Annotated in this window: 50 protein-coding genes, 2 tRNA genes and 1 riboswitch (1 of these 53 running past the window's edge); of the genes, 36 read left to right on the top strand and 16 right to left on the bottom strand. The window is 43.0% G+C overall.

The genetic code is table 11. From position 1 onward, the window contains the following. Positions 1-232: the 3' portion of a pyrimidine/purine nucleoside phosphorylase gene (ppnP, locus tag ACT3S4_RS08775; protein WP_045443006.1), read on the top strand. Its footprint begins 104 nt before the window's first position; only the last 232 of its 336 coding nucleotides appear in the window; its start codon lies off the left edge, out of view; it ends in the stop codon at positions 230-232. Positions 233-444: 212 nt separating this feature from the next. Then, complete coding sequence (rlmB, locus tag ACT3S4_RS08770) at positions 445-1,215, top strand: 23S rRNA (guanosine(2251)-2'-O)-methyltransferase RlmB (RefSeq protein WP_055123702.1); 771 nt, start codon at positions 445-447, stop codon at positions 1,213-1,215. Here rlmB and coaE read toward each other — a convergent pair. From coaE to pilB, 4 genes are all read right to left on the bottom strand, one after another. Further along, positions 1,178-1,864: a dephospho-CoA kinase gene (coaE, locus tag ACT3S4_RS08765; RefSeq protein ID WP_109590566.1), complete on the bottom strand. Its 687-nt coding sequence runs from the start codon at positions 1,862-1,864 to the stop codon at positions 1,178-1,180. The two genes, rlmB and coaE, sit on opposite strands and share 38 nt — an antisense overlap. 124 nt (positions 1,865-1,988) lie before the next feature. Beyond that, complete coding sequence (locus ACT3S4_RS08760; RefSeq protein WP_109590568.1) at positions 1,989-2,891, bottom strand: prepilin peptidase; 903 nt, start codon at positions 2,889-2,891, stop codon at positions 1,989-1,991. Positions 2,892-2,916: 25 nt separating this feature from the next. Continuing rightward, a complete protein-coding gene (locus ACT3S4_RS08755; RefSeq protein WP_109590570.1) occupies positions 2,917-4,140 on the bottom strand; it encodes a type II secretion system F family protein in 1,224 nt (407 codons plus the stop codon). A gap of 393 nt (positions 4,141-4,533) precedes the next feature. Continuing rightward, complete coding sequence (gene pilB / locus ACT3S4_RS08750) at positions 4,534-6,243, bottom strand: type IV-A pilus assembly ATPase PilB (RefSeq protein ID WP_109590572.1); 1,710 nt, start codon at positions 6,241-6,243, stop codon at positions 4,534-4,536. 626 nt (positions 6,244-6,869) lie between these two features. Between pilB and tpiA the strand changes: the two genes are divergently transcribed. From tpiA to pnp, 14 genes are all read left to right on the top strand, one after another. Next, complete coding sequence (gene tpiA, locus ACT3S4_RS08745) at positions 6,870-7,682, top strand: triose-phosphate isomerase (RefSeq protein WP_109590574.1); 813 nt, start codon at positions 6,870-6,872, stop codon at positions 7,680-7,682. A gap of 214 nt (positions 7,683-7,896) precedes the next feature. After that, positions 7,897-8,205, top strand: a complete 309-nt coding sequence (secG, locus tag ACT3S4_RS08740) for a preprotein translocase subunit SecG (protein WP_025652589.1) — start codon at positions 7,897-7,899, stop codon at positions 8,203-8,205. 186 nt (positions 8,206-8,391) lie between these two features. Further along, a tRNA-Leu gene (locus tag ACT3S4_RS08735) sits at positions 8,392-8,475 on the top strand. Positions 8,476-8,600: 125 nt separating this feature from the next. Continuing rightward, positions 8,601-8,677: transfer RNA gene (locus ACT3S4_RS08730), tRNA-Met, on the top strand. Positions 8,678-9,123: 446 nt separating this feature from the next. Then, positions 9,124-9,624, top strand: a complete 501-nt coding sequence (rimP, locus tag ACT3S4_RS08725) for a ribosome maturation factor RimP (RefSeq protein ID WP_045454872.1) — start codon at positions 9,124-9,126, stop codon at positions 9,622-9,624. A 158-nt stretch (positions 9,625-9,782) separates the two neighbouring features. Continuing rightward, entirely contained in the window at positions 9,783-11,267 is a 1,485-nt protein-coding gene (nusA, locus tag ACT3S4_RS08720; protein WP_055123697.1) for a transcription termination factor NusA, read from the top strand. Between the two features lie 151 nt (positions 11,268-11,418). Beyond that, entirely contained in the window at positions 11,419-14,145 is a 2,727-nt protein-coding gene (infB, locus tag ACT3S4_RS08715; RefSeq protein WP_045443021.1) for a translation initiation factor IF-2, read from the top strand. Between the two features lie 203 nt (positions 14,146-14,348). Beyond that, a complete protein-coding gene (locus ACT3S4_RS08710; RefSeq protein WP_045443024.1) occupies positions 14,349-14,753 on the top strand; it encodes a ribosome-binding factor A in 405 nt (134 codons plus the stop codon). A gap of 16 nt (positions 14,754-14,769) precedes the next feature. Continuing rightward, positions 14,770-15,849 carry a tRNA pseudouridine(55) synthase TruB gene (gene truB, locus ACT3S4_RS08705; RefSeq protein ID WP_109590576.1) on the top strand — a complete coding sequence of 360 codons (1,080 nt, stop codon included), beginning with the start codon at positions 14,770-14,772 and terminating at the stop codon, positions 15,847-15,849. 375 nt (positions 15,850-16,224) lie between these two features. Then, positions 16,225-16,749 carry a type 1 glutamine amidotransferase domain-containing protein gene (locus ACT3S4_RS08700; protein ID WP_045454877.1) on the top strand — a complete coding sequence of 175 codons (525 nt, stop codon included), beginning with the start codon at positions 16,225-16,227 and terminating at the stop codon, positions 16,747-16,749. A 99-nt stretch (positions 16,750-16,848) separates the two neighbouring features. Beyond that, on the top strand, positions 16,849-17,010 hold the full coding sequence (locus ACT3S4_RS08695; RefSeq protein ID WP_201552322.1) for a hypothetical protein: 162 nt from the start codon (positions 16,849-16,851) through the stop codon (positions 17,008-17,010). Between the two features lie 135 nt (positions 17,011-17,145). Next, positions 17,146-17,322, top strand: a complete 177-nt coding sequence (locus ACT3S4_RS08690) for a hypothetical protein (RefSeq protein WP_170108275.1) — start codon at positions 17,146-17,148, stop codon at positions 17,320-17,322. Between the two features lie 367 nt (positions 17,323-17,689). After that, positions 17,690-17,956, top strand: a complete 267-nt coding sequence (gene rpsO, locus ACT3S4_RS08685; protein ID WP_045443035.1) for a 30S ribosomal protein S15 — start codon at positions 17,690-17,692, stop codon at positions 17,954-17,956. 747 nt (positions 17,957-18,703) lie between these two features. Continuing rightward, complete coding sequence (gene pnp / locus ACT3S4_RS08680) at positions 18,704-20,806, top strand: polyribonucleotide nucleotidyltransferase (protein ID WP_109590580.1); 2,103 nt, start codon at positions 18,704-18,706, stop codon at positions 20,804-20,806. Between the two features lie 137 nt (positions 20,807-20,943). On the opposite strand, the gene ACT3S4_RS08675 is transcribed toward pnp, so the two are convergent. The 4 genes from ACT3S4_RS08675 to ACT3S4_RS08660 all read right to left on the bottom strand — a co-directional run bounded on the left by ACT3S4_RS08675 (position 20,944) and on the right by ACT3S4_RS08660 (position 24,650). Continuing rightward, positions 20,944-21,525, bottom strand: coding sequence for a hypothetical protein (locus tag ACT3S4_RS08675; protein WP_109590582.1), 582 nt, complete (start codon positions 21,523-21,525; stop codon positions 20,944-20,946). Positions 21,526-21,558: 33 nt separating this feature from the next. Continuing rightward, positions 21,559-22,083, bottom strand: coding sequence for a hypothetical protein (locus ACT3S4_RS08670; RefSeq protein WP_109590584.1), 525 nt, complete (start codon positions 22,081-22,083; stop codon positions 21,559-21,561). A 113-nt stretch (positions 22,084-22,196) separates the two neighbouring features. Further along, on the bottom strand, positions 22,197-22,454 hold the full coding sequence (locus ACT3S4_RS08665; protein WP_109590586.1) for a YheV family putative metal-binding protein: 258 nt from the start codon (positions 22,452-22,454) through the stop codon (positions 22,197-22,199). Then, a complete protein-coding gene (locus ACT3S4_RS08660) occupies positions 22,455-24,650 on the bottom strand; it encodes a M3 family metallopeptidase (RefSeq protein WP_444760883.1) in 2,196 nt (731 codons plus the stop codon). Positions 24,651-25,106: 456 nt separating this feature from the next. Here ACT3S4_RS08660 and ACT3S4_RS08655 point away from each other — a divergent pair, with 456 nt between their 5' ends. The 4 genes from ACT3S4_RS08655 (at position 25,107) to ACT3S4_RS08640 (ending at position 28,741) form a co-directional block, all read left to right on the top strand. After that, positions 25,107-26,219, top strand: coding sequence for an AOC03_06830 family ribosome hibernation factor (locus ACT3S4_RS08655; protein WP_444760882.1), 1,113 nt, complete (start codon positions 25,107-25,109; stop codon positions 26,217-26,219). Positions 26,220-26,493: 274 nt separating this feature from the next. Then, positions 26,494-26,886 carry a M949_RS01915 family surface polysaccharide biosynthesis protein gene (locus ACT3S4_RS08650; protein WP_444760912.1) on the top strand — a complete coding sequence of 131 codons (393 nt, stop codon included), beginning with the start codon at positions 26,494-26,496 and terminating at the stop codon, positions 26,884-26,886. Positions 26,887-26,890: 4 nt separating this feature from the next. Beyond that, complete coding sequence (locus tag ACT3S4_RS08645) at positions 26,891-27,649, top strand: endonuclease/exonuclease/phosphatase family protein (RefSeq protein ID WP_444760881.1); 759 nt, start codon at positions 26,891-26,893, stop codon at positions 27,647-27,649. Positions 27,650-27,736: 87 nt separating this feature from the next. After that, positions 27,737-28,741: an NADP-dependent oxidoreductase gene (locus tag ACT3S4_RS08640; RefSeq protein ID WP_238049115.1), complete on the top strand. Its 1,005-nt coding sequence runs from the start codon at positions 27,737-27,739 to the stop codon at positions 28,739-28,741. Positions 28,742-28,933: 192 nt separating this feature from the next. On the opposite strand, the gene ACT3S4_RS08635 is transcribed toward ACT3S4_RS08640, so the two are convergent. The 3 genes from ACT3S4_RS08635 to ACT3S4_RS08625 are packed head-to-tail and all read right to left on the bottom strand — an operon-like array spanning position 28,934 to position 32,433. Next, positions 28,934-29,566 (bottom strand): alpha-ketoglutarate-dependent dioxygenase AlkB family protein, encoded by a 633-nt coding sequence (locus tag ACT3S4_RS08635; protein ID WP_444760911.1) that lies wholly within the window; start codon positions 29,564-29,566, stop codon positions 28,934-28,936. 17 nt (positions 29,567-29,583) lie between these two features. Next, positions 29,584-30,474, bottom strand: coding sequence for an alpha/beta fold hydrolase (locus ACT3S4_RS08630; RefSeq protein WP_444760880.1), 891 nt, complete (start codon positions 30,472-30,474; stop codon positions 29,584-29,586). 51 nt (positions 30,475-30,525) lie between these two features. Continuing rightward, a complete protein-coding gene (locus tag ACT3S4_RS08625) occupies positions 30,526-32,433 on the bottom strand; it encodes an ABC transporter ATP-binding protein (RefSeq protein ID WP_444760879.1) in 1,908 nt (635 codons plus the stop codon). 318 nt (positions 32,434-32,751) lie between these two features. Between ACT3S4_RS08625 and ACT3S4_RS08620 the strand changes: the two genes are divergently transcribed. From ACT3S4_RS08620 to ACT3S4_RS08610, 3 genes are all read left to right on the top strand, one after another. Further along, the gene (locus ACT3S4_RS08620) at positions 32,752-33,600 is read left to right on the top strand and encodes an EamA/RhaT family transporter (protein WP_444760878.1); all 849 of its coding nucleotides are present in this window, start codon (positions 32,752-32,754) and stop codon (positions 33,598-33,600) included. Positions 33,601-33,792: 192 nt separating this feature from the next. Beyond that, the gene (locus ACT3S4_RS08615; RefSeq protein WP_444760877.1) at positions 33,793-34,695 is read left to right on the top strand and encodes a fructose bisphosphate aldolase; all 903 of its coding nucleotides are present in this window, start codon (positions 33,793-33,795) and stop codon (positions 34,693-34,695) included. Between the two features lie 187 nt (positions 34,696-34,882). Continuing rightward, positions 34,883-36,211, top strand: coding sequence for a hypothetical protein (locus ACT3S4_RS08610; protein WP_444760876.1), 1,329 nt, complete (start codon positions 34,883-34,885; stop codon positions 36,209-36,211). Between the two features lie 285 nt (positions 36,212-36,496). Here ACT3S4_RS08610 and thiC read toward each other — a convergent pair whose 3' ends face one another. After that, positions 36,497-38,392, bottom strand: a complete 1,896-nt coding sequence (gene thiC, locus ACT3S4_RS08605; protein ID WP_444760875.1) for a phosphomethylpyrimidine synthase ThiC — start codon at positions 38,390-38,392, stop codon at positions 36,497-36,499. 248 nt (positions 38,393-38,640) lie between these two features. Next, positions 38,641-38,783, bottom strand: a riboswitch (TPP riboswitch). 292 nt (positions 38,784-39,075) lie between these two features. On the opposite strand from thiC, the gene pstS reads away from it, so the two are divergent. The 5 genes from pstS (at position 39,076) to phoU (ending at position 44,348) form a co-directional block, all read left to right on the top strand. After that, complete coding sequence (pstS, locus tag ACT3S4_RS08600) at positions 39,076-40,239, top strand: phosphate ABC transporter substrate-binding protein PstS (protein ID WP_109590611.1); 1,164 nt, start codon at positions 39,076-39,078, stop codon at positions 40,237-40,239. A 196-nt stretch (positions 40,240-40,435) separates the two neighbouring features. Beyond that, entirely contained in the window at positions 40,436-41,389 is a 954-nt protein-coding gene (pstC, locus tag ACT3S4_RS08595; protein WP_201560423.1) for a phosphate ABC transporter permease subunit PstC, read from the top strand. A 91-nt stretch (positions 41,390-41,480) separates the two neighbouring features. Then, on the top strand, positions 41,481-42,386 hold the full coding sequence (gene pstA, locus ACT3S4_RS08590; RefSeq protein ID WP_444760874.1) for a phosphate ABC transporter permease PstA: 906 nt from the start codon (positions 41,481-41,483) through the stop codon (positions 42,384-42,386). A gap of 97 nt (positions 42,387-42,483) precedes the next feature. Then, positions 42,484-43,410, top strand: a complete 927-nt coding sequence (pstB, locus tag ACT3S4_RS08585; RefSeq protein ID WP_087814967.1) for a phosphate ABC transporter ATP-binding protein PstB — start codon at positions 42,484-42,486, stop codon at positions 43,408-43,410. A 119-nt stretch (positions 43,411-43,529) separates the two neighbouring features. Continuing rightward, positions 43,530-44,348 carry a phosphate signaling complex protein PhoU gene (gene phoU, locus ACT3S4_RS08580; RefSeq protein WP_228244476.1) on the top strand — a complete coding sequence of 273 codons (819 nt, stop codon included), beginning with the start codon at positions 43,530-43,532 and terminating at the stop codon, positions 44,346-44,348. A gap of 89 nt (positions 44,349-44,437) precedes the next feature. On the opposite strand, the gene ACT3S4_RS08575 is transcribed toward phoU, so the two are convergent. Then, positions 44,438-44,728, bottom strand: coding sequence for an oxidative damage protection protein (locus ACT3S4_RS08575; protein WP_045443086.1), 291 nt, complete (start codon positions 44,726-44,728; stop codon positions 44,438-44,440). 306 nt (positions 44,729-45,034) lie between these two features. Beyond that, the gene (gene argH, locus ACT3S4_RS08570) at positions 45,035-46,408 is read right to left on the bottom strand and encodes an argininosuccinate lyase (RefSeq protein ID WP_444760910.1); all 1,374 of its coding nucleotides are present in this window, start codon (positions 46,406-46,408) and stop codon (positions 45,035-45,037) included. A gap of 125 nt (positions 46,409-46,533) precedes the next feature. Between argH and ACT3S4_RS08565 the strand changes: the two genes are divergently transcribed. The 6 genes from ACT3S4_RS08565 (at position 46,534) to ACT3S4_RS08540 (ending at position 52,708) form a co-directional block, all read left to right on the top strand. Then, a complete protein-coding gene (locus ACT3S4_RS08565) occupies positions 46,534-47,685 on the top strand; it encodes a sensor histidine kinase (RefSeq protein ID WP_444760873.1) in 1,152 nt (383 codons plus the stop codon). A gap of 304 nt (positions 47,686-47,989) precedes the next feature. After that, complete coding sequence (locus ACT3S4_RS08560; protein ID WP_109590619.1) at positions 47,990-48,727, top strand: LytR/AlgR family response regulator transcription factor; 738 nt, start codon at positions 47,990-47,992, stop codon at positions 48,725-48,727. A 217-nt stretch (positions 48,728-48,944) separates the two neighbouring features. Then, positions 48,945-49,979 (top strand): hydroxymethylbilane synthase, encoded by a 1,035-nt coding sequence (gene hemC / locus ACT3S4_RS08555; protein WP_055123673.1) that lies wholly within the window; start codon positions 48,945-48,947, stop codon positions 49,977-49,979. A 98-nt stretch (positions 49,980-50,077) separates the two neighbouring features. Then, positions 50,078-51,082, top strand: a complete 1,005-nt coding sequence (locus ACT3S4_RS08550) for a uroporphyrinogen-III synthase (protein WP_444760872.1) — start codon at positions 50,078-50,080, stop codon at positions 51,080-51,082. Between the two features lie 101 nt (positions 51,083-51,183). Next, positions 51,184-52,161: a hypothetical protein gene (locus ACT3S4_RS08545; RefSeq protein WP_444760871.1), complete on the top strand. Its 978-nt coding sequence runs from the start codon at positions 51,184-51,186 to the stop codon at positions 52,159-52,161. A 58-nt stretch (positions 52,162-52,219) separates the two neighbouring features. Continuing rightward, positions 52,220-52,708: an acyl-CoA thioesterase gene (locus tag ACT3S4_RS08540; RefSeq protein WP_444760870.1), complete on the top strand. Its 489-nt coding sequence runs from the start codon at positions 52,220-52,222 to the stop codon at positions 52,706-52,708. 103 nt (positions 52,709-52,811) lie between these two features. Here the strand turns inward: ACT3S4_RS08540 and ribBA are convergent, their stop codons facing one another. Continuing rightward, on the bottom strand, positions 52,812-53,924 hold the full coding sequence (gene ribBA / locus ACT3S4_RS08535) for a bifunctional 3,4-dihydroxy-2-butanone-4-phosphate synthase/GTP cyclohydrolase II (RefSeq protein WP_055123670.1): 1,113 nt from the start codon (positions 53,922-53,924) through the stop codon (positions 52,812-52,814). A 325-nt stretch (positions 53,925-54,249) separates the two neighbouring features. After that, complete coding sequence (locus ACT3S4_RS08530) at positions 54,250-55,539, bottom strand: replication-associated recombination protein A (protein WP_444760869.1); 1,290 nt, start codon at positions 55,537-55,539, stop codon at positions 54,250-54,252. A 523-nt stretch (positions 55,540-56,062) separates the two neighbouring features. On the opposite strand from ACT3S4_RS08530, the gene ACT3S4_RS08525 reads away from it, so the two are divergent. Further along, positions 56,063-56,572 (top strand): type IV secretion protein Rhs, encoded by a 510-nt coding sequence (locus ACT3S4_RS08525; RefSeq protein WP_444760868.1) that lies wholly within the window; start codon positions 56,063-56,065, stop codon positions 56,570-56,572. A gap of 72 nt (positions 56,573-56,644) precedes the next feature. Further along, positions 56,645-57,592 (top strand): hypothetical protein, encoded by a 948-nt coding sequence (locus tag ACT3S4_RS08520; protein ID WP_444760867.1) that lies wholly within the window; start codon positions 56,645-56,647, stop codon positions 57,590-57,592. The last annotated feature ends 79 nt before the right edge of the window (positions 57,593-57,671 follow it).

Raw genomic sequence — 57,671 nt, 5'->3', positions numbered from 1 at the left:
TAAAACATTGGGCGTTATCTTGCCTTGTGATAATTTGGTTGAGCATTACCATTTTAGCACCAATACCTCCGAGCGTATCGAAATCACGGGCGGTGAGTGTGAGGTCAAAATTAATGGTGATGAAGAATTCAGCTATTACCGCGCTGGTCAATCATTCGTGGTTGAAGGCAATAGTGGTTTTAATCTGCGGACAGAAGAAATTGTTCAATATATCTGCCACTTAGAAGGGTAAGTTTGCTAAAGCTGTTATTAAGTGATTGATGACAGCAAAAAGCCTTTTACTCAAAAAAAGAAAAACCTTATCGGATTGGTAAGGTTTTTCTTTTTCTGCTGATATTATTTATATGCAGATATCCATTTATTGATACAATTACTGTCATCTCTTTTTATCGCCTAGTTTTTATCATATAGCGCGATACCCACTTTATAATCAATAGGCCTATTATGGCAAAACCTACCTATTTTTATGGCATTCATGCGATTGATGCCTTACTCGAATATCGTCCTTTAGATGGGCTAAGCTTGTTTGTGCAGCAAGGTCGTGAGACTGATAGCCATGTACAAGCGATTATGGCGCAAGCACGTGACAATGGTATCAGTATCCAACCCACGCAAAAAGACAAACTCACGCAATTGTGTGGCAGCCCGCAGCACCAAGGTGTGGTGCTGAATGCGCGTCCTTTAGGATTTGCTGATGAAGGCTTGCTTGCTACCCTTGCTGGGCGTGACCAATGCTTATTATTGGTCTTAGATCAAATTACGGATGCACATAACTTTGGTGCTTGCTTGCGTACCGCAGTGGCGATGGGTGTGGATGCCGTGGTTTGTCCGAAACATCATGCGGCAAGTCTGACACCAACAGTGGCTAAAGTATCAGTCGGTGCAGCAGAGATGATGCCGATTATTAGTGTTACCAATCTGGCACGTACGCTCACGCAAATCAAAAATGCTGGGGTATTTGTGTTTGGTACAGCGCTTAATGCGGATGCCAAACCCATTCATGCTGCTGATCTGACTGGCAAAACAGCCATTATCATGGGTTCAGAAGGTGAGGGGATGCGTCGCCTGACTATGGAGAGCTGTGATGAGCTGGTGTATATTCCGATGTCAGGAAATGAGCATGGCAACCTTCAAAGTCTAAATGTGAGTGTTGCCACTGGTATGGCGCTATATGAAGTCAATCGACAGCGTACTTTAGCTGCTGGGCAAGCTTAAGATATTCTTGGTGTAATGGCGCTAATTGCACATACAGAGCCGCAAGATCACTTTCGTTGAGCACCACATCATCTGCATGACGATTACGCTCTTCGCGGCTCAGCTGATTCACCATGATGGCTTTGATTTTTTGTATGCTTTGTTCGTCGCGCTGACTGGCACGCGCAATCTGCGTATCTTCGGTGGCATCCATTACTAAGATACGTTGGCATAAATTGGCAAGCCCTGCTTCTGCTGCTTCAATAAGTAAAGGCGCTGACAATATCACGTAAGGCGAAGTACTGGTTGCCAACTGTGCTTTTGCTGCTTCGCGTATCGCTGGGTGAGTGATTGCTTCTAACTCAATCAATGCCTCAGGATGTGAAAAGACGTGCGTTCTTACTGCCACTCGATCCATTGATCCATCACTATTCAACACCCAATCACCAAATTTTTTCTGGATTTTGTGCAGAGTGTTGCTACCTTTAGCGACGACTTCATGGGCAATCACATCCGCATCGATAATATCAATGCCTTGCTCAGCGAACCAAGCACTCGCAGCGGACTTACCACTACCGATACCACCCGTTAAGCCAACTACTAAAGTTTTGCTTTTCTTTTGCGGGGTCTGGGGCTTATGAGAATAAGGTGAAAATGATTGTTTTGACATAATAATGACTTATCTGCTCGATATAATGACAGTGATGGTTATAAGCTAAGAAAGTATTTTGGTGCCTATTTTAAGATTTGGTGTCTGTTTAAAAAGGAGTGACCGAAATACTTTCTAGGACAATTTAGTAAGTATACATGCCGAGATACCAGTTGACGATATCTGAGCCATATAATAAAGCAACAATACCAGCGATAGCGATATAAGGACCAAAGGCAAACGGCTTGCTTTCACCCTGCTTCTTCATCAAAATAATCCCAACAATTGAGCCTAATAGAGAAGACAATAAAATAATCAATGGCAACATCATGGGCCCAAGCCAAGCACCTAATACTGCCAATAATTTGAAATCTCCCTGCCCCATACCATGCTTTTTAGTGATTAGATAAAATATCTTAACCACTATCCACAATGACAAAAACCCTAGCAATAAGCCCCAAATTGACTGGGTAGGTGAGACAAACCAGCCTTGTGAATTCACTGCTAATCCTAAACCCGCTAATGGAAAGGTCAAGCGATCAGGCAGTAATTGGGTATCAAAATCAATACCGGTTAATGCAACCAGCGTCCATACCAAAATCAGGGCTGACAAGCCAGCTGCAGTTACGTCAAACTGATAAATCACTAACATTGATAGTAGGGCTGTTGCTAGCTCAACCAGTGGATAACGCAGTCCAATCGCTGCTTTACATTCTGAGCAACGGCCACGTAGTATTAACCAGCTAATTAACGGTATGTTTTCGTACCACTTTATTTTGTGGGCGCAATGAGGGCAGCGTGAGGCTGGTCGACTCAAAGTAATCGGCTGGTCAGCCGCTACGATATTTGTTAGGGGCAGAGTGTGTCCGCGAGGCATATCTGCTTGTTCTGACATAAACTGGCTGCACTCTTGTCGCCAGCTATAAACCATCATCAGCGGAATACGGTGAATCACCACATTTAAAAAACTGCCAACGCAAAGACCTAGTAGGCCGAATATGCCTAAAGCGATAGGCATATTGTCTTGTAATAACTCTATAAATTGCATGAACAAGCTGTCCTTTAAATAGCTTTTAGCCTACTACTGAGCCCATTTGGAATATTGGTAAATACATGGCAATCACCAAGCCGCCAACTAATACACCGAGCACCGCCATGATTAAAGGTTCCATTAAGCTGGTCAATCCATCAACGGCGTTGTCTACTTCATTTTCATAATAGACAGCAACTTTATCTAACATCTCTTCCAAACTACCGGATTCTTCACCGATACCGACCATTTGAATGGCTAAACTTGGGAAAAGGTTGGTTGAGCGTATCGAAAACTGTAGCTGTTGACCAGTAGAAACATCATTTTTGATTTGCTGAATAGCGTTATAAAATACGACATTATTTGCCGCACCAGCAGTAGATTCAAGAGCGTCAATAAGCGGCACGCCCGCAGCAAAGGTAGTCGATAGTGTGCGGGAAAAACGGGCAATAACCGCTTGATAAGCGATATTTCCAAATATTGGTGCTTTTAATACTGCACGGTCTAAAAAATCACGGAATTTTTTAGACCGTTTTTTGGCCTCCGAAAAACCAATAATGGCACCACCAATAATAACAACTAGAATGAACCACCATACCTGCATCCACTCAGACATATTAACAACCATTTGGGTAAATGCAGGTAAATCTGCACCAAATGAGCCAAATAATTCTGAAAATACCGGCACGACCTTTATTAGCAAAATCATAGTCACAATAATAGCGACAACGACAACCGCGATAGGGTACTTCATTGCTTTTTTAATTTTGGCTTTAAGTAATTCACTTTTTTCTTTATAGGTAGCAACACGTTCAAGCATGGTTTCCAGTGCACCAGACTGCTCACCAGAATCGACAAGTGAACAAAACAGGTCGTCAAAATAACGGGGATGCTTACGCAATGCTGAAGCAAAAGTCCCACCCGCTTCAATGTCATATTTTATTTGTAATACCAAGTCTTTCATACTTGGATTGTCAAGTGAGTCAGCAACAATCTCAAAGGATTGAGTCAATGGCACACCCGCTTTCATCATAGTCGCTAATTGACGGGCAAAAATGGCAATATCGATAGGTTTGATGGATTTTTTGAAAGTGTAAAGTGGCTTTGGTTTTTTCTTGATACCTTTAACGCTGATACCTTGTTTGCGTAAAGTTGCTTTTGCTAACTCTAAACTACGGCTGGTGGTCTCTCCCTTCACTTTTTGTCCGCGTCGATTCACCCCATCATAGACAAAGTCTAACAGCACGTCGGTCTTCGCTTTTGCCATGTTACTACCCTCAAAATATTGTCTAATATAGATCTTGCAAAGATGTACAACGATGCCTGACTCATTACATAAAAGAGGCATACTTTATTTTAACGTAAAAAACCAGTATAACTCTGTTTTATATTTAAGTATATCTGGTAGAGATTATTGCTGATTTATAAAAGTCCGTACGATTACCACCCATCATATAAGTCCTCATATAAATAATGGCATTACTCATATAAGGACAGTTTTGAATGTCCAAATACCCTTTTATCAGTGCATTACTAAAAGCTATTTTTTCGACAATTCAAGATTAAAAAGTAGTTGGTTTAGTCACTTCAAACGTTCCTCTTTAGTGATCAGCAGTGTCTGTATTTTTGTGCGTATGCAACATACGCATAGCCAGTATTCTTATTCAGAAGTGACGCGCATCATTTCTTGAATACTGGTTACGCCTTGTAAGACTTTTAAAATCCCAGAGCGACGCAGGTCTCGGAAGCCATTTTTAAGTGCAGCGTCTTTTATATCTATCGCGTTACCGTCTTCCATAATGATGCGTGAGATATCAGGGCTGACTTTCATAACTTCGTAGATACCGACTCGTCCTTTATAACCTTCACGGCATTCATTACAACCTACTGGCTCGTGAATGATATTGTCTGGATTGTCCAAATCAGCGTCTGTAAAGCCGAGCTCAAGCAGACTTTGCTTAGGGATGTTAATAGGTTTTTTGCAGTTTTTACACAAACGTCGTGCTAAGCGCTGGGCGATAACCAAGTTTACTGAAGTCGCGATATTAAAGGAGGCCACACCCATGTTCCGCAGCCGCGTCAGTGTTTCAGGTGCTGAGTTGGTATGTAGGGTTGAGAGCACCATGTGCCCTGTTTGCGCTGCTTTAATTGCAATTTCAGCAGTCTCAAGGTCACGAATCTCACCGACCATGACAATATCAGGATCTTGTCGTAAAAAAGATTTGAGGGCATTTGCGAAAGTTAGACCCACTTTTGGATTGACGTTGACTTGATTGATCCCCTCCAAGTTAATCTCCACTGGATCTTCAGCAGTGGATATGTTGGTCGCGCCAGTATTTAAAATATTAATACCAGTATAAAGCGACACGGTCTTACCAGAACCAGTTGGTCCCGTGATAAGCAACATACCTTGTGGTTTATGCAGTGCCTCTAAAAACATATCTTTCTGATCAGGTTCATAGCCGAGCGCTTCAATACCCAACATCGCTGAAGAAGGATCCAAAATACGAAGTACAAGTTTTTCGCCAAATAGGGTAGGCAGACAGCTTACTCGAAAGTCGATGGCTTTATCTTTAGATATCTTGAGCTTGATACGTCCATCTTGTGGCACACGGCGCTCTGAAATATCCATCTGCGACATGACTTTTAAACGGGCTGCAATTTTCCCAGCCAGTTGTACGGGTGGATTGGCCATTTTTTGCATCACACCATCGACACGAAAGCGAACGCGATAGGTTTTTTCATAGGGTTCAAAGTGCAAGTCAGAGGCACCCATACGAATGGCATCAACCAGCATTTTATTAACAAATTTTACAACGGGTGCTTCCTCGACACCATCACTAAGCTTGGTCTCGCCTTCCTCTTCTTCACCTTCATCAAAGCCAACATTTAAATCGCTATCAGAGAAGCTATCAAAATTTTGCATGGCATCAGCGTAAAGACTCTCAATACGCTTTTTTAACTTGTCTTCTTCGACGACAATAGTTTCAATAGACAGCCGTGAATTAAAAGCAATAGCGTCAATTGCATCCACACGAGTTGGATCACTTAATGCGACGAATAAACGCTGTCCTCGTTTGAATAATGGCAACGCATTAAATTTACGAATGATTTTTTCATCTACTAAGTCTTTTGGAATGACATCAACATGTAAAGCATCAAGATCGAAAAGAGGATCGCCAAACGCTTGTGACAACATCTGCGCAAGATGATAAGCATCTGCTAATTTATTGTCGACTAGGTAGGGCACTAGTCCTACTTGTTGCTGTTGCGATTCGGTCTGCGCGATTTTCATATTCGCTTCGCTGACGATACCTTCGCTGATTAGCTGGTGCGCTAAACCACCATACTTGCTCGTGGTGATAGACATTACGACTTCTCCTTAATATCCAATATGCTATATATTTGTCTGAAATCCATATACTTCTGAGAGCCACTTACTATTATAATTTTTAACAAATACCTGCTATAAGTCATTGTTAGCCTTTAGGCCATCATGAATAACAGTCAATGCAGAGATGCTCTTATGAGATTTAGCAGAGAAACCGTTTTAATAGTGTAGTTCATCAGTAGCTTAGTTGTTAGATTCTTGATAATAGTCTGTTATATATAGACACAATACTATAAAACATTACTTTAGTTTAAAGATTTTATATGGACGATTGAGTGCTTGACCCAAAAAATCATAGCTTGAGACAATGTCTAGGGCGTGTCTTCAATTCAATAGACTATTTTCTAAATAAGCTAAATTTTGCCAAACATCGTCAAATAGCTTATCAATATCTCGATAATATTTGCGCTACTTTCCTTGTTTGACAGTAATTTATCTCATTTTTATCATTATTTTTTAGAGTGAGGACACGCCCTAGTAAATATTTGCATTGACTGTCTGTTTTTCTGCTGGCGGCAGCATACTATAGCACTTGGGAATTATTTGTTATACTGGCGCGCATATTAGCCAAATTGGCAAGAATAGATGAAACAAGGTAGATGAGTATGCAAGCTTGGGTAATTGGTAATTGGAAACAGAATCCAGCAACGAGTCACGACGTCGATTTATTGTTGAATAATTTGTTGACTACAATTGATGCTAAAGAGCAAGCCGCCATAGAACGGTCAAATAGTCGCTGTCAGTTGATGGTGGCACCAAGCTGTATTCATCTGGCAGCTGTCAGTGCGCGTTTAGCTGGTAGTTCGATATTGAGTGCAGCGCAAGACGTCAGTGCGCATAGTGCCAGTGTTGGCGCTTATACGGGTGAATGCTCAGCACAGCAAATAGCAGACGCTGGGGCAACTTGGACAATACTAGGTCATTCTGAGCGTCGCCAGTATCATAGCGAGTCTCACGATACGTTATTTCAGAAAGTGACTCACGCACTTACCCAAGGTTTGGGCGTGGTATTTTGTATTGGTGAAACTCAGGCTCAATATGATGATAAGCAAACCCTTGACGTAATTGACACTCAGTTATCAGTCATAAAAGAAGTGATTACTACCCAACCAGATATCATGTCATCACTATCTGATCGACTGATCATTGCTTATGAGCCAGTGTGGGCGATTGGTACTGGCAAAGTCCCAACCGTGAGCGAAGTCAGTCAAACGCATCAGCATATTAAGCAAACCATCACAGGCTTTGCAGAATCACTAAAGGTAATGAGTGTGCTATATGGTGGTAGTGTCAATGCGGATAATGCCGATAGCTTTGCCGCAGATCCTATGATTGATGGGGCATTGGTTGGCGGCGCATCATTAAAGGTAGAGAGTTTTTTGGCAATTGCCAATGCCTTTAGTCGAGCTAAAGACTAGTTAATAGAGATAAAACGTGCATTTCATGGCGGTCTCGATTATAAAATGTCTTTATCAGTTGGCAAAAGTAGGTTTAACAGTGCCCTTGCAATCGTGTACAATGCGCCTTATTTATATAATCGATTTGGCAGCATTACCCGTCAATTGCTATTCCTATTAACCGTAAGATTTATTTTCCGTTATCAGTCGTCATTACGCGGCAAAAGAGGCCACCATGTTTACGTTTATATTAGCCCTGCATATTATCGTGGCGATTGCCATGATCGGCTTGATTTTGATACAGCATGGTAAAGGGGCAGACGCTGGAGCTTCTTTTGGCGCTGGCTCGTCAGGTACGGTCTTTGGTGCGGCAGGAACAGCGAACTTTTTAACGCGTGCGACAGCAGTATTAACAGTGATATTTTTTATCACCAGTATGACGCTAGCCGTTCACGCGCGCAAACAGGCTGAAGATCAGTTCCGTTTAGATGCACCTGTGTCAGCACCACAAACGCCGCGTCCATTGACACAGAATCCTCAATAACTGTATTTTAAAGACATTTGCCTTTAATAGCTGTCTTTAGTCATTGCCTTTTAATTGAGGCAGCTCTTGCTATTTTGAGGCGTTAGATTTACAATACTTTTCTGTTTTAGCAGTCTGATTCTATCGATGCCTACCTTAAGCATCTATTATGATAGATTAGATAGTAATAGTAGAGCAGTGAAAAATGCGATTGTGGTGGAATGGTAGACACGCCATCTTGAGGGGGTGGTGGCGCAAGCTGTGGGGGTTCAAGTCCCCCCAATCGCACCAAGTTTTTAAAGTTGTAACGTATTAAGTACGGCGTTAGTAATATAGGTAAGAAATTTAGTTTAATTTATTTAAAATAAAGATTGACACTTATATAAACCCCCGCTATAATACGCACCATAGATTGATGCGGGGTGGAGCAGTCTGGTAGCTCGTCGGGCTCATAACCCGAAGGTCGTTGGTTCAAATCCAGCCCCCGCTACCACTTTTTATACTGATGTTTTGTACACTAAATTTGTCAGTAACGATTAGCCCACCATTATGTTTGTGGGTTTTTTTGTATCTGACGGTCAGTGGTATCGCGGTATCTATCCTACTTATGCTAAGCTCTAGTTCTATAGAGTGCGATATTATTCGTTATTGGTTGTCACCTGCCGCTATCGGCGCGCTGCTTCTTAAGCACACTATCCTTTATTCCTCACTCCTTTATCGGTAGTACTGCTTTGTGAATAATAAAAGCATTGTCTGGCTGAGCTTGATGTTTTTTGTGCTCATCCCTATATAAGCGCATATCATATAAAATAATATGTTTGTGATTTAAGATAATATAATGACTGTGTCTCTTACTAATAAATAAATTCCATGAGTGAGCGACAATTACGCAGTTTACTAAGTACGATAGATACGTGAATAGGAAAAGATAAATAGATTATGAAGCTTTCAACCAAAGTTACAGAACTGACCAATATTATTGCTCCTGCCGTCGCGGCTTGCGATGTGGCATTATGGGGTATCGAGTTTGCACCGCAAGGCAATCGCTCTTTATTACGCATCTATATTGAGGCATTGCCAGAAGAGCAGGCTCAAAATAAACAAGTAACCATTGAAAACTGTGCAGCAGTGAACCATCAAGTGAGCGGTATTCTTGAGGTTCATGATCCGATTGCTGGTGAGTTTATCTTAGAAGTCTCTTCACCAGGTTTCGACCGTGCATTCTTTTCCGATGAGCAGATGCATGCCTATGTTGGTCAAACCGTCAGCTTGCGTTTAATACAAGCGATTGGTGAAGGTGATCAAAAACGTCGCAAAGCGACAGGTACTTTAGATAGTATCGATGCAAATGTCTTAAATCTGACATCAAGCGATGGTCAGCAGTTTGAGATTGCGCTGAGTAATATTGATAAAGCCAATTTGATTTATGAAGATGCCTAAGCTTTTGTACAGCTTGGTTTGATTTGAAAACTTGAAGTAACAAATCATCCATCAGCATTTTAATATCCAAACAGCTTATATAGCTTACGGTGAAAATATAATAGCAATACATAAATTATAAAATTTAAGTCAATTAAAAATGATAGGACAGGTATAGCATGAGTCGTGAAATCTTAACGGTAGTAGAAACTGTCAGTAATGAAAAGGGCTTAAATCCTGAAGATATCTTTGAAGCGATAGAAGATGCTTTGGTGGTATCTACCAAGAAAAAAGTATACACCGAACAGCCAGAAGTGGCAGTACGGGTTGCTATCGACCGTACAACCGGCGATTATGATACTTATCGTTACTGGACAGTGGTTGCAGATGAAGACCATGAAATGCCGGCTTGTCAGCTAGCCATCAGCGATCTTGATCCAGAAGAATGGTCAATCGGTGATGTCAAAGAAGAACAGATTGAATCGATTGAGTTTGGTCGTATTGCTGCGACTCAAGCCAAACAAGTCATCATCCAAAAGATTCGTGAAGCTGAGCGTAATTTAGTAGCAGATGCTTTTGAGCCACGTGTTGGCGAGATGATGTATGGCGAAGTCAAGAAGCAGACTCGTGATGGCTATATCATTGATCTAGGTGACAATGCCGAAGGCTATTTGTCACGTGATCAGATGCTGCCGCGTGAGCAATTACGTGCAAAATCACGTATCAATGCCATTTTGTATCATGTAAACCGTGAAAACCGCGGCGCTCAGTTGCTACTGTCTCGTACTCATCCTGAAATGCTTTCAGCATTGATGCAAAAAGAAGTGCCTGAAATTGCCGAACAAATTATTGAAATCCGCAACGTCGCGCGCTTGCCGGGTACTCGTGCTAAAATAGCTGTGAAAACCAACGATCATCGTATCGATCCAGTTGGTGCTTGTATTGGTATGCGTGGTACACGTATCCAAGCCGTACAGCAGGAGCTTGATGGCGAACGCATTGATGTGGTGGTATGGTCAGATGATCCAGCACAGTTCATTATCAGTGCTTTAGAGCCAGCTGACGTCAGTAGCATCATCTTGGATGAAGATACGCAAACGGCTGATATTATCTTTAGCACCAATGATCAGTTGGCGCGTGCGATCGGTTCACAAGGTCAAAACGTACGTTTGGCGTCTGAGCTAACGGGCTATAAGCTTAATATGATGCTAGAAGAAGAATATCAGCAGCGTCAACAAAACGAATCGAAAGCCTTTATCGAATTATTCTATGAACGTTTAGAAGTAGATAAAGACTTAGCGCAAGCACTTGTCGATATTGGTTTTACCAGTATTGAAGAAGTGGCTTACGTACCAGTTGAAACCTTTTATGATATTGAAGGTCTAGACGATGAAGCAATTGAGATGATTCAAGAGCGTGCAAAAGAAGTCGTCATCGCTGATGAGCTGGTCAAACAACAGAACATGAAAGAGCCAAGTCAAGAGCTACAAGAGCTTGAAGGTATGACAGTCAATTGGGCTTATAAAATGGCACAAAAAGACATTATTACCGTTGATGATTTGGCAGAACAAGCAGTCTTCGATCTCGAAGATATCGAAGGTTTAGACTCTGAAACCGCAGGAAAACTCATCATGAAAGCTCGGGAATCTTGGTTCAATGAATAAGCGGTAACTGCATATCGCTGTCTTTTAGTGATATGCTATCGATAATAAAGTGCTGGTATGAACGCAGTACCAATACCAGCCTTACCCCAATCATTTGTAGCCAACAACTGAATTGAACATATAGCAAATAATAGACAGTAGGTGATAATAAATGGCAGATAAGACCGTCAAAGAACTGGCAGATATGGTAGGCAAAACCGCAAGTGCTGTACAACAGCAATTGGTAGATGCTGGACTGCCTGCTCGTGCAGAAGGTGACCTAGTCACTGAGCTTGAGCAAGAGAAGTTGGTGACGTATTTAAAGCAAAGTCATGGTCAGCAAGAAAAGCGTCGTATTAGTCTTAAATCTAAGACAACTAGTACTGCGCGCGTGACCGGCTCTTCAGGTAAATCTAAGAGCGTCAATGTGGAAGTGCGTAAAAAGAAAGTATTTGAAAAGCCTGATCCAGAAAAAATGGCTGAAGAGTTGGCTGCGCGTGAGCAAGCGATGATTGAGTCGCAAGAACGTGCTGCTAAAGATGCTGAAGAGCGTGCTGCTACCAAGAAAAAATCTGAAGAACGTCAAGCTGCAACCTTGGCTGCAATGCGTGCAAGCTTAGGCTCTAGCAAAAAGTCAGATGATAAAAACGACGATATCTCAACCTCAGTGGTTGTGAAAAAAGGTGGCAAAACCACTGTCGAAGTAAAACCTAAAGACCAACCGAAGAAAAAAGTTGCAGCGACGAAACCGAAAGTTGAAACGGCAGTTGAGCGTAAAGCGCGCGAAATGCGTGAGAAAGAAGAAGCTCGTTTACGTGAAATCGAAACAGAAACACGCCGCGCTCAAGCTGAAGAAGCACAGAAACGTACGCTTGAACAAATGCGTAAAATGGCTGGAAAATATACAGATCAGCCTGCTTCTGAAGTTCGTAAAGACGAGCCACTAGCTGAAGGTTTGGTTGGTGATGCCTTAGAAGAATCGTTTGAAAAAGAACGTCGTGAAATCAAGCGTGGCACCAGTAGTACTAGTGCTCGTGGCCGTGGTCGTCGTAAGAATCAAGATGAGCGTGAAATCAAAAACCGTAAAAACGGTTTGCGTTCAACGCAAGCATCACAGCATAAGTTCGAAAAACCTGTTGAAAAAATTGTTTACGATGTTGAGATTAGTGAACAAATTACAGTCGCAGATCTTGCTCAACGTATGGCAGTTAAAGCGCGCGAAGTCACCAAATTGCTTATGAAAATGGGTGAGATGGCTCGTGAGTCAGATACGATTGATCAAGCGACAGCAAGTTTGCTCGTTGAAGAGATGGGTCACAATCCAGTACTAGTTAGTGATACTAAGGTTGAAGACGATCTACAAGACGCCGTTGATGAGCGTAGCAGTAACGTTCAAACTCGTCCGCCAGTAGTCACGATCATGGGTCACGTCGATCACGGTAAGACATCATTACTTGATAAAATTCGTGAAACAAAAGTGGCAACTGGTGAAGCAGGTGGTATTACTCAGCATATCGGTGCTTATCACGTTAAGACCGATCGTGGTGTGATTACCTTCCTTGATACTCCAGGTCACGCGGCCTTTAGTGCTATGCGTTCACGCGGTGCACAGGCGACTGATATTGTTGTGTTAGTTGTTGCCGCTGATGATGGTATGATGCCGCAAACAGCAGAAGCTATTGATCATGCTCGTGCTGCTGGTACGCCAATTATCGTTGCAATCAATAAAATGGATAAGCCAAGCGCTGATCCAGATCGCGTCCTTAATGAATTGACTGCTAAAGAAGTCGTTTCAGAAGAGTGGGGCGGCGATACCCCAATGGCTCGCATCTCAGCCAAAACCGGCGATGGTATTGATGAGCTGTTAGAACTTATTAGCCTACAAGCTGAACTAATGGAGCTAGAAGCACCGTTAGATGGCGCTGCTCAAGGTGTGGTCATTGAATCAAGACTTGAAAAAGGGCGCGGTCCGGTTGTTAGTGTCTTAGTCAAAAAAGGCACATTGAAGCAAGGTGACTTGGTCTTGGCTGGCGAGCATTATGGTAAAGTTCGTGCGATGACTGATGAACATGGTAAGCGTATTCAATCAGCAGGTCCTTCTATCCCTGTAGAAATTTTAGGCCTACCTGAAACGCCAGCAGCTGGCAGCGAGTTCTTAGTCTTAACCGACGAGAAAAAAGCTCGCGAAGTGGCAGAGTTTAGAAGTAACCGTGAGCGTGAGCGTCAACTTGAACGTCAGAATGCCATGCGTTTAGAAAGCATGTTTGATCAGATGGAACAAGGCGATGTGTCATTCTTGAATATCGTATTGAAAACCGATGTTCGTGGTTCGCTTGAAGCACTGCTTTCTGCATTGAATGAGCTATCAACTGATGAAGTTAAAGTCAGAGTAATCAGCTCAGGCGTCGGTCCTATCTCTGAATCTGATGTGACACTTGCAGAATCTAGCGAAGCGGTATTGTTAGGTTTCAATGTTCGTGCTGATGCGACCGCACGTCGCAAAGCGGATGCCGCCAACATGGATATCCGTTATTACAGCGTTATCTATGGTTTGATTGATGATGTGAAAGCAGCTATGAGTGGTATGCTTGCGCCAGAACATCGTGAGAAAATCCTTGGTGTTGCAGACGTTCGTGAAGTATTCCGTTCTAGTAAGTTCGGTGCTGCTGCTGGTTGTATGGTGGTTGAAGGTACAATTTATCGCAACAAACCGATCCGCGTATTGCGTGATGACCAAGTTATCTTTACCGGTCAATTGCAATCATTGCGTCGCTATAAAGAAGACGTTAATGAAGTACGTACTGGCATGGAATGCGGTATGGCTGTTCGTGGCTATGATGTCGAAGCTGGCGATAAGATCGAAGTCTTTGAAATCCAAGAGTTTGCACGTACTATCTAACGTTACAGTTCGATAGCAGGATATCTAATCATGCAATATGCTTAATCAGCTGAGCAGATTAGTATCTTCTTAATATCTAGCTGTACTTAGGCCTAACAGGTACATCCTGCTAGGCCTTTTTTACCAACTATTAGTCCTAAAATTTGTTAATAAGCCAATATATCAATCAGCGAAAATAAGCCATATTAAAGTAAGGTAAAAATATGAACCAACGTCTACAACGCTTAGCCGACCAAATTCAGCGTGAGCTTGCTGTTCTCATCCGTGATGCAGTCAATGACCCTCGTTTAACTGGTTTTGTCACTATTTCTAGTGTCAAAGTTAGTCCTGACTTAGGATATGCTGATGTCTATGTCACCATCATGGAGCCTGAGCTTAACGATTCCATGAATAAGACCAATCATGAAGAGAGTATCAAAGTACTTAATAAAGCGGCGGGCTTTTTGCGCACCGAATTAAGCCACAGCCTAAAAACACGTACCACACCACGCTTGCGTTTTCATTATGACGAAGTGACTGCTCGTGGTAATTACATGATGGATTTAATCAGTAAAGCAGTGATTAAGACTGAAGAAAATGAGTCTGACGAGCAAGAAAACGAAGAGTAGAAGGGTAAAAGTCGTTATGTCTATCGCATCTACGCAAGCGGATAAAAAGTCTAGTAATCACTCTAACAAGATTAAAGTCTCGGGTGTTATTTTAGTTGATAAACCTAAAGGTATGACTTCACAGCAAGTGGTGTCAAAGGTGAAGTATCTTTTTAAGTCGCCAAATCATGACAGTAAAAAAGCGGGGCACACAGGGACACTTGATCCAATGGCAACCGGTCTATTGCCTATTTGTATGGGTGAAGCGACGAAATTTAGTCATTATCAGCTAGATGCAGATAAATCTTATCAAGCAACTATTCTACTTGGTGGTCAAACTGATACGGGTGATGCCGATGGTCAAATCGTTGCACAAGCACCCATTCCAAAATTTGATCATGTCCTTTTAGACAAAGTCGCCCAGCAGTTTTTAGGTGCTCAGCAGCAGATACCACCGATGTATTCTGCACTAAAAAAAGATGGCAAAAAACTCTATGAGTATGCTCGTGCGGGAATCGAGGTAGAACGAGCGCCTAGAGATATTGTAATCAAGGCCATTGATTTAAAAGCGCTTGATCATGAGAAAATTCAATTGACAGTGACCTGTACTAAAGGTACTTATGTGCGTGTACTCGGTGAAGACATCGCCAAAGCGATGGGTACATTAGGGCATTTGACTGCATTACGCCGTACGCAGGTTGGTGATTTTAAAATCAATGATGCGATTACTTTGCCAGACTTAGAAGCATTAGTGTTCGATAACAGGCAAGAGCAATTGATGCCGGTAGATGCTTGCATTAATATTGAAGCTGAGATGGTGTTGACGGTTGAGCAGTGTGAGCGTATACACATGGGTCAACGTTTGAATGTATTTGAGCAGCTGACAGACAGTCTGCGCGACTATATTTCAACTAGTATTAGCCATCAGTCGTCTGTGTCAGAAAACAACGATATTCAACTAGATAGTGATATGGTTAGTAGTGACGATGACCAACAACCCTTGATCCATGAGATTCCAGCTGATATTCGTTTGATAAATCAGCAAGGGCATTTTCTTGGATTGGGTGCCGTAAGTCTCAACGGTAGATTGCAGCCTAAAAAATTAATCCAGCGTTAATGTTACGGTTCTTATATAACCCTCGTTTAAACACGATTTAGCTTACTAATAGTTTACACTAATCACATATCCTCACATTTTATTGCAGGTTTCACCTATGGTGGAACCTGTTTTTTTTGTACTTTAGATCTACCGGATAGGAAGTCTGGATAGAAAAATAAATCGAACTAAGACTCTAACAATAAGAACATAAAAAATAATAAGATAAAAAGTCATATATCAAAAATAAAAACTAGGTTCGAAAGAGAATGTTTAATAGGAACAAGATGGGTCAGAGGAAGACTATACGGCCAATAATAACAACGACTCATAAAAATAAAGTATGAATAATAAAACAACTAAAAGAAAATTACTCATAACGAAAAAAGGAATATCATGAAAACCATCGCTTTTTTACTACACAATAACTTCGAGCAAGCAGAATACGAAGAGGTTAATAATCAACTCAAAGATAAAGGTTACAAGACACTTCTTATAACCACAAATAAAGAAAAAGAAGTGCAAGCCATGCAGCAAGATGTAGACAAAGGCGACACCTTTATTGCTGATATTTTTGCAAAAGACGCAAGCATTTCTGATTATGATGCGTTGGTGCTACCAGGTGGTACTGTCAATGCGGATACGATTCGTGGCAATGAAGAGGCTCATAGTATTATCAATGCTATCAATGATGCAGGCAAGCCATTAGCTGTCATTTGCCATGCTCCTTGGGCACTTATCAATACAGGTATTGCCAAAGGTAAAACGCTCACTGCTTATCATACGCTGCAGATAGATTTAGAAAACGCTGGTGCAAAATTTGTAGATCAAACAGTACAGGTAGATGGTAATTTGATTACCTCACGTAATCCAGATGATATCAGCAATTTCGTTGATGCTATTGATAAGGCATTATCTTAATTTTTCTACCCATTTACTGAATAATCAATTATTTATATTTCTTAAACATTCACAACTTATATTTCTTAAACATCCACAACCGTAACTGAGGAAAACATTATGTCAAACTCTAACCCAAACGATACCAAGCTTGAGCAACAACGTTCTGAGTCAGCAACTGCAGCACTTAAAAGCCAAACTGAGAACAATCATACTGAAGATAGTGAAGCCGCAGCAGAGCGTATTGCTGACAACCTAGGAAATGCTAAAGAAGACAAGTAGAGTATGTAAAGTGTTATCCATAATAGGGTGACACTGATATATTTGCTTATCACCTCAATATCACTGATGACATTTGCATTTCAATGTAAAAAGTATAAAGCAGCTACTTCAAAAAATAATAATTCAGGAGCTAATATGAGTAATTCATTGAATAACATGGATGAGCAAGAAAAAGAGATTGAAAGGCTTGCAGAAGACATCAATCCTAGCGAGCATGCTACTCCTGATAGTTTAGCAGAAGTTACCACAGCTGCACCGCTTGAAGATGATGAACTAGGCGGTAACGCGACGGAAGATGACGTCAAGAAATAAGCAAATTCTATTGCCTATTGACGGATGATTTAACTATAAAAAATAAATCTGACTTTACAAGTATTATGAAAAACTGCTGCTAGTTCAGCAGTTTTTTGTTATAATCACCGTCACATTTACATTAGGTTGAGATAAGACATCGTGCTTCATAGGCTGTCCAAAACGGATAGTTATATTAAGTGGTCTCTCATCGCAGCTTATTCTAAATGGTCGTTATGACTCATTAGCTTGTCGTACACTAGGTCAACTCTAGTAATGCAGGGTTGTCCTGAATGACGTGCAGGCTATTTTATTTACTATTCTACTGCTTTAGATTTTACTCAAATTCGAGAATGTCTTAAAGCTTTTAGCATTGCCGGAGATATTTATGCTAACTAATACCGATCGCGAACAAATCATTGCTCAATACCAACGTGGCGAAAATGACACTGGTTCTCCAGAAGTTCAAGTAGCTCTATTGAGTGCTCGTATCAACGATTTGCAGAACCATTTTAAAGCACATAAAGCTGACCATCATAGCCGTCGCGGTCTTATCCGTATGGTTAACACGCGTCGTAAATTGCTTGATTACCTAAAAGGTAAAGATCTTGGTCGTTATACCACGCTTATCAGCCAGTTAGGTCTACGTCGTTAATCTAACGACAATAGTACGAGTGGATGCTAAGATAAAAGAAGCCATCATATGGTGCTATTTTAGAATTTTTTCTGATTCGCTTGGAACTTGCTTGTTGCTATCGATAAAATAGATTTTTCTAAAAACGGTGTGGAATAGTTTCACGCCGTTTTTTTATGCTTATTCATTTTCAAGATTGACTTTGGATAGCATTGGTTACAAAGACCAATTCAAAGTAGGTAATAGAAGTTTTCGTAAAAATAGTAATACTAGAGCCTAGAGCTAAGTGTTTTCTATCGATAATTGCTGTGTTCCGCAATTCATTGGTCAATGGCTATAAATCACTGTAAAATAATGCCTTGTGAGTTTGATAGTATATCTACTACATATATGGTGACTATTTATAAAATACCCGTTTCTTAGCTTATAGAATAGCTAGCTGCGCTAATACCTGACTCTCAAAAGCGCAGAAAAATAGCCTATAGGGTTTTTAGCACCGAAGTCTTTTGACTTAAGGTCTTTTTGATAGTATTTATAGTAAAGCCAAAATTGAATGACCAAATATACACAATAGTACGATGTCTAGCACCGATAGGCATATGGAATAACTAGGTAATGTTATTGGCACTGGTTGAGATGATTTCTGAGAGAAAGACTGTCAATTATTAGTCATATACACTAGTAGTCACATACACAGAATTTTAATGAAAAATATCAGCTTTTTATAATGCTGATATTACTTTCGTCAGTCAACATTAGGAAGATTATATGACAATGTTTAACACCATTAAGCGTGAATTTCAGTATGGCAACCAACAGGTTGTGATCGAGACAGGTCGTATTGCTCGTCAAGCAAACTCTATCTTAGTACATATGGGCGGCGTTACGGTACTTGTCGCAGCAGTGGTAAAGTCAGAGGCTAAAGAAGGTCAAAACTTCTTTCCGCTAACGGTCAACTATCAAGAAAAAATGTATGCAGCGGGCAAAATCCCAGGTGCCTATGGCAAACGTGAAGGTCGTGCAAGCGAGTTCGAAACCCTAACCTCACGCTTGATTGACCGCCCGATTCGTCCGCTATTCCCTGAAGGTTATGTTAACGAAATTCAAATTACGGCAACGGTTGTTTCATCAGATAAGACTCAGTCTGCAGATATCGCAGCCTTAATCGGTGCCTCAGCAGCATTGGCCATCTCTGATGCGCCATTCAATGGTCCAGTCGCAGCTGCTCGTGTTGGCTTTATCAACGGCGAGTACATCCTGAACCCAACGATTGAGCAGCTTAAAGAGAGCGATCTTGACTTGGTTGTGGCTGGTACGAAGTCTGCGGTACTAATGGTTGAATCTGAAGCAGCAGAGCTGTCAGAAGATCAGATGCTAGGCGCGGTACTATATGGTCATCAGCAACAGCAAATCGTTATTGATAACATTGCTTCAATGGCAGAAGAAATTGGTACTGCTAAGCAGCAGTATACTGCCCCTGAGCGTGATCAAGCGCTTACTAGCAGCATGAAAGAGCAGTTTGGTGAGCAAGTTGCTGACGCTTATACGATTACTGATAAGCAAGCTCGTTATACTAAGCTTGATGAAATCAAGCAATCAATTATCGATGCACTTGCTGGTGATGCTGAGTCAGAAACTTACGCTGATACAGTATCTGAGCTTAAAGAAATTTATAACGATCTTAAATATCGTACGGTTCGTGACAACATCTTGTCAGGCAAGCCGCGTATTGATGGTCGTGATCTTGAGACTGTTCGTGCCCTTGACGTACAAGTTGGTGTATTGCCATACACGCATGGTTCAGCATTGTTCACACGCGGTGAAACGCAAGCATTGGTTACGACCACGCTTGGTAACAGCCGTGATGTCAACATGATTGACTCACTAGGTGGCACGATTCGTGACCATTTCATGCTGCATTACAACTTCCCGCATTTCTCAGTTGGTGAAACAGGTCGTGAAGGTATTCCAAAACGTCGTGAAATCGGTCATGGCCGTTTAGCACGTCGCGGTGTACAAGCGATGCTACCAGATAGCGAACGCTTCCCGTATGTCATCCGTGTGGTATCAGAGATTACCGAGTCAAACGGTTCATCTTCTATGGCGTCTGTTTGCGGTGCAAGCTTGGCATTGATGGATGCTGGCGTACCAATCAAAGCACCGGTTGCTGGTATCGCGATGGGTCTAGTAAAAGAAGGCGAGCGCTTTGCCGTATTGTCTGACATCTTAGGTGATGAAGATCATCTAGGCGATATGGACTTTAAAGTAGCCGGTTCTAAAAACGGTATTACTGCGCTGCAGATGGACATCAAAATCGAAGGTATTACCCCTGATATCATGGAGCAAGCGCTTAAGCAAGCCCATGCGGGTCGTATCCACATCCTAGACGCGATGAATAAAGTATTGCCTGAGAGCCGTACTGAAATCAATGCTCATGCACCTAACTATGCGGTTATCGAAATCAATCCTGATAAAATCCGTGATGTCATCGGTAAAGGTGGCGCGATGATCCGTCAGCTAACTGAAGAGACTGGCGCCGTTATCGATATCGATGATGGTGGCACGATTCGTATCTTTGGTGAGAACAAAGCGGCAACTAAAGCAGCTATCGGTAGAATCGAAGCGTTGACGGCAGAAGTTGAAGTGGGCAAAACTTATGAAGGTACGGTTGCTCGTATCGTTGATTTTGGCGCGTTTATTAATGTCTTGCCAAACACTGATGGCTTGGTACACATCTCACAAATTGCTGAAGAGCGCGTTGAGAATGTTTCTGACTATCTAAAAGAAGGTCAGATCGTTAAAGTCTTCGTCCAAGACGTCGATAACCGTGGTCGTATTAAATTGACTATGAAAGGTATCGAGCAAAGCTAATCGATATCTAATGTAGTCAACATATAAAAACCGCTTTAAGTCTCTCGTCATGAGTGCTTAAGGCGGTTTTTTTATGGGTGTAAAATCTTATTTGCAGTAGAGTATCTTATTAAAGTAACTGGTCTATATCAAAGTGGTTAGTCTATATTAAAGTCTTTAGGAAGATGAATATCGATTCGAACTTTAGGCAAGTCTTGTAGGTGCTGTAAGAGTAACGGTAAGATATCAGCGTGCCAGTCTAACGCAAGTGAGCCTGTGTTTGCTAAATTGGCTGCGTTAGAAACGTTGGCTGTCTCATTTCGTAAGTGGTTATGAATAAGGGGACGTGCCAGTAGGGCAATTCTACGAATACCTTGATAACGTATAAGCGGGATAAGCTGCTCAGATAAATCATTCAACGCGGCAATTAACCATTGTGACCGTGTGGGGTGGTAAGGATGATTTGATACCACAAGATTAGCGATATAACTGGGCTGATTACCATTACTGCTGATACTTAAACCAGCTTGCTCAAGCATGCGTTTCTGCAGTAAGCAACTACCTACACGTAAACTGCCATCACGGCATGCACGATAGTAACGTTGATAATTATCAGCAAATAAAATCTTAGCTTTTGTGAGAACAGGATCTAAAAGAATCCCTGCAGTATTGACTGGTAGAATAAGCAGCTGCGCGCTACTATTTAAGATAGGGGCGTGGGTAAGTTGCAAAGTCGCCATTGTCAGCCCCTTGATAAAAGTATAAATAATGAGCTACTGTTTGTCGCCGTTTGTCTCGGCTTCTAATTGCGCTATTTGTTGTTCAAGTAGGGCGATTTGCTCAGCCTTCATTGTCGTCAATTGCTTATTCATGACCAGCTGTTCAGCAGCGAGTTTTTTTTGTTCAGCGAAGCGCTGTTTTTCATCTGCTAAGCGATCTATTTCTTCTTTAGCAAGACTATCTGTTTCTGGCAAAGCCGCATTTAAGATCGCATCAGCATTAGGTATTTGATTGACTGTGTTTGTCTCATCAGTATTTAACGTTAAGTCACTATTGTTTGAACTATTGTCATTATTACCTAAAGGCGTAGCATCTAATTGAGTAGCGCTATCTGGTTCAGTCGTCGGTGGTGTACTTTCGATAGGCGCAGTATTAGTGTCTATCGAATTGTTTTTCCAGACCAAGTAGCCAATCAGTAATGCCGCTAATATAATAATTGACAACCATTTCTGGCGTGACTTACTGGGCTTTTTTTTCAGTGACCTGGTTGACAGACGACGCATTTTTTGGCTTTTCATACTATAGTCGATTTATGTTAGAAATATAAGTAGCCATACTATAGCAAACTCAAAATAAAAAGCCTATCTATTGCTAGATAGGCTGGTAGCTATTAAGACTTGACGTTTAATATTTAAGGCTTGAATTTTACTGTGCCGCTGGTACCAGTAGCCATAGCATCACGTGCAATTTGGTCTTCAGCATGGTTTTTGGCACTGATGGCATCAGGGTCAGGGCGATGTTCGCTATGTCCACATAATGTGCATTCAATATACTCATCAGGTTCTGGGGTGATGACGTTTATTTGTACCACCGCATCCATCGCTTGACACTTAGGGCAGCGAACACCAGATAAAAACTGCCGCTTTGGTCGCGTTGATTGATAGCGCATTTAGATAACCTCGTGCGTCGTTTGGGCATTGCTTTCAATGTTGGCAGCATCGTCATTTTTAGCGTTATCAAAACCGCTATGACGTAATAACGCATCAATGCTGGCGCTACGACCACGGAAATTTTCAAAGTTGGTCTTGGCAGGGAAACTACCACCAACGGATAAAATTGTCTCACGGAAGGCTTTACCAGTGACTGGGTTAAAAATACCTTCTTCTTCAAACTTGCTAAAGGCATCTGCCGATAGCAACTCTGCCCACTTATACGAGTAATAACCTGCCGCATAGCCGCCTGCAAAGATATGACTAAAGCCGTTGGCAAAACGGTTGTAGTCAGGTGTCTGCATGATAGCAATGTCGTCTCGAACGGTATTTAGCGTGGCTAATATACCGTCATAATCTAGCGCTGGCGTCTGCGCATGAATCAATAAGTCAAACAGTGCGAATTCGATTTGACGTAGGGTTTGCATGCCGCTTTGGAAATTCTTCACCGCCAATAACGCTGCAAGTTTGTCTTTTGGTAATGGCGCGCTGGTTTCGACATGACTGCTAATCAGCGCTATACCTTCGGCATCCCATGCCCAGTTTTCCATAAATTGACTGGGCAACTCGACTGCGTCCCACTCAACGCCATTGACACCAGCGACATCACCGACTGTCACTTGGGTTAATAAATGATGTAGGCCGTGACCAAACTCATGGAATAGAGTCAATACTTCATCATGCGTCAATAAGCTTGGTTTGCCATCGAGGGCAGGGGTAAAGTTGCCGACCATAAAGCAAACGGGCAGCTGCTGCTGATTTTTTTCACTGTAAGTATAACGTGACTGAAAACCACTCATCCAAGCACCGCCTCGCTTACCACTGCGTGCAAATAAGTCAAAGTAAAAGCCACCAAGCAAGTTATCATCAGCATCAAACAACTGATAAAAGCTGACATCGTCGTGCCAGCGTGATACGGATTCACTTTGCTCTTGGACTTTGATACCGTACAGACGCTCAACGATGGCAAATAATCCGCTAATCACTTTTGGTAAGGGAAAGTACGGGCGGATTTCTTCTTGTGATAAGCTGAACTCGCTTTGTTTTACTTTTTCGGCGATATAAGCACTGTCCCACGCCTGTAACTCCTCAATACCATAATCCTGCGCATACTTTTGCAACTGGGCTAAGTCTTGCTTAGCCGCTGGAGTTGCTTGCATGGCCAAACTCCGTAAAAAGGTTTCTACTTCTGCCACGTTATCTGCCATTTTAGTCGATAGTGAGACTTCTGCATAATTGTCAAAACCTAATAGCTTGGCTTTTTGCTCACGTAATTGCAGAATTTGACTCATGACATCGGCGTTGTTTAGCGACTCACCTTTGGCATTGGTATGCGCATCAAACTCAGAAGCACGGGTGACATAAGCACGGTACATAGTCTCACGCAAACTGCGATCATCCGCATGCGTCATGATAGCGAGATAGACAGGAATGTTTAAACTTGCCACATAATAAGGTGTTGGTAGCGCTTCAATATCATCTTGCGTGAGTGCACCGCTGGCAAGCTGATTGGCTTTATATTGCTCACCTACATCTGCCAATAATGCCAAACCACTTTCGGTTAGACCTGTCAATTGCTCTTGCTGCAGCGGTAAGGCATAAGCTTGGGTGGCATCCAATACGTTATCTGAAAAGGTCGCTGATAAGGTAGAAAGCTGACTTTGAATAGCTGCAAACTTTTCCTGTTTATCTTTTGGTAATGCGACACCTGACAGCTCAAAACTGCGTAGCGCAAGCTCAATAGCCCGCGCTCGTGCAGGATCAAGCGCCGCAAAAAATGCTGTGTCATTGACGATAGTTTGATAACGATTAAATAGCGGCTGATGCTGTCCCACTCGTGTGCCATAAGCAGATAATTTAGGTAGCAGTTCATGATGGACATGACGAATGTCATCATTGCTCATGACGCTATTCAGGTGCGATAAGATGCCCCAACTGCGATCCAATGCCAGATTAATATGATCAAAAGTCATAATATCAGCCAGCGCTTGCTCAGCACTGATATTAGCAGCGCTGTTATGGCTATCAGTATCTGCGCTCATCTCATCTAAAAATGTATTGGCTGCATCGATGGCAGTGATGACATGGCTTTGTAATGTACTTGGCGAAACGTTGTCAAAATCGACAAGGCATAAATCTGCAGGAAGGGTTTTCATAAAAGTATCCGATATCTGATCGTAGTGAATGAATTATTATTGAGTAAACGTCGCTTTATATAAGAGATTGGCTTGCCGTGACATTTAGAACGTTATTAGCTTTGTGTTATTTTTCTTTTTTTGCTGTCTTATCGATAAGCTATATAAAAGATGGGTTCGTTTGACGAAAATGCAACCTAATCATTGACTATAAAGAAAGTGAATCGAGAAGATAGTGAGTATTAAACGGGTTTAAAGTCGATCCGTCAGGCTTTTAGAACAATACAGAGTGTTCTACTTACAAAGCGCTATCATTTGCTTGCAAATTAACCCTACAGCGAGTGAGGTTTGACTGCTAGCATCAAGGCAATGGAATAGAAATATTAAGTACTGCTGATAGTAAAAACTATGAATCAGTTGATTAATAGTAAAAATCACAATGTTAAAAGTAAATGATAATAAAACAAGGAGCAATAAATGAAAGCGACTCTCAAAAGTTTACGTGAAACCAAAGCCAATCCTGCGGTTAGTATCTTTGTTAAGACTCATCGCGAGCATCCTGCTAATGATCAAGATCCCATTGCCCTGAAGAACCAATTAAAAGTGGCTGAAGAACGCTTAACCAACGAATACGATAAGCGCACAGCGACTACCATACTTGATAAGATTCATGATAAAACCAAAGAGCTCAATCACAACTTAAATCTTGATACTTTAGCTATTTTTGCTAGTACTGAGGATGTGCAAGTTATCCGTATGCCGATTGACACCACGGAGCGTGTGGTGATTTCACATCGTTTTGCGACTCGAGATTTGGTGCGTGATATGGCAAGCGCGGTGCATTATTACACCTTGGTGCTCACTCGTGATAATGCCCGCTTGATTGAAGCGTCTAATGATCGCGTGGTGAGAGAGTTCGATAAGGACGATGACCTGCAAAAAAACATGGATAATATCCCATTTCCTATTGAAAACAATGGTCTATATACGACAGGCGACGGTGGATCGGATCGCTCGTCTAATAATGAAAGCAGCTATCTAAAAGAGTTTTTTAATCAGGTGGATAAAAGCGTACAAGAGTTGTGGGGTGAGCACAAAATGCCTTTGGTTGTCGTTGGCGATGCCAAAAACATCGGCTACTATAAAGAAGTTTGTGATCGTCCAGACAACATCATTGCCACAGTGTCAAATGCGACCAATCTAGAAGATGGTAGTGCTCAGCATATTATCAATAGTGTGCAAGAGGCGGTGGAAGGCTATCGTACATCACTGCATCAAGCTGCCATGGGTGAGATTGATAAAGCACGCGGTGCCAATATGTTGCAAACAGATCTACAAGAAGTCTACCGCAGTGCCTTCCAAGGTGCAGGCGAGACGCTTTATGTCCGTCGTGGTTATATACAATCGGCTAGAATTGATGAAAAGGCACAGACTTTGAGTCTTGCAGATGATGCGGCTTCAGAAGGCGTTACTGATGATGCCATTGGCGAAATCATTGAGCATGTCATTCATAATGGTGGCGAAGCAGTATTTATGCCACAAGATATTATGGGTGAAGATCAACCAATTGCTTTGGTGACACGCTATTAGTTGATAGATAGTGGCTATTAATTGCTAGCTAGATAGTGCCTATTGATGACAATCCTTTGCGAATTCGCCATTGATAGAAGATAGGTATAATATGGGAGCATTGGTTCGATAAGAATCAATGCTCTTTTTACATTGATGATATATTAAGCCTTTATCTAAAACTTATACTTGATTGCTTTAGGTTGTTAAATGATGCTAAATAACATACCAAATACTCTCATGCTATTTAGCGTCACAGCAATGATAGCCTTTAGCTCCAGTCTCAGTATGGCAAATATATGATTATGTACCCTGCGATGGGTTAGATGTAATCGCAGAATTCGCTAAAAACACCGCCGTAGTGACTGATATTAATAATAACGGTATTGTCGAAGTGAGTGTGCCTTATTATCTCGGTTGTCATGGTGACGTAAGTTATGATGAGATGAAAGTAGTCATGTACGAAGGGCAGCAAAAATTTGCTGTACGTGGTAACTCTGCAATTTGTAACGCCAAGACAGACCAGCCAGTTGATGCTACTGGTTATTACGGTGGCGACTATAAGGTTGATGAAAAATTACTACAGCAATCAGCGCTATCAGCTTCTCAAAAATCAGTATTTAGGCGTCACTTGCAATCAGTGTGGCGAGATAACCAATGTTCCATTTATTTTAAGTATGATGACTAATTCTATGATTACCACAACCTCTTTCGTGCTAACCAGCTATAACATTCATAAAGGCATGTCGCCGATGAATCGCCAAGTTAAAATACAAGGTATCGCCCAAGCGCTTGATATCATTGGCTCCGATGTACTGTGCCTACAAGAAGTGCAAGGTCAGAATCTTAAGCGCAATATGCAGTACAACGAATACCCTGACCAATCGCAACATGAATGGTTTGGTGAGTATTTACAGCTGCAAAATAGCTATGGTAAAAATTCAGAGTATGAAAACGGTCATCATGGCAATGCGGTATTGAGCCGTTTTCCATTGGATCCCAAGCATAACGTCAATATTACCGTTAATAAGCTTGAGCAGCGCGGCGTTTTGCACTGCGAAGTACAACCAGTAGGATGGGATGTACCAGTCGTCGTATTGTGTGCGCACCTAAATTTGTTTGAGCGTGATCGCATCAAGCAATATGAAGCCATTGCCAACTATGTCCGTAATGAGATTGCACCTGGTCAACCCCTGATTTTGGCAGGAGATTTTAATGATTGGAAAAAAATGTCTTGTGATAAGCTGGCTACTAGCTTGGGTATGACCGAAGCCTTTAAACATTGCCATGGCAAACTGCTGCCAACTTTCCCAGCCAAGCTTCCTGTGCTGAGCTTAGATCGTATTTATGTGCGTAATCTAAGAGTGAAAAATGCCTGGGTGCATACGGGCAAACCATGGTCGACACTGTCTGATCATTTGCCGCTCAGTGCGGAATTGGCACATTTATAAATGATTATTAGATAAGCTCAAATTATTCACTAAAAATAAAATTGAATGCAAATATAAAGTAATAGATACCTATAAGGATATATAACGATGTCTACTCTTTCTCATAACCCGCTACCAACGACCCAACATGCCGTACTCATACGTGAGTTTGGCGAACCTGAAGTGATGAGCTATCAAGAGGATGTGGCCATTCCTGTGTTAACAGACAATCAGGTACTGGTCAAAGTTGCTTACGCGGGTATCAATCCTGTCGATTACAAAACGCGTCAAGGCAAAGGCTGGGGCGCTGATGCCATACAAAAAAACAAGTTTGATAAAAATGAGCCTGCAATTTTGGGCTTTGATATGTCAGGCACTGTGGTCGATAGTCGTAGTGAGCAGTTTACTATCGGTACACAGGTCGCTGCCCTGACTTTTCATGGTGGCTGTTATGCAGAGTATGTAGCAGTCGATGCTGACATGCTGGCAAAAGTACCGGATTCTGTCACGTTACAGCAAGCAGGTGCGCTGCCTTGTATTGGACAGACGGCGATACAGTTTGTAGAGTTTGCAGATATTCAAGATGGTGAGCATGTGGTGATAAACGCGCCAGCGGGCGGCGTGGGTCACTTGTTGATCCAGCTGCTCATGGATAAAGTGGCTAAAAACAATATCAAGGTGACTGTTATTTGCTCACCAGAAAAATATGCCAAGCTTGATGAAATAATAGATACCAATCAGCTTACAGGTTGGATTGATTATACCAAAGACGATGAATTCCCTGAGTTACAGGCAGATGTGCTACTGGATTTGGTCGGTAATGAAGCAGGCGTGCGAGCGCTTAGCGTGCTCAAATCTGGTGGTCGCGTCAATGTATTACCAACGATTTGGGTGGATAAACTCAAAGAGGCAGGTAGCCAGAAACAGTTAAAGGTAGCGGGTTATAAGGCGCAGCGTAGTGGTAAAGATATGGCACGAGTTTTACAGCTTGTTGCTGATGGCAAGCTAACGCTACGTATTCAGCAAACCTATCCATTGTCTGAAGTGGTCGCGGCTCATCATGAGCTGCAAAAAGGTGCTGCTTTTGGCAAGATCGTTTTAAAAGTGAGCTAGGACGTGTCTTCAATCTGAAGGCATGCGACTAAATGGGCTAAAAGTGGTTAAATCTTTCTAGACTGCATCAAATAGCTGATTAATATCCCGATATTATTTGCGCTATTTTCCTTGTTTGGCTACCGTTTATCTCATTTTTATCACCATTTTCAAAACGAGGACGCGCTCTAGCTTATATTAAGTTACATTAATTTAATGCGGTAGCACTTTTCGAAATGTGAGGCTGATGCGACCTGATTTCACAGTTTTAGTTTTCGCAATAGTATGCTTCCAAAAATCCTGCGTATAGCCATGCATAACGATAAGCTGACCGGACTCAAGATATAGCTCAACTTTGATGGGCTTATTCTCTTGTCTAATAGTTTTATGCTTAAAAACAAATTTTCGCCTAGCACCGAGCGATAAAGAAGCGATAATCGGCTGCGCGCCCAGCTCTTTTTCATCGTCGGCATGATAGCCCATGCCATCAGCACCAGAGGGATAGTGGTTAAGTAAGCAAGAATTAAAATCAACGTTGATACCACTGCTTGATAACTGCTGTTCAATATGTCGTTTTACGTGCAACATCTGCTTTGTCCATGGAATGGCTCGACGCGTCTGTCCAGAGTAATGATAACTGACATCGTGGTCACCCATCCAGACGATTTGGCGAGTGGTAACATGTGTTTTACCAAACAACGTCACGATATCAGGCTGCCAAGGTAGCTCATTTAGTAAATTCTCATACAGAGCGTTAGCATCATTGATAACTACCCCTAAGTCATTGACCTGACCATCGTAAGGCAACAGATTATCAGTCGGTGTAGGCGCAAAAAGGTCAGTCATCACTTAGACGGCTCAGCTTATGTATGACTATGATAATGCTCATTGATAACTTGAGCACATAATTCAGGTGCTTCCATCGGCAGTAGATGACCGTAATCTAACAAAGATATGATGCTGTCATCAGGGACGAATTTTTGCCATTGTTGTCGCACTTTATGGTTGATAAACAACGTCGGCTTACCAGTGATAAGTGTATAAGGACAGCTTAATTGCTTGAGGGCGGTATCAATATGCGGCGCGCCGAAATAGTTGGCGAGCTCCTGCTCAGGCGCAAATATCAGCGTGTAACTGCCATTGGTATCTTTGGATAAACTTTGCTCTGCAAATACCCGCAAATGCGCATCACTCATTCGCCTATAAGCACGTTGAGCGCGTAAGTTCTCATAATAATCATCGATGCTTGCCCAAGTAGATTGTTTGGTGAGAGTGCTTTTAAACGGTTCGCGACTAAGCAGAAGCTTACGCGGCAATAGATTATAGAGTCGGGCTTGTGGTTTGGTAAACGTCACAGGCTCTATTAAATATAGCTGTGAAAACAGATCTGGGCGCTGGGCTGCAGCGATGGCAGTGGCAGTGGCTCCTTGCGAATGACCAATACCAACGATGGGTTTGTCTTGCGTTTTTTCTAAAAATTCAATAAGTATCTCAGCATCCTGCTCGCGTGTAAGACGACGGCGCTGCGGCTTGTCATACCAATAGCCACGAAGTGCAAGCGAGCTGATTTTGAAGTCAGTTGCCAGCGCATTTAATAAGGGACTATAAGTACCAACGGTAAAACTATTGCCACCATAAAAGTGTGCTGGCACGCGAGAGGCAGTACTTGACTGTATCGATGGCGTAAGCTGGCTAAGGTTATAGTAGCGCGCTTGTTTTCCACTAATATTAATATTTTTTGCAAATGCTTTCATAATGTACACACCTCCTTGTGTCTGATTTTTAATGAAAATTAAGGGTTGTACTTAGCTGTCTTCACCTAAAAATCCGCCACTTTGACGGTGCCACAAGCGAGCATAAACACCGTGTAGATTTAATAATTCATTATGGCTGCCTTGTTCGATAATTTGACCTTTATCCATGACCACCAATCGATCAAGTGCGGCAATGGTAGAGAGACGATGGGCAATCGCAATAACCGTTTTACCTGTCATAATGTCATTCAGGCTTTCGGTAATGGCAAATTCAATCTCAGAGTCAAGGGCGCTGGTCGCTTCGTCCAATAGTAAGATGGGCGCATTTTTTAGCATAACACGTGAGATGGCGATACGCTGACGTTGACCGCCAGAGAGCTTGACGCCGCGCTCACCGACTTGGGTATCAAGTCCTGTATTGCCTTTATCATCATATAAGTCTTTGATAAAGTCCCATGCTTGCGCTTGTTTGGCAGCGGTAATAATTTCTTCGTCGGTTGCATCAGGACGACCGTAAGCGATATTTTCACGTACTGTCCGATGTAGCAAAGACGTATCTTGCGTCACCATACCTATCTGTTGGCGCAAAGACTCTTGGGTGACTTCATCAATTGCTTGTCCATCGATAAGGATTTTACCGCTGTCAACATCAAAGAAGCGTAACAATAAATTAACCAAGGTGGATTTACCGGCACCTGAGCGCCCAACCAAGCCTATCTTTTCGCCAGGTTTAATGTCCAAATAAAAGTTATCAAGCAGTTTAGTCTTCGTAGTAGGCGTTGCTGATATTTTCACTGTATCTAAGCTATCGCCTTCAACAGCGTCGCTATCATTCTCATAACTGAAATCAACATGATCAAAAACGATACGACCTTCGGTGACTTTCAAAGCGGGTGCGTTGGGCTTATCAATAATTTTTTGCGGCGCTGATAAGGTACGCATGCCATCTTGTACGGTTCCGATACTTTCAAATAGACTGGCAGTTTGCCACATGATCCAACGAGTCAAACCGTTCAAACGTAGTGCCATGGCTGTCGCGGCAGCAATCGCACCGACACCGACCGCGCCTTGTTGCCATAAATATAAGCCGATAGCCGCAGTGCCACTAACCAAAATCACACTGATTAGATGGGTTGATACTTCTAAGTAACTGACCCAGCGCATCTGTGCATGGACGGTACCTAAAAATTGCCCCATGGCGTTTTTGGCATAACTCAGCTCACGGCGTGAATGGCTAAACAGTTTGACGGTCATGATATTGGCATAAGCATCGGTAATGCGGCCGGTCATCAAGGCACGGGCATCGGCTTGCACAATGGCAGTTTGTTTGAGCTTAGGGATAAAGTACCAAATGGTCAGCGCAACCAAGACTAGCCAAACGATAAACGGGATTAATAATAGGCTGTCCAGATTAAATAAAATGACACCTGACGTAATAAAATAAACGGTGACATACATAAACATGTCGGTGACGGTCATGACTGTATCACGTACGGCCAGTGCGGTTTGCATTACTTTGGCTGAGACACGTCCAGAGAATTCATCTTGATAAAACTGCATCGATTGCCCAAGCATCCGCTGGTGAAAGCGCCAGCGCATTTGCATAGGAAAGACGCCTTGCAAAGTCTGAAAATGGATGAATGATGACAATGCAATCCATAGCGGACTCATGATCATGACGGCTAGCATGAGCAGTAGCATATCGCCTTTTTCTAACCACAGATTCTGCGGTGTATAGACGCCTAGCCAGTCAACAATATTCCCAATCCAAGCAAATAGCATCGCTTCATAGATGCCAATGCCCGCAGACAAAATCATAAATATCAATAGCCAGCCACGTAAACCGTTGGTACACGCCCACAAGAACTTTAGCATGCCATCACGGGGTGAAGGTAGCGGCATAGGGGTTTCAGGAAAGGCAGGGAGGCGAGTTTCAAAAAATCGAAATAGAGCATTCATAGGCAGTCATAAAACATCAATAGCAGTACGCCAAAATCAACGACATTACTCGTTATTTTGAATCTTTACTTTTGTTATTAGGATTGAGTACTATTTTAGCAAACTTCCCAATCAGACCTGCATGCTAATTGTAAATTGAACGCTAAAGAGCTACTTATCAGCAGTCGAATAAAAGCCAATAAATAGATTGCCGTGTAAGAAATACTTTGTTACATTCTATGGCTTTATCCCAATTGGCAGTTCGCGCTTTGTCTTCAGTATATGAATGATGAGCGAATAATGTCCCCGTAAAGTGGCAGTTTAACAAGGTAAGAGCTCATGATATATTTGACGATTGCGGTGCTTTGTAGTGTCGCCGTTTCAGTATTGCTAAAAGTGTTACGACAGAAAAATATAGACATACGCCAGACCATCGTCGCAGGCTATCCGGTAGCTTTTCTGCTGACGTGGTTTTTATTGAATCCAGACGTCAGTGGACTCGGTACGCTTGACAGTGCATGGGGCATTATTATTGCGCTTGGCATATTGCTACCTGCGATATTTATTATCCTTGGAAGGGCGATTGAATCTGTGGGAATGGTAGCAACCGATGCGGCTCAGCGGCTATCGTTGATTATTCCTATCGTCGCGGCTTTCTTATTGTTTGGTGAAGTACTGACCAGCACGCGAATATTTGGACTGTTATTAGGCTTTCTAGCACTCGGAGCGTTGATTTATCGTCCACAGCAGGGTCAGATTAGCAGACAAGCGAAGCATACACCGCTATGGTTGTTTGGCGTCTGGGCAGGCTATGGCATCATTGATATCTTATTCAAGCAGGTCGCCAAGCAAGGCACTGCTTTTCCTCTGACATTATTTGTCAGTTTTGGTTTAGCAGGATTATTGCTGTTTATTTATTTGCTGATTACGCGGGTGCGCTGGCAGGGGAATGCGCTCGCAGCAGGATTGTTATTAGGTGCGCTCAATATGGGCAATATTTATGCTTATGTACGTGCGCATCAATTATTGTCCGAGTCGCCTAGCATCGTCTTTACCGGTATGAATGTCGGTGTCATTGCAGTGGCAACCTTGATAGGAGTTGGTGTGTTTAAGGAGTCGCTTAACCGTATTAATGTATTGGGTTTATTATTAGCCATTTGCTGTGTGGCAGTGCTGTTTTTAGCATAAACGTTCAGCCTAGTGAGTTCTCTCATAGGATAGGTGATAATTATTTTATCAACGCATTAACTTATCAGATATAGGCACAAAGAGCGTCCTATGATAAGGTTGTCTACAAACAGTAAGGCTCATATAAGCCAATAAAAAGCGATTTACTTTGTGACACTTAATCTCAACAAATAATAATAGGATGTACTCTGAATGGAATATCAAAGCCAATATAACAAACAGCTACAACGTATCAAAGATGGTTCGGGATTTATCGCTGCCCTCGACCAAAGTGGCGGCAGCACGCCAAAAGCGTTAGAGAATTATGGTGTCACAGGCAATGATTATGACAACGATGAAGCCATGTTCGACCAAGTGCATGAGATGCGCGCGCGTATCATGACTTGTGATGCTTTTGATAATGAGCGTGTACTTGGGGCGATTTTGTTCGAAGATACTATGGAACGTGAGGTCAATGGCAAACCGACGGCCAATTATCTATGGGAAGATAAAAATATTGTGCCATTTTTAAAAGTGGATAAGGGTTTGGCTGAGCAAATGAATGGCGTCCAAGTGATGCGTCCGATGCCAAATTTAGATTTGCTACTCGATAAAGCCAAAAACTATCCAGTATTTGGTACCAAAATGCGCTCAGTAATTTATGAGCCGAATGTCGATGGCATTGAGCTGGTCGTGCAACAGCAATTCGATGTGGCAAAACAGATACTCTCAAAAGGTCTGATGCCAATCGTAGAGCCTGAAGTAGATATCAACAGTAGCAAAAAACATGAATGTGAAGTCATATTAAAGACCAGCATTTTGCACAACCTAGATCGTTTGACTGAGGATCAGCAAGTGATGCTAAAACTGACTCTGCCAGAAGAAGCGGGTTTTTACCAAGAGCTGATTGATCATCCAAAAGTATTAAAAGTCGTGGCGTTATCGGGCGGCTACAGCCGTGGCGATGCTTGTGCTAAGCTCAAGCAAAACCCCGGTATGATTGCCAGTTTCTCACGTGCCTTTACTGAAGGCTTAAGTAAGCAGCAAAGTGATGATGAGTTTGCTAATAATATCAACACGTCTATCGAAGAGATTTATGAGGCGTCGAAGGTTTAAAAACTGAATTTTAAAAAACACAGTTCAAGAGCTATAATTTGGTATTAATTAAAATCCCAACAGATAAAATATCTGTTGGGATTTTTCTGTTTATTTGTATTGATTTAGTATCAATTTAAATCTATTATTAGCGAAATTAAGTTCACTTCTATATTGATCGACCGTTAATCTAAATGGATATGTATTGATGAATAAACGCTATCTAAGTTTGGCTTTGGCTTCTATGTTGGCACTTTATGGCTGCGGTGGTGGTAGTGATGGCGGTAATAAAAATAGTGGTGGTACGCCAGAGACGCTAGTCATACCAACTACTAAACCAGATAATATTGAACCACAGGTGCCAGATGTCACCTTTTCTAACGAAATGGCGGCTGAAGAAGGCGAGGAAGTCGATCAGTACATTCGCGCACCTGCTAGATTCGATAACGAAACTGGGAAAATGTATAAGGTTTTGCCAATTTCTGGAACGCATCTTGGAAACCTATATAACGCTGACAGTATTGAAACTACTAGGATTTTTTATCCTGAAAGCGATAGCTATGTGACGGTCAACAAAGGCAATCTTGCTACCATGGCCTCTTTTGAAGATTTGCTACAAGATAAAAACCCAAGTCTACCTGACATTTTCAACATGCTATCTGGAAATCTTGTAGACACCAGTAGTAATAGCTACAAGCTCTATAAAGGTAAACGTGAAGCTGAGTTTCTTCGCTATACGTGTTCTCGAGCGTTAACGCTTGGTGAGCAAGAGCTATCAATGCAGTCTCAGGATTTATCAAATTTTATCAATCATTTGAACAACAATCCTTTTTGTAAAGAGGATACGGCAGTACTGGCAGCCAACTTACCTGAGGATAAAAGTAAGGCTTTGAAAGCTCTGGGTGTAACTATTGAACCCTATCTCACTCAAGAAATAGCGTGGGGGAAGACAATGGCATGGATTGGCGTGGCTTATAGTGATGACGTCCTTGACACTACGAACTCAGTACAGCAAATTATTGATGAGCTATCTCGCAAAGGTATTCACCATATTGGTTTACTCAGTGCGATGGGAGGCACTAACGACAAAGTTATGCTGAATTCTCTGACAGAAGTAGATGTTGTTTTAGGTAATTTGGATGCTTCAGCAAATGAGACAGATTTTTCAGAACTGAAATCCAACTTAAATCAAAAACTGGATAGTTATAAGTTTGAAACAATGAATAGAGGCGGACAGAAAGTATGTATGAGTTACAACAGCAACAAAATATTGACGTCAAGCTCCTATGAGGCTGAGACAAATATCAAAGGTGAAGTAACACAGTGCGAAGGTTCTGCATACCTCTATATAGATAAACCTGATATTCGCTATAATGAGGAAGTTTATTCTTACGCAGAGTTTTATGAGTACATAAAAGGACTCAATAATGCCCTAGATAATTTTGGCAGTGACAAAGAGTTTTACATTGTTTCCAAGCTAGAATCTGAAGGTATTGATGAAATCCGAAAAATCGAGAAAAAATATCCACTGAATTGAGTATTTAGTTTTTAAAGATGTTAAGAGTTGTTTTAAAAAAAGCTCGAACCTGATTATCAGGTTTGAGCTTTTTTGATGTGCTGCTATATATAGTCAAGGAATTTTAGAATCGCTACAAGGCGACAGACCGCAGATAGTACACTGAGTACATCTAGGGCGGGTAACACCGTAGCGGTTTAAAAGTGCTCTGACTATAGGTTGCCTGCATCTCTCTATATAACTGATGTCCTTCGCTGTTATGTTGATCACTTCAATTAAATAATTAATATCCGTTAGGTCCTCTATTTATGAAATAACTTTTTTATTAGCGGCATCTTTATCTAGTCCTGCCGCATAATCTCGCACGTTCTGAGTGATTTTCATTGAGCAAAACTTAGGGCCACACATCGAGCAAAAGTGTGCCGTCTTATGCGCGTCTTTTGGTAAGGTTTCATCATGGAACTCACGGGCGGTATCTGGGTCGAGCGCCAGATTGAACTGGTCGTCCCAGCGGAATTCAAATCGGGCTTTAGATAACGCATTATCACGTGCCTGCGCACCGGGATGACCTTTAGCCAAATCAGCCGCGTGGGCTGCGATTTTATAGGTGATGATACCGTCTTTAACATCTTTTTTATTAGGCAGACCTAAATGCTCTTTTGGCGTCACATAGCACAGCATTGCGGTGCCAAACCAGCCGATCATTGCCGCACCAATCGCACTGGTAATATGGTCATAACCAGGTGCAATATCAGTGGTTAGTGGCCCTAAGGTATAAAAAGGTGCGTCGGCACAAACTTCTAATTGCAAGTCCATATTCTCTTTAATACGGTTCATTGCCACGTGTCCCGGACCTTCTATCATCACCTGTACATCATGCTTCCACGCCACTTGGGTCAACTCGCCAAGGGTACGCAGTTCACCAAATTGTGCTTCATCATTAGCATCTTGCAAACAGCCTGGACGCAAGCCATCGCCTAGACTAAACGCCACATCATACTGCTTCATGATTTCACATATATCTTCAAAATGAGTGTATAAAAAACTCTCTTTATTATGAAACATGCACCACTGCGCCATGATAGATCCGCCACGCGAGACGATGCCCGTTAGGCGTCCTGCAGTCAGTGGCACGTACTCTAATAGCACACCTGCGTGAATGGTGAAGTAATCAACACCTTGCTCTGCTTGCTCAATGAGCGTATCGCGGAATATCTCCCACGTTAAATCTTCTGCCACGCCATTGACTTTTTCGAGTGCTTGATAAATAGGGACGGTACCAATCGGCACTGGCGAGTTACGAATCAGCCATTCACGCGTTTCATGAATATGGTTACCAGTGGATAAATCCATAATGTTGTCTGCACCCCAACGTGTTGCCCACGTCATTTTAGACACCTCTTCATCGATAGAAGAACCTAGTGCTGAATTACCGATATTGGCATTAATTTTCACTAGGAAATTACGCCCAATAATCATCGGTTCAGATTCTGGGTGGTTGATGTTGTTTGGGATAATTGCGCGACCTGCAGCCACTTCACTCCGCACAAACTCAGGGGTAATAACGGTCGGCGTATTGGCACCAAAGCTTTCACCGTCATGTTGACGCATATCGGTCAACTCATGCTGCTTTTGCGTTTCGCGAATGGCGATGTATTCCATCTCAGGGGTGATGATGCCGCGGCGTGCATAGTACATCTGCGTGACGTTGCCAGCTTTGCCATCGACATCTTTGGCGCGGCGAGGTTTGTCGATATGAGCAAATCGTAGATTGGCAGTACTGATATCGCGGGCGCGTGCCACTCCGTATGAACTAGACAGTCCACTTAATTGCTCGGTATCACCGCGCTCAGAAATCCAACCTTCACGCAGCTTTGGTAAGCCTTTGGTCAAATCAATCTCGACGTTGGGATCGGTATAAACGCCTGATGTGTCATACACATAGAATGGTGGGTTCTGTTCCCATTCGTTCTCAGAAACGCCTTGTATAGGGGTGGGGTCAAGGGTGATTTCACGCATGGGTACTTGAATATCAGGACGTGAGCCTTCTATATAAACTTTACGGGAGGCGGGGAGTATGCGGTGTAAATCGCGAGCGTCTTCTTCGAAACGAGCATCACTGGCACTGCGGTGAGCAGGGGTCTTTAACGCGTCTGTCTTAGAAGGTTTTTGAGAAGGAGAAGTGGCTAATAAATTTGTCATATGCTGTCCTAGCGTGTTGGTTTTTGAACAAAAGCAACACCGCCAGTAGCTGCGGGGGTAGCATTTGTAATCCAGACAAATTCAGCTTATGAGCATCAGCCTACGACCAAACAATATAGTCACGGATGATGCTCATCAAACGTTGGACGCAGCTTTATATCAGTCTTCACTACTTAACAGTACATCACGCACATTAAGGGAGTAATGAGGATAAAAAAGGCATTTCTACGCGTCCTTTGCCATAAATAACAAAGTGCTTAAGACTTCCCTGCGTCGGTACTAACCGCATCAGGTTCGGCGGGTGATCTCTCAGCGAATGTATAAAGGCGACTACTTTAATAAAGCAAGCTTAAAAGTAAGCCGATAATACACCGCACCCCGAGTCTGTCAGTGTTGTAAATCACCTCAATACTAACAAAGTTCTGCAATGAGGGCTAATGATATTTAGATGAAAATATCAGGCTTTGAGTTTGAGGTTCGATGTTTTTATGAGAACGACTCTAGAGTACCAGTGATTGAAATCACTTGATATTACTGAGCTGTAGATAGCTTATCTAAATATTATGTAAAGCGAATGGAAGATTCTGGAGGTTGTCATTAAACTGTCATAAAGATTTGGCAAGATAGCACGCATGTCACAAACAATGCTTTTTTGTATCGTTGTTAAACTTTAGGAGTCCTACATGCGTTATTCGTTATTAGCAGTGGCCGTTAGTTGTACATTAGTGCTTACGGCATGTAATAAATCGACTGAAACGACAGAGCCAGCTGCGGATAGCAGTAGCGCTGTCACCACCACTGAAGCAACCACTCAGACAACATCTGCTTCTACAACAGGTTTTAAATCTGCTGAGAATATCGCTATGAATATCACGGGTGCAGGGGCATCGTTTCCGCAGCCTATCTATGCTAAATGGTCTTACGACTACAACGCTGCTACCGGTGGTCAAGTCAATTACCAGTCGATTGGCTCTTCTGGTGGTATCAAACAAATCGAATCAAAAACAGTCGATTTTGGGGCGTCTGACGCGCCGATGACGCCTGAAGAGCTAGACGCAGCAGGCTTGATTCAGTTTCCGACGGTTATCGGTGGCGTCGTGCCAATCGTCAACATCGATGGTATTGAGCCAGGCGCGTTGAAATTAGACGGTGCAATGTTGGCAGACATCTATTTGGGTAAAATCAGTAATTGGAATGACCCTGCCATCAAAGCCATGAACCCAGATTTGACTTTGCCTGATGCCGCTATTACGACGGTATTCCGCTCAGACGGTTCAGGGACAACGTTTAACTTTACGGATTATCTAGCCAAAGTCTCGTCAGACTGGAAAGACACAGTTGGTGTTGATAAAACAGTCAAATGGCCAACGTCTGCGACTGGTGCAGGTGGTAAAGGTAACGAGGGGGTTTCAAGCTACGTAAACCGTATGAAAAACTCTATCGGTTATGTGGAATATGCTTACGCTAAGCAAAACAACATGTCACATACTGCATTGAAAAACGCTGCTGGCAACGTCGTTCAGCCATCTGCTGAGACATTTGCTGCGGCAGGTGATATCGACTGGTCACAGCAAGCAGGCTTTTATAAAGTCATCACCAACTCTGAGACTGAGCAAGCATGGCCGATCGCTGCTGCGACTTTTATCTTGGTACATAAGCAACCAGAGAATCCTCAGCAAGTGGCTGGCGTGCTGAACTTCTTTGATTGGGCTTATACCCAAGGTGATGACGATGCCATGGCACTCGATTACGTACCATTCTCTGATACGGCGGTTGCCTTATTCAAGGAAAAATGGAACGAGGTAAAAGGCAGTGATGGACAGCCTGTTTATAAGCCTGCTCAGTAACCTGTTTCTGCTAAATATTCTTTAATACCTTGTCAGTGCTTTACTAATCCCTTTCGAGTTATCCTCTCGAATAACTATTCTCCGGTAGTTATTTGAGAGGTTTTATCACAGAAAATTTGATGACAAGTTTGTTGTGATAAAACCGAATGAATGCTTCTACTATTTTGACTTGATCCTATTTAATGCTGAGACACTTATGAATGATTTAAGGTCCCAACTGGCTAAACAAAAGCGCTATGACTTATTGTTTGTGAATGCCACCAAGGCTTTTGCCATACTGGTACTCTTATCGTTGGGCGGCATTTTAGTCTCCTTGATCATCGGAGCGTGGCCGAGCATTCAAACATTTGGTCTTGGATTTTATACCAGTAATAACTGGGATACGGTCGCCAATGAGTACGGGGCGCTAGCACCTATCTATGGTACGTTGGTGACATCTTTTATCGCGATTTTAATTGCTGTACCAGTCAGTTTTGGTATTGCGATATTTTTGACTGAAATGTGCCCAACCTTCCTCAAAAAACCACTTGGTATTGCCATTGAGTTATTAGCGGGTATCCCTTCTATCATTTATGGTATGTGGGGATTGTTTGTCTTTGCACCTTTCTTCGGTGATCACATTCAGCCATGGTTTATCGAGCACATTGGCCCACTACCTATCATCGGTAAGTTGTTTACGGGCGCGCCAATGGGACTGGGTATGTTTACCGCCTCGCTAGTACTTGCCATCATGATTATTCCATTTATCGCCGCCACCATGCGCGATGTTTTTTCGGTCGTGCCAGACCTGCTCAAAGAGTCGGCATATGGCATGGGCGCGACGACTTGGGAAGTCATGTTCAAGATAATTCTGCCGTATACCAAAGCTGGCGTGGTTGGTGGCGTGATCTTAGGACTGGGTCGGGCATTGGGTGAGACGATGGCAGTGACGTTCCTCATTGGTAATGCCTTTAACATCAGTCCGAGTCTGTTTACCTCAGGTGTGACCATTACCTCAGCATTGGCTAACGAGTTTGCCGAAGCGTCGAGTGAGCTACATTTGGCGTCTTTATTACATTTAGGCTTAATCTTATTTGTCATCACCTTCATTGTGCTATCTCTAGCAAAACTCATGCTTATGCGCATGGATCACAAGGCAGGCAATCGGTAGTCGTTTGACAATCTCGATAGGTCTTTTACGGATTTATTGGACGTCGATAAACATTGATGGATATTGATAAAAGATATGGGAAATAAATAGTATGGCTGCTAACAATGCGATCAATGCACCACTACCGACTCAGCCAAACAGCGCTAACCGCTACAACCAAAGTCTTTATAACAAGCGCCGTTTGACCAACAAGTTAGGTCTAGGCTTTGCCATGTCGGCGATGGTTTTTGGACTATTTTGGTTGTTTTGGATATTGTTGACGCTCTTTGTTGAAGGCTTTCAAGGTATTGTGCAGCTGCCTATTTTTACTGCTGATACACCGCCACCGATGAGTGCGGGCGGGCTGCGTAACGCCATTGTCGGTTCAGTAATGCTCGCGTTTTCAGGATTGTTTATCGGTGCGCCTATTGGTCTTATGACCGGTATTTATTTATCCGAGTTCGCTCAGGGCAGTATGCTTGGCAAGGTAACGCGTTTCTTAAATGATATTTTGTTATCCGCACCCTCGATTGTGATTGGTCTCTTTATTTATGCATTAATGGTAAAAGGTCAAAGTTTCTCTGGTTGGGCAGGCGCGTTGGCATTGGCATTAATCGTTATTCCTGTGGTCGTGCGTACCACTGAGAATATGCTCAATCTGGTTCCTAATAGCATTCGTGAAGCGGCTTACGCACTTGGCACACCCAAGTGGAAAATGGTGACTCAAGTAACGATTAAGGCCGCGAGAGCAGGACTGACCACTGGGGTGTTACTGGCATTTGCTCGAATCACTGGTGAGACAGCACCGTTGCTATTTACGGCGCTTAACAACCAGTATTTCAGTACCGATATGGGTCAGCCTATTGCCAACTTGCCCAATACCATCTATCAGTTTGCGATGAGTCCTTATGATAACTGGCATACCTTAGCGTGGGCGGCAGCGTTGCTGATCACGACCTCTGTCTTGGTATTAAATATTTTGGCAAGGCTCATCGGTAGTAGAGGTCAGGCTAAATAAAGGCTGATGGTAAATTAAGGCTTGTCCTAGATTACCTCGAACATTTACTTCCATTTATATTCATTGAGCTGGGTTGGAACATATTATGAATGACGTCATGAGCAAAATCCGTACAAAAAAGCCTGTCGATAAATTCAATGCGGCAGATAAATTTAATCCAACAACAGACAGTTTATTAAACAGACCGATGTCGACGGCAGCACAAATGGAGCAGCCAGATATTGCCAGCCTAACCAAACAGACGCTTCATGATATTCCCAAAAATATGCCTGCTGCAAAAATGCAAATTCGGGATCTGAATTTTTATTATGGTGACTTTCAGGCGCTAAAAAATATCAATATCGATATTCCTGATAAAAAAGTCACTGCTTTCATTGGTCCTTCAGGTTGCGGAAAATCGACGCTGTTGCGTACCTTCAACCGTATGTATGATTTATATCCAGGGATGCGGGCAGAAGGCAATATTAATCTTGATGGCAACAATATCTTGGGCAAAGACGTCGATGTCAATTTGCTACGCGCCCAAGTCGGTATGGTCTTTCAGAAACCTACCCCATTCCCGATGTCCATTTATGACAATGTCGCCTTTGGGGTACGCCTTTATGAAAAGTTAAGTAAGGCTGAGCTGGACAATCGGGTAGAGTGGGCACTCAAAAAATCCGCATTATGGCCAGAAGTAAAAGACAAGCTAAAAGCATCAGGGCTTTCGTTATCCGGTGGTCAGCAGCAACGCTTGTGTATCGCACGTAGCGTCGCGACCAAGCCTGAAGTATTGCTGCTTGATGAGCCGACATCAGCGCTTGACCCTATCTCGACCGGCGCGATTGAAGATTTGATTGAAGACTTAAAACAGGATTACACCATTGCCATTGTCACGCATAACATGCAACAGGCCGCACGGGTGTCAGATTACACCGTCTATATGTACTTAGGCGATATGATTGAGATGGGCGAGACCGACCAGATATTTACCAAGCCTGCCCAAACCGCCACAGAAGATTATATTACGGGTCGTTATGGCTAACATCGCGGTCTGAGCAAGGACGACGTGCTCAATACGTTCAATAAGATATCGTGAGCCAATCTGTTCGACTCAACAGCCACACCGCGCTACCAAAATATGGATTTTAGGGAATACCTCTTATGCAAAGCGATAAGCATATCTCCAAAAGTTTTGACCAAGATCTTGATGAAGCTATCCGTTTATTTTTATACATGGGCGATAGCGCGGCCAACCAAGTGGCGAAAGCGATCCATGCGCTTATCGATAAAAATGAGACACTGGCGCAAGAGGTGATTGATATGGACTTTGATATCAATCGAATGGAAGTCGAGTTGGATGAGCATATCTTGCTATTGGTCGCCAAACGCCAGCCCGCCGCCAGTGATTTACGCTTGGTCATGTCCATCAGTAAAGGCGTGGTTGATTTAGAACGCATCGGTGATGAAGCCGTCAAAATTGCTCAGATGGCCAAAAAAATTGCGGCACAAGGTAAGCTGTCGTATGGTTATGCAGAAGTTCAACACCTAAGCAATCAGGTTCGTTTGATGCTGCACAATGCGCTAGAGGCATTTAGCCAATCGAATGCTGAGCAAGCGTTTGAGGTCATGCGTAACGATAGCATGGTCAATGATGAGTATCAGTCAGCCATCCGTGCTTTGATGACCTATATTATGGAAGATTCACGGCACGTTTCAAAAGTCATCAATATTATGTGGGTATTGCGCGCGCTTGAGCGGGTGGGCGATCATGCACAAAATATTGCAGAACTGGTGATTAACTATATTAGTGGGCAAGATGTGCGTCATTCCGACTATGCGCTGGTCGAAAAAGCGGTGCAAGAAGCCAATGACCGTATGGCGGCGCGCCAAGTCAGCACCCTGTCTGTCGCTAAATCTGCCACTAAACCTGCCGTCAAGTCAGCCACGGATTTTGTAGACTCAAACGGTGATGAGGGCTGAAAAAAACAGTTCATCGTAAATTTTACATCCAAAAAAACGCGCGATATTAAATAGCGCGTTTTTTATTTTATGGCAATAATAAAAAATAACTAGCTCTCTGGCGTCCAACCTTGTGCACGCTCATAATCTTCATTATCTAAAAATTTATCCCGTTGTTCAGTGAGGAATTTTTTGGCAGCAGGATCTAACATGCTTAGATGGTTTTCGTTAATCAGCATCGTTTGCTGTTCAAGCCATTCTTTCCACGCTTTGTCAGATACCGTTTCCTGTAGCTCCTGACCTTTTTTATTAGGAAAAGGCGGGTGCGGCATTTTTGGCAATTCTTGCTGATATTTACGGCAAAATACCGTATTGGCTTGGGGATTAAAAGTCTCAGTCATAAGGCGTTCCTTATTATGGTTTAGTTATTATAAAAATATGTTATTGAATCACTCATGAGAATAGTTATACCAAACCTAAAAAGTAAGATTAGCTGTGTCAAACTTGCTTAGCCTATAAGGCGTAGCACTTTCACTCGTTTTCCTTGCTACTCTAATTTCTGTGAATGGTATTAGTTAGCACTTATTCAGCATAAGTGACTTAAATATTATTAGCTGAATTTACTTTACCTCATCATGGTATCAAAAACACCCGCAGCAGGGGCGGGTGTTTTTTATGGTAGAAGCTATCAGGTCAACAATGCGCTTTCACGCGAATACTTCTAAACGGCTGCGACCGCGAGCAACGGCTTGCTTAACTTGATTTGGTGCTGTACCACCTAAGTGGTCACGGGCTGCTAATGAGCCTTCTAGCGTTAGATATTCAAATACATCATCGCCGATAGCATCGCTAAACTGCTGTAGCTGCGCCAATGACAAATCGCTCAAATCAACGCCTTCTTTAATACCCAAAGCAACGGCATTACCGACCACTTCATGCGCATCACGGAAAGCCACACCATTACGTACCAAATAATCTGCAAGGTCAGTGGCAGTAGCATAGCCTTTCATGGTGGCAGCGCGCATGTTTTCTTTATTTGGAGTGATATTCGGTAACATATCAGCAAAAGCCAATAAACAGCCGGTAAGCGTATCGACGCAATCAAATAGTGGCTCTTTGTCTTCTTGGTTGTCTTTGTTATAAGCAAGAGGCTGGCTTTTCATCAGGCTAAGGAGTGTCATTAACTGCCCAAAGACACGTGCTGCTTTACCGCGGACCAACTCTGGTACATCAGGATTTTTCTTTTGCGGCATGATCGATGAACCAGTACAAAAGCGATCAGGGATTTGTACAAAGTTAAACTGCGCTGACATCCATAGGATAATCTCTTCGCTCATCCGTGACATGTGCATCATCAAGATAGAAGCGGCTGAGGTAAATTCAATCGCAAAATCACGGTCTGATACGGCATCAAGCGAATTCTGGCAAATACCTTCGAAGCCCAATAATTCAGCAGTAATGGTACGATCGATTGGGAACGTCGTGCCAGCAAGCGCAGCGCTACCAAGTGGCATCTGATTGATACGGCGACGCGCATCAACCAGACGTTCGGTATCGCGATATAACATCTCAAACCACGCCATGACGTGATGACCAAAGCTGACTGGCTGCGCTGTTTGTAAATGCGTAAAGCCGGGCATAATAGTGTCAGTATGTTGCTCAGCCAAATCAAGCAAACCGCTTTGCAAGCGCACTAATAAGGCGATGATATTATCGACTTCTTCGCGTAACCAAAGACGGATATCAGTGGCAACCTGATCGTTACGGCTACGCCCCGTGTGCAGTTTTTTACCCACGGCACCGATGATGTCAGTCAAGCGCGACTCAACATTCATGTGCACGTCTTCTAGGGCGATTGACCAGTTAAATTCGCCCAGCTCAATTTCACTTAACACCTGCTCTAGACCATCAATGATAGTCGCGACTTCACTATTAGTGAGAATGTCGCACTCACCAAGCATCGTCGCATGAGCGATAGAGCCTTCGATATCGTGACGAGCAAAGCGTTGGTCAAAGCCAACAGAGGCGGTGAAGGCAGCGACAAAGCTGTCCGTTGCTTCACTGAAGCGTCCGCCCCACATCTGCTGGCCTTGGCTGTTTGAAGGACTGCTTACAGGGTTGTTTTGTGCAGCGTTATTTGTTATCGGAGCATCTGTGCTAGAATCAGAGACAGATGGGTTTACATTTGATTCGGGACTACTAGGTTTTGAAGAATTGGCGTTCATATCGGTACAAGACAAGTCAGCAGAATAAGAGCTCAAGTATAGCAAAGGATGAGGTTGCCTTACTAGCGGAGCGCTTAGAGTTTTTTATTCCCAAGCTCATGGAAGTCATGAAGCCTTGGCAGTGGTTCATTTATATCTTTTTTTGGTCACTATTTGTCACGGTAATAAATCGCTATGATATTGCCACGTGGTCAGATTTTTTGATTCAGCTGTTTAGCAGAGTCCTGCAAAACACCTTGAGTATTATTCCTTCCTTATACCTCATTGATTATTTGCGCCCCATTTTTAAGGGCATGAGCATACCTAAAGCCAGCATGTATGTGCTTGCCTTACTCATGGTGGCATCTACCATATCCATGATTTTAGTCATGCTGGTAATGATTAATGTTGGTTGGTTTGAATATGACCGTCAAACTTTTATTCTAAATATATTGTTTGATGCGGTGATTGGTGGTGGCTTTACCTTAGTGTTCTTACTGTATTTTTTACGCCGTTATCGTGAGACGAATGCGCTCAAACAATCGTTTGAGCAGAAATTGAGTGCACAAAATGATGTGATCAAAGCACGAATCGCTCCACATTTCTTCTTTAATACCATCAATACCCTTGTGTCACTGATAGAGTCCAATCCAGCAAGAGCTTCCGCTTTATTACAGCACGTTTCTGCCTTATTCCGTGCCAGTTTCAATGGGGCACGAGAGATTAGCTTTGAAGAAGAAATTGCTCTTTGTGAGCACTATCTAGCGATTGAGTCTAGCCGCTTAGCGGATAAGCTTGAAGTGAGTTGGCAATTGCCTGACGAAGATGTCATGTATGACATGGTGATTACCGCCTTGACCTTACAGAGCGTGCTAGAAAAAATGCTGCTGAATGTGGTGGAGATGACCACTGAAACAATTTATATCAATATTAGAGTCACTTGGCAGCAGCATCGGGTTGTGATTACGATTGGTGTCGAGCTGCCGAAAAAAGCCATGATTATTAACCATGATTTACGTCAGCACATGAACTTTTATATTCAAGCGGAACGTTTACGGGCTTATTTCGGCCAAAGTGCGGATATTAAAAGTAGCGTTACCAGTAGTCAAATTATTACTGTGATCGACTATCCGCTGCAAGATGTTAGTTTATGACCGTTTTTTTGGGGCTTACTTTTTTATTTTATTTCTCAAGGAATAGGTATGGCATACTTATTGCACCATCTTTATAGCTAAGGGGTTATTTTACTTTATATTTAGCCATGATTCCCCATAAAAATTATTATCGATAAATGCATCGCAATAAAACTCAATGCACAAGGCTATCAACGTCAATATAGCCAGTTATTGTTTTATGAAATAATTAAAGGTTTTTATGCTAAGTGATTGGTAATGAGTGCTAATATGTTGGTAAGGCCATTGAAAAAAATACTAAGTTTATCCTGGGATTGGAGTTTGCATGCGTATCGTAGTTTGTGATGATGAGCCACTAGCACGTGAGCGTTTGGTTAGAATTGTACAGGAGTCAGGTCATCAAGTCGTTGCTCAAGCAACCACGGGTGCAGAAGCCATTATCGCTGTCAAAACTCAGCAGCCAGACATCATATTATTAGATATTCGTATGCCTGAGATGGATGGGGTGCGCTGTGCGCAAGAGCTTGCCAAACTTGAGCATCCGCCAGCCATTATATTTGTCACCGCTTATGATCATTATGCCATTGCCGCGCTAAAAGCCAATGCGATTGGTTATTTATTAAAGCCTGCCAATAAAGACGAGTTACTAGAAGCACTAGATAAAGCGAAAAATTTGAACGCGGCGCAGTTAAATGAGATTCGTAAACTCGAAGACCCAACAGCGCGTCCAGTACGTGAGCATATCGCTGCTCGTACTCACCGAGGCGTTGAGCTCATCAAGCTCAAAGATATCTATTATTTTACCGCCGATCAAAAGTACGTCAAAGTCCGTCACAAAGATGGCATTGTCCTGATTGATGAGACGCTAAAAGAGCTTGAACAAGAATTTGAGGATCGGCTGTTTCGAGTACACCGTAATGCCATCATCAACCTTAGCTTTTTGGACTTTTTAGAAACGTTGGATGCAGGACAATATCAAATACGCTTTAAAGGCATTGATGAGACACTTGCGGTTAGCCGTCGTCACTTACCTGCATTACGTGAGAAGATTCAAAGCATGTAAGCTGCGGTTTGTATAGTGAAATAACAGCAAAATAACCGTGAAATAATCATCCCATATCATCAAACCCTTATTTATGCTTAAATAGGGGTATTTTTTTGCGTCAGCATTGACTATATATGGTTTATATCGCCCATTTTTTGTGGAAAATTTGCAGTATTGCTTAATACTGACCTGCATAGTACTGACGTGAACAGTATCGAATTTATTGAGGCCCTTTATGAGTAATCCGCAGCAAACTGCTTTGACTACCTTGAATATCGCCACGCGTCAGAGCCCTTTAGCACTATGGCAAGCTGAGCATATCCGTGCTCGTCTACTAGATTTGTATCCTGAATTGACGATTAACTTGCTAAAAATTGTCACTAAGGGTGACAAGATTTTGGACACACCTTTGGCTAAAATTGGCGGTAAAGGTTTGTTTGTCAAAGAGCTTGAGCAAGCACTATATGACAAACAAGCGGACATCGCGGTACATTCATTAAAAGACGTACCGATGCAGCTTCCAGAAGGCTTGATGCTGGGCGTCTATTGCAAACGCGCCTCACCGACTGATGCTTTTGTGTCTAATACCTATAATAGTATTGATGAATTGCCGCAAGGGGCAGTTGTTGGCACGTCAAGTTTGCGTCGTCAGTGTCAGCTTAAAGCCTATCGCCCAGACCTACAAATCAAAACCTTACGCGGTAACGTCGGTACACGTTTGGGCAAGCTAGATGCTGGCGAGTACGATGCGATTATTTTAGCGACCAGTGGTTTGCAGCGTATCGAGCTGGATGAGCGCATACGCGGCGAGCTTGATATCAATGCCTGCCTGCCTGCGGTTGGTCAAGGCGCCTTAGCGATCGAATGCCGCGAAGGTGATGATGAGGTGTTAAAATTACTGGCACCACTGAATGATGATAAAGCTCGTATCCGTCTCATTGCTGAGCGCGCGCTGAACCGTCACTTAGAGGGTGGCTGCCAAGTGCCCATTGCTGCTTATGCCGTGTTACAAATGGCGGATGAAACGAGCAGCAACAATGATGATAACGGTGACAATGGCAATAACGACAACGGCAATGTGTTATGGCTACGTGGCCGCGTCGGTCAAGCGGATGGCAGCGAGCTGCTAAAAGCAGAGAAGCGCGTCACGTTGATCGGCACACAAGCCGAGCAAGAAGTACAGGCTAATCAGCTTGGTATTGATGTCGCCAATATACTGCTTGCCGATGGCGCGGGTGATATCTTATCCGCGATTTATCATCCTGAATAACATACCAGTATTTTGATTATCTTAGTCATAGCCCCAGTATTATTGATGCTAGGGCTATCGTTAAGCCAATTCTATCAGTCTTTTGTCATGGTACGTCTATGTCATCAACATTAAATCACGCCCAGCTTATTGCTAATGGTCAATCAAATAATGAGTCATCACTCACGCAAGTAGTCATCAATACTCGCCCAGTAGAGCGTGCCGCTGTATTGACGGATCATCTACAAGTAGCAGGGCTGACGGTGGTAGAGATACCGATGTTGACGTTACAATCACGCCCAACGACTGAGCAAGACATGACGCTGATGCGGCAGTGGCTAGCAGGCGATTATAAGGCGCTTGTGATTGTTAGCCCAACGGCGGCCGCTTCAGGACTGGCTGTTTGGCAAGCGCTTGAAGATGAGCGTCAAGCTCAAAATCATGACGATGACGATGATAATAATAATGAGCGAAAAGATATTGCAATTAATGCTCTGCAAGCGCCGAGCTACTTGATTGCCGTGGGTGAAGCGACTGCGTCGGTATTAAATAATGCCAAAGTCGAGGCGTCGAATTACCAAGTACTTCAGCCTCACATTGCCAATAACGAAGGTATGCTAGCGATGCCTGAGATTGGGCATTTGCAAGCAGGTGACAAGTTGCTCGTGTGGCGCGGATTGGGTGGTAGGCGACTATTGGTCGATACGTTGCTGGCACGCGGTGTGCATATCGATAGTATTGCTTGGTATGAGCGCAGAATGCCAGTCGAGGCGATGGCTCAATATGAGCAGTGGCTAAAAGAATTTTTAACCGATAATTTAACGCATAATATGATGCAAGATGCGTTGGCAGCGCAGCAACCAAAGCCAATCGTTGTGATCAGTAGCGGTACAGCCTTTGAGCATTGGGAAAGCATCGTTCGGGCTGTAGCAGAAAAGGCATTAGAGCAAGAAACAGCCAGAGAAACCTCTGCTATTTTGCCCTATAAATTGTCAGACTTTTCTTATGTGGTGTTGGGTGAGCGTTTAGCCAATATGGTCGCTGAGCAGCAGTTAAGTTATTGGCGTGTGGAAGATTTGGCGCCAGAAACCATTCTTGCTGCTATTCATGCTAAAGCCTGTTGAATGTATAAATGTACCAACCGATGACCTGTCCTTATCTATTATGTTTCACTTTTTATTTATTCGCTTTAAACCTGTTTTAGCCAAAATAACGGTGCTGCCTTATGTCAATCAATTCTGAATCATTATCTCAGGAACCTTCTGCTACTCAGCAGCGCCGACAAGCAAATGTGTTTTTGTTGCGCCTGCAGTGGCTGGTTATCTTGTTGCTTATCGCCGCCCTATTGTGGCTCTACATCAGCCAGCAGCGTTTCCAACATAGTGTTAATGAGCGTTTGCAAAGCAACGAGCAAGTCGTCAGCCGTCTCAATGAGATGGATGACCGTCTATTTGCGATGAGTCAGCAGACGCTGCCAGAGCCTCGATCTGCCGCCAGTAGCCAAGCGCAAAACCAGTTAGATTTATTGCGTATTCAAATACAAGCCGCTGATAGATTATTGGCAGACAATAATGACAGTGCGGCGATTGATTTGTTGCGTGGTCTACACTGGCAGCTTTCGCAAAGCAGCAATGAGATTGCTCCAGCGCTAACGGTTGTGATCAAACAAAGCTTGATGAAAGACATCGAACGTTTGCAGGCGAGCAGCACTCAGCCTAGTCCTTGGCAGCTGCAAAACCTCGCCATCCAAAATATTCAAGAGTTTTTGCACAGCTATGAGCGTGTGAGTAGTGAGTCGACATCGCACAATAGCGCTGATAATAATATGAGCCTCTCGCGCAAACAACTGACCATTCACGAAGTGATTATGACCTTAAATCTGGCCAGTCAAGCCAGTAATATGCGCGAACAAGAGCAGCTGGTTGGTTATCTGCGTCAAGCACGAAATCAACTACAAACCTTGGTGCCGAAATCTGCTATTCCTCAAGAGTCAGCGCCAAAGGCAGCCATGACTAATACTGAAAACGCTTCTAATGATGCGTCCGTAGGCAAAAAGCAAACCTCTACCGACAAGAACCTACCAACCAGATCCTCTCCGACAAATATCGCAGAAGTTATAGATTGGTTAGATAAATTGATTGCCAATGCACCAAAACCAACGCCATTGTTGACCACTCAGATTTTGGATAAATCTCAGCGTTAGTGGTTCAGTGGATGTTGATTGATAGATTTATGAATATAAAAATAAGAGAAATGACGTTATGGACAGTTTGAATCAAGCAGCACATGCAGCCTCCAATATCGCAGATAATCATCCTGACGAATTGTCTCATTATCCCATTATTCATCACCAGCCCATTCACTGGGGCGAGATGGATGCGTTTAACCATTTAAATAATGTGATTTATTACCGTTACGCTGAATCAGCACGAATTGGCTATTTGCAGGCGCTAGGTATGTTTGATGGCAGTATGGTGACGGTATTGGCACAATCTAGCTGCCAGTATTTACGCCCTGTGACTTATCCGGATACTTTGCTATTAGGATTGCGCTGTCAGCGTTTAGGGAATACGAGTATCGTGATGGAATATAGCTACTATAGCACCGCGCAAGCGGCCATCGTCGCGACGGCTGAGGCAGTCGTGGTACGTTTCGATAGTGATGGAAAGCGTAAGTTAGCTTGGACAGAGGAAGAGCGCGCTCGGCTATTGGCATTAGAAGCAAAAGTTGGTCATATACCGAAGCTTTAGCACTGAATATTAAATAAATGGAAAAAAGGGCACGCTAACGTAACGTTAGCGTGCCCTTTTGCTATGTGACTGATATCGAATCAGCCAGCCAATCAGTCAAATATTAATCTTGCTTTGGCGCATGTACGAAATCGATGACGTTCAAGTCAAAGCCTGATAATGCGTAAAACTTCATGGGTGATGATAATAAACGCATATCACGAACGCCTAAATGACGCAAAATCTGTGCACCGACACCAATGCTGCGATACGGCTGCTGAGTAATGGTCGATTGCGATTCATTGTCTGCCGCTTTGTCTAACGCCTCTCCTAAATCTATTGGCTGGTTGCTACCAATCCAAACTAACACGCCGCGATCTGAGTTGCTTATTTCTTCCAGTGCTGAGCGCACGCTCCAGCCGCTACGACCCGTCATATCATTTTTGGCAGCAAACAAGTCGCGTAGTGGGTGAAAACCATGGACACGGACGGTGCTGACGCCTTCGCTCACATCGCCTTTTACCAAAGCCAAATGCGTTTCATCAGCGCCAAATTCGCGGAAGCGATGTAGCGTAAAGGTGCCGTATTCCGTTTCAAAAGGACGCGACTCAATTTCTTCTACCGTTTGCTCGTTCGCGATGCGGTAGTTGATGAGGTCAGCAATTGTACCCATTTTGATGCCATGCTCTTCGGCAAATATCTCAAGGTCATCACGGCGCGCCATCGTACCATCAGCATTGATGATTTCGACAATCACTGCTGCGGGCTCAAGCCCTGCTAGGCGTGCTAAATCACAACCAGCTTCGGTATGCCCAGCGCGGTGCAAGACGCCACCATTTTGAGCCATGATTGGGAAGATATGTCCAGGCTGGACGATGTCTTCAGGTTTTGCCGAAGAAGAAACCGCTGCTTGAATTGTACGAGCGCGATCAGCAGCAGAGATACCCGTGGTAACGCCTTCAGCGGCTTCGATAGAAACCGTAAAGTTGGTGCTAAATTTTGCCTCGTTACGATCAGACATCAGCGGCAACGCCAACTGTTGGCAGCGTGCTTGTGACAAGGTCAAGCAGACCAAACCACGTGCATGAGTAATCATAAAGTTAATATCTTCAGGGCGCACATGGGTCGCTGCCATAATGATATCACCTTCATTTTCACGGTCTTCATCATCCATTAAGATGACCATCTTGCCAGCACGAATGTCTTCGATAATCTCAGGAATCGTATTTAAACTCATAGTAAGTCTCAATATTTTATTATTTATAGATAGGTGTGATGTGGAATATAAAGCATTGTCTGTCTATTGTAGCAGTAGATGCTACAGAGCGCTGTTGCGGTTAGGCAAAGTGCATGGAATCAAATTGATCCACCGTAGACATTATCTAATCATTGCTTATATATCAATATGAGGACATTTTAACGCTTTTCAGCCCACTATGCTGCTTCATCTCGAAATTATATGGACCAGTCTGTCAAATATAGTGATAAGTATTATTAATGGTCACGACGATTCATGTATTCAATGACGCAGTAAGCAATGGGATAATCGACCATGTGAGCCATCAGTCGTTGCTGGCTGCTTGGCTTTTTAGCCAATCCATAAACTGTTTGCTGTGTTGCTCGCGCTGGTTGTCGGCAAATTCATAAAAGCTGGTTCCAACTAAATTGTCTGGCAAATAGCTTTGCGGATAATAGTGATTGGGATAATCGTGTGGATAGGCGTAACCTTGACCATAGCCTTGATTACGCATCAGTTTGGTTACGCCATTACGTAGGTGTAGCGGCACAGGTGAGGCATCTTTTTCTGCCAATGCCATCGCCGCATTGATGGCTTTATAAGTGCTGTTACTTTTGGCACTGGTCGCCAAATAAACCAATACTTGCCCCAAGATAATACGCGCTTCTGGCATACCAATTGACTGCACACTACGTAATGCTGCATCGGCAAGCAGTAAAGCATTAGGGTTGGCATTACCAATATCTTCACTGGCCAAGATGACCAAACGCCGCGCGATAAAATCGGCAGGCTCACCGCCAACTAACATCCGCGCCATCCAATAAAGCGCAGCATCAGGGTCTGAGCCACGTACGGACTTTATCATCGCCGAGATAATATCGTAATGCTGCTCGCCATCTTTGTCATAGCGTACCAGCGCGGTCTGAGCAACACGAGCGACCAATTCATCGTTAATGACGAGCGGTGATTGCTTAGTGTCCGCCGTTTGAATAGCAAGCTCTAATAAATTCAGCGCCTTCCTCGCATCGCCATGCGCCAGTTGACTGATAGTGTCCTGTGCTTGTAAATCAACCGTCAAATTCTTCAGCACTGAATCTTCTGAAATTGCTCTTTGCAATACCGCACTGATTTGCTCAGGCGTCAGTGGCTCTAAACGATATACTTGGCAACGTGATAGCAGGGCATTATTGACACTAAAAGAAGGGTTTTCAGTTGTCGCACCAATCAAGGTAATATCACCAGATTCGACCGCGCCCAGTAAGGCATCCTGCTGAGCCTTGTTAAAGCGGTGTATCTCATCGATAAAAACCACAGGTGATTCAAATGCCAATGAGTCCTTATTGTCTAACACTTCTCGCAGCTGTTTGACCCCAGTATTCAAGGCAGACAAGGCATGAAAAGGCCTGCCAACAGCATCAGCCAACAGCATGGCAATAGTCGTTTTGCCGATGCCAGCTTCACCATGCAAAATAATCGATGGCAGATGCCCTTGTTCGACCAAACGCAGCAAGGGCGCACCTGCCGCTAGTAGATGTTCTTGACCAATGATTGCATCAAGTGTCGTTGGGCGCATACGCTGGGCAAGGGGTGTATCGGCATGAAAATTAGGCGGCATAGAAATCTCTATTATCAATTTAAACAGCTATCAATTAGTTCATAACGACAGTGATTAATGGGTTTTTATTGCTGCATCTAAATGACTACATCCTAGATTACATTCATCATTGCTATGGAAAAAGACCATATCTGTCTGTTTGGCATGATTTTCGCACTAATGAATATTAGACATGAGTAGTAAAAGTAGGCTAATTTATAAAGATGCTATTTAGTATGTGTCTTGGTATGTGTCTTGGTATGTGTCTTGGTATGTGTCTTGGTATGTGTCTTGGTATGTGTCTTGGTATGTGTCTTGGTATGTGTCTTGGTATGTGTCTTGGTATGTGGCATACACGATAGGCTAACGCAGATTTACGTTAATAAAAGTCAATCAAGTGTACAGCTTATGTCCCAAATACTTTGATTTTTATGCTTTTATCCCTATTAACGGTTCAACAGCATTGATAGATCGCAGATATCACGCGCGATTTACGACCTATCATTTTTGATCATCCATTCATTAGGCATAAGGTATTACCGTCATGATGTCTCCGCCGATATTGCAGCGCTTGTTTGCTCGCTATTTACATCGCAGTGCCAAGCAGCAATCACGTTTGCTTACTACAGGTGAGATAGCGCTGGCGCGGTCAGTATTTGGCGACAGTATCAATCTCGATGAGGTTCAGCTCAAGACTGCTTGGTGGGTGTTGAAACATTATGCCGTTAGCCCTAATGGCAATATTTATTTTAACCGAGCAGATTGGACAGTAGATTTTAGCGATGCTCCATTGAGTAAAAAAAGCTGGCTGATACATGAATTGACCCATGTATGGCAATTACAGCAAGGCTTAAAAGTGGTGCGCGGTGCACTTATTGATCGCCGTTATGATTATGTGCTCAAGACAGGCAAATCCTTCTTTAACTACGGTATCGAACAGCAGGCGCGTATGGTTCAGGATTATTTTATTCGTCGTCAGCGTGGACAAGACTGTCAAGCATTAGAAACTTGTATTCCATTTTTAATCGTGAAGTCTGACGACAATATGAAGTGATATCCATTGGCAATGGATTGCCATGACGACTTTGGTTTTTATCATTTTGCCTTAACAAGGATACGTACCCTTATGTTTAAATTTTTGCCAAAAAAGCCCAGTTATAAAATGAATAAAGGTGTGGTTGATGATTCTATCAATCAAAACAACACCCTTTTACAGCACTCGTCAACCTTGCTTGCGGCAACACTCAGCGGCGTATTGCTGTTAAGTGGTTGTCAGCAGCAAGCAGAGATTCAACCTGCGCCAGAAGACAGTCAGAGCGTTGAAAAAACGAGCACTGAAGACAGTCAGCCTATGCGCCCAAGTGATTCTGCTGCTGCCCGTATAAAGCAGTTTCAGCCCATATATGTCGCGCAAGCACAAAGGCTACAGCGTCGTTTACAAGCAGAGTATGAATCCCTACAAGCCGCTGATAGCTCAGATAGTGAGGATTCATTGCTGCTGAATGATGATACTGCTAGCGATACTAATACTGATAACGTGATGGAGAATAAAAACGACACAGCTGATAGCAGCTCATTATCTGCTGACACCACAAATGATGAAGTGGATATCTCCGCTGAGGCTGATATCAATACCAGTACGGAAGTTGGCGAGCGTGATTTAACGGTGTTAAAGCGCATTAGCCTTGAGCCGCGTAAGCCTGTCATGCTAACAGAAGATCAAATCATCGAAAGCTACCAGCAAGCGATGGAAGCGCTTTATCAGCCTGTGACGACGCCTCTTAGCGCAGAAGATGTTGATACGTTAATCAATATCGCGACATTGGCTCCGCAGTTATTTGAGCATGCAGAAATTGCCGGTAGGCTCAGTGCCAAGAGCCCAGCATTAGCGCGTTTGATTATTCAGCATCAAGTTTGGGAGCAGATAGAAGCTCAGCAAGTGATTGATATGCAGCAGATGAAACTGAATCAACAAAAAGAGTTTGAGACGCTTATGACTAAGTTTAATGACACCATTAAAGGTTATGATGAGCAAATTGCCAAATATGAGCAGACACTAAAAGAATTCCAGTAGCCGCAATTCTGTCACTCACTCAGTTATTCATTCAGTAACGGATAGGGTTTCTTTGACTTCCTCCCCGCCCTCAAAGGAC

The organism is Psychrobacter sp. AOP30-A2-5 (genome assembly GCF_052378115.1).
Taxonomy (GTDB): domain Bacteria; phylum Pseudomonadota; class Gammaproteobacteria; order Pseudomonadales; family Moraxellaceae; genus Psychrobacter.
The sequence above is the reverse complement of the archived record's forward strand: the minus strand, read 5'-3'. Positions and strand labels throughout refer to the sequence as shown.

Coding starts and splice junctions, on each gene's coding strand:
- rlmB (WP_055123702.1), top strand. CDS start 445: ATGGCAAAACCTACCTATTTTTATGGCATTCATGCGATTGATGCCTTA.
- coaE (WP_109590566.1), bottom strand. CDS start 1,864: ATGTCAAAACAATCATTTTCACCTTATTCTCATAAGCCCCAGACCCCG.
- ACT3S4_RS08760 (WP_109590568.1), bottom strand. CDS start 2,891: ATGCAATTTATAGAGTTATTACAAGACAATATGCCTATCGCTTTAGGC.
- ACT3S4_RS08755 (WP_109590570.1), bottom strand. CDS start 4,140: ATGGCAAAAGCGAAGACCGACGTGCTGTTAGACTTTGTCTATGATGGG.
- pilB (WP_109590572.1), bottom strand. CDS start 6,243: ATGTCTATCACCACGAGCAAGTATGGTGGTTTAGCGCACCAGCTAATC.
- tpiA (WP_109590574.1), top strand. CDS start 6,870: ATGCAAGCTTGGGTAATTGGTAATTGGAAACAGAATCCAGCAACGAGT.
- secG (WP_025652589.1), top strand. CDS start 7,897: ATGTTTACGTTTATATTAGCCCTGCATATTATCGTGGCGATTGCCATG.
- rimP (WP_045454872.1), top strand. CDS start 9,124: ATGAAGCTTTCAACCAAAGTTACAGAACTGACCAATATTATTGCTCCT.
- nusA (WP_055123697.1), top strand. CDS start 9,783: ATGAGTCGTGAAATCTTAACGGTAGTAGAAACTGTCAGTAATGAAAAG.
- infB (WP_045443021.1), top strand. CDS start 11,419: ATGGCAGATAAGACCGTCAAAGAACTGGCAGATATGGTAGGCAAAACC.
- ACT3S4_RS08710 (WP_045443024.1), top strand. CDS start 14,349: ATGAACCAACGTCTACAACGCTTAGCCGACCAAATTCAGCGTGAGCTT.
- truB (WP_109590576.1), top strand. CDS start 14,770: ATGTCTATCGCATCTACGCAAGCGGATAAAAAGTCTAGTAATCACTCT.
- ACT3S4_RS08700 (WP_045454877.1), top strand. CDS start 16,225: ATGAAAACCATCGCTTTTTTACTACACAATAACTTCGAGCAAGCAGAA.
- ACT3S4_RS08695 (WP_201552322.1), top strand. CDS start 16,849: ATGTCAAACTCTAACCCAAACGATACCAAGCTTGAGCAACAACGTTCT.
- ACT3S4_RS08690 (WP_170108275.1), top strand. CDS start 17,146: ATGAGTAATTCATTGAATAACATGGATGAGCAAGAAAAAGAGATTGAA.
- rpsO (WP_045443035.1), top strand. CDS start 17,690: ATGCTAACTAATACCGATCGCGAACAAATCATTGCTCAATACCAACGT.
- pnp (WP_109590580.1), top strand. CDS start 18,704: ATGACAATGTTTAACACCATTAAGCGTGAATTTCAGTATGGCAACCAA.
- ACT3S4_RS08675 (WP_109590582.1), bottom strand. CDS start 21,525: ATGGCGACTTTGCAACTTACCCACGCCCCTATCTTAAATAGTAGCGCG.
- ACT3S4_RS08670 (WP_109590584.1), bottom strand. CDS start 22,083: ATGAAAAGCCAAAAAATGCGTCGTCTGTCAACCAGGTCACTGAAAAAA.
- ACT3S4_RS08665 (WP_109590586.1), bottom strand. CDS start 22,454: ATGCGCTATCAATCAACGCGACCAAAGCGGCAGTTTTTATCTGGTGTT.
- ACT3S4_RS08660 (WP_444760883.1), bottom strand. CDS start 24,650: ATGAAAACCCTTCCTGCAGATTTATGCCTTGTCGATTTTGACAACGTT.
- ACT3S4_RS08655 (WP_444760882.1), top strand. CDS start 25,107: ATGAAAGCGACTCTCAAAAGTTTACGTGAAACCAAAGCCAATCCTGCG.
- ACT3S4_RS08645 (WP_444760881.1), top strand. CDS start 26,891: ATGATTACCACAACCTCTTTCGTGCTAACCAGCTATAACATTCATAAA.
- ACT3S4_RS08640 (WP_238049115.1), top strand. CDS start 27,737: ATGTCTACTCTTTCTCATAACCCGCTACCAACGACCCAACATGCCGTA.
- ACT3S4_RS08635 (WP_444760911.1), bottom strand. CDS start 29,566: ATGACTGACCTTTTTGCGCCTACACCGACTGATAATCTGTTGCCTTAC.
- ACT3S4_RS08630 (WP_444760880.1), bottom strand. CDS start 30,474: ATGAAAGCATTTGCAAAAAATATTAATATTAGTGGAAAACAAGCGCGC.
- ACT3S4_RS08625 (WP_444760879.1), bottom strand. CDS start 32,433: ATGAATGCTCTATTTCGATTTTTTGAAACTCGCCTCCCTGCCTTTCCT.
- ACT3S4_RS08620 (WP_444760878.1), top strand. CDS start 32,752: ATGATATATTTGACGATTGCGGTGCTTTGTAGTGTCGCCGTTTCAGTA.
- ACT3S4_RS08615 (WP_444760877.1), top strand. CDS start 33,793: ATGGAATATCAAAGCCAATATAACAAACAGCTACAACGTATCAAAGAT.
- ACT3S4_RS08610 (WP_444760876.1), top strand. CDS start 34,883: ATGAATAAACGCTATCTAAGTTTGGCTTTGGCTTCTATGTTGGCACTT.
- thiC (WP_444760875.1), bottom strand. CDS start 38,392: ATGACAAATTTATTAGCCACTTCTCCTTCTCAAAAACCTTCTAAGACA.
- pstS (WP_109590611.1), top strand. CDS start 39,076: ATGCGTTATTCGTTATTAGCAGTGGCCGTTAGTTGTACATTAGTGCTT.
- pstC (WP_201560423.1), top strand. CDS start 40,436: ATGAATGATTTAAGGTCCCAACTGGCTAAACAAAAGCGCTATGACTTA.
- pstA (WP_444760874.1), top strand. CDS start 41,481: ATGGCTGCTAACAATGCGATCAATGCACCACTACCGACTCAGCCAAAC.
- pstB (WP_087814967.1), top strand. CDS start 42,484: ATGAGCAAAATCCGTACAAAAAAGCCTGTCGATAAATTCAATGCGGCA.
- phoU (WP_228244476.1), top strand. CDS start 43,530: ATGCAAAGCGATAAGCATATCTCCAAAAGTTTTGACCAAGATCTTGAT.
- ACT3S4_RS08575 (WP_045443086.1), bottom strand. CDS start 44,728: ATGACTGAGACTTTTAATCCCCAAGCCAATACGGTATTTTGCCGTAAA.
- argH (WP_444760910.1), bottom strand. CDS start 46,408: ATGTGGGGCGGACGCTTCAGTGAAGCAACGGACAGCTTTGTCGCTGCC.
- ACT3S4_RS08560 (WP_109590619.1), top strand. CDS start 47,990: ATGCGTATCGTAGTTTGTGATGATGAGCCACTAGCACGTGAGCGTTTG.
- hemC (WP_055123673.1), top strand. CDS start 48,945: ATGAGTAATCCGCAGCAAACTGCTTTGACTACCTTGAATATCGCCACG.
- ACT3S4_RS08550 (WP_444760872.1), top strand. CDS start 50,078: ATGTCATCAACATTAAATCACGCCCAGCTTATTGCTAATGGTCAATCA.
- ACT3S4_RS08545 (WP_444760871.1), top strand. CDS start 51,184: ATGTCAATCAATTCTGAATCATTATCTCAGGAACCTTCTGCTACTCAG.
- ACT3S4_RS08540 (WP_444760870.1), top strand. CDS start 52,220: ATGGACAGTTTGAATCAAGCAGCACATGCAGCCTCCAATATCGCAGAT.
- ribBA (WP_055123670.1), bottom strand. CDS start 53,924: ATGAGTTTAAATACGATTCCTGAGATTATCGAAGACATTCGTGCTGGC.
- ACT3S4_RS08530 (WP_444760869.1), bottom strand. CDS start 55,539: ATGCCGCCTAATTTTCATGCCGATACACCCCTTGCCCAGCGTATGCGC.
- ACT3S4_RS08525 (WP_444760868.1), top strand. CDS start 56,063: ATGATGTCTCCGCCGATATTGCAGCGCTTGTTTGCTCGCTATTTACAT.
- ACT3S4_RS08520 (WP_444760867.1), top strand. CDS start 56,645: ATGTTTAAATTTTTGCCAAAAAAGCCCAGTTATAAAATGAATAAAGGT.